This is a genomic window from Stenotrophobium rhamnosiphilum, assembly GCF_003052265.1.
In the GTDB taxonomy this organism is placed as follows: Bacteria; Pseudomonadota; Gammaproteobacteria; order Nevskiales; family Nevskiaceae; genus Stenotrophobium; species Stenotrophobium rhamnosiphilum.
This window is the reverse complement of the sequence record NZ_QANS01000002.1, coordinates 399,812-457,482: the sequence shown is the minus strand read 5'-3', so window position 1 is coordinate 457,482 and position 57,671 is coordinate 399,812. Positions and strand designations below refer to the sequence as shown.

The 57,671-nt window shown below is 54.6% G+C and carries 45 protein-coding genes, 2 tRNA genes and 1 riboswitch (2 of these 48 running past the window's edge); of the genes, 24 read left to right on the top strand and 23 right to left on the bottom strand.

The window, feature by feature from the left end; all coding sequences use genetic code 11:
- The 9 genes from CJD38_RS06045 to CJD38_RS06005 all read left to right on the top strand — a co-directional run.
- Window positions 1–467, top strand: the final stretch of a protein-coding gene (locus CJD38_RS06045) for a MotA/TolQ/ExbB proton channel family protein (protein WP_107939409.1). 880 nt of this gene lie to the left of the window's left edge; the window shows 467 of its 1,347 coding nt (coding positions 881–1,347); its start codon lies beyond the left edge, outside the window; its stop codon occupies window positions 465–467.
- Between the two features lie 150 nt (window positions 468–617).
- A complete protein-coding gene (locus CJD38_RS06040) occupies window positions 618–1,196 on the top strand; it encodes a MotA/TolQ/ExbB proton channel family protein (RefSeq protein WP_107939408.1) in 579 nt (192 codons plus the stop codon).
- The gene (locus CJD38_RS06035) at window positions 1,196–1,603 is read left to right on the top strand and encodes an ExbD/TolR family protein (protein ID WP_107939407.1); all 408 of its coding nucleotides are present in this window, start codon (window positions 1,196–1,198) and stop codon (window positions 1,601–1,603) included. The genes CJD38_RS06040 and CJD38_RS06035 overlap by 1 nt, the downstream gene beginning before the upstream one ends.
- A gap of 9 nt (window positions 1,604–1,612) precedes the next feature.
- Complete coding sequence (locus tag CJD38_RS18765) at window positions 1,613–2,362, top strand: energy transducer TonB (RefSeq protein ID WP_146165934.1); 750 nt, start codon at window positions 1,613–1,615, stop codon at window positions 2,360–2,362.
- 2 nt (window positions 2,363–2,364) lie between these two features.
- The gene (locus CJD38_RS06025) at window positions 2,365–4,944 is read left to right on the top strand and encodes a DUF1329 domain-containing protein (protein ID WP_107939405.1); all 2,580 of its coding nucleotides are present in this window, start codon (window positions 2,365–2,367) and stop codon (window positions 4,942–4,944) included.
- 96 nt (window positions 4,945–5,040) lie between these two features.
- Window positions 5,041–5,478, top strand: coding sequence for a hypothetical protein (locus CJD38_RS06020; RefSeq protein ID WP_107939404.1), 438 nt, complete (start codon window positions 5,041–5,043; stop codon window positions 5,476–5,478).
- 60 nt (window positions 5,479–5,538) lie between these two features.
- On the top strand, window positions 5,539–6,144 hold the full coding sequence (locus CJD38_RS06015) for a hypothetical protein (RefSeq protein ID WP_107939403.1): 606 nt from the start codon (window positions 5,539–5,541) through the stop codon (window positions 6,142–6,144).
- Window positions 6,145–6,222: 78 nt separating this feature from the next.
- A complete protein-coding gene (locus CJD38_RS06010) occupies window positions 6,223–6,630 on the top strand; it encodes a GFA family protein (protein WP_107939402.1) in 408 nt (135 codons plus the stop codon).
- 14 nt (window positions 6,631–6,644) lie between these two features.
- Window positions 6,645–7,061, top strand: coding sequence for a VOC family protein (locus CJD38_RS06005; RefSeq protein WP_107939401.1), 417 nt, complete (start codon window positions 6,645–6,647; stop codon window positions 7,059–7,061).
- 61 nt (window positions 7,062–7,122) lie between these two features.
- On the opposite strand, the gene CJD38_RS06000 is transcribed toward CJD38_RS06005, so the two are convergent.
- Together CJD38_RS06000 and CJD38_RS05995 are read right to left on the bottom strand one after the other, a co-directional pair.
- Complete coding sequence (locus CJD38_RS06000) at window positions 7,123–7,470, bottom strand: antibiotic biosynthesis monooxygenase family protein (RefSeq protein WP_107939400.1); 348 nt, start codon at window positions 7,468–7,470, stop codon at window positions 7,123–7,125.
- A gap of 80 nt (window positions 7,471–7,550) precedes the next feature.
- Entirely contained in the window at window positions 7,551–8,624 is a 1,074-nt protein-coding gene (locus tag CJD38_RS05995) for an aminopeptidase (RefSeq protein WP_107939399.1), read from the bottom strand.
- Window positions 8,625–8,807: 183 nt separating this feature from the next.
- Window positions 8,808–8,914: riboswitch (guanidine-I (ykkC/yxkD leader) on the top strand.
- 87 nt (window positions 8,915–9,001) lie between these two features.
- Between CJD38_RS05995 and CJD38_RS05990 the strand changes: the two genes are divergently transcribed.
- Genes CJD38_RS05990 through atzF form a run of 7 tightly spaced genes read left to right on the top strand, consistent with a single transcriptional unit; the run spans window position 9,002 to window position 18,608 of the window.
- A complete protein-coding gene (locus tag CJD38_RS05990; protein ID WP_107939398.1) occupies window positions 9,002–10,075 on the top strand; it encodes a putative urea ABC transporter substrate-binding protein in 1,074 nt (357 codons plus the stop codon).
- Between the two features lie 28 nt (window positions 10,076–10,103).
- Window positions 10,104–10,925: an ABC transporter permease gene (locus tag CJD38_RS05985; RefSeq protein WP_107939397.1), complete on the top strand. Its 822-nt coding sequence runs from the start codon at window positions 10,104–10,106 to the stop codon at window positions 10,923–10,925.
- Window positions 10,922–11,749 (top strand): ABC transporter ATP-binding protein, encoded by an 828-nt coding sequence (locus CJD38_RS05980; protein ID WP_107939396.1) that lies wholly within the window; start codon window positions 10,922–10,924, stop codon window positions 11,747–11,749. The genes CJD38_RS05985 and CJD38_RS05980 overlap by 4 nt, the downstream gene beginning before the upstream one ends.
- 27 nt (window positions 11,750–11,776) lie before the next feature.
- A complete protein-coding gene (locus tag CJD38_RS05975; RefSeq protein ID WP_206362898.1) occupies window positions 11,777–12,607 on the top strand; it encodes an urea amidolyase associated protein UAAP1 in 831 nt (276 codons plus the stop codon).
- Between the two features lie 9 nt (window positions 12,608–12,616).
- On the top strand, window positions 12,617–13,258 hold the full coding sequence (locus CJD38_RS05970) for an urea amidolyase associated protein UAAP2 (RefSeq protein WP_107939394.1): 642 nt from the start codon (window positions 12,617–12,619) through the stop codon (window positions 13,256–13,258).
- Between the two features lie 3 nt (window positions 13,259–13,261).
- Window positions 13,262–16,795, top strand: coding sequence for an urea carboxylase (uca, locus tag CJD38_RS05965; RefSeq protein ID WP_107939393.1), 3,534 nt, complete (start codon window positions 13,262–13,264; stop codon window positions 16,793–16,795).
- A 1-nt stretch (window position 16,796) separates the two neighbouring features.
- On the top strand, window positions 16,797–18,608 hold the full coding sequence (gene atzF, locus CJD38_RS05960; RefSeq protein ID WP_107939392.1) for an allophanate hydrolase: 1,812 nt from the start codon (window positions 16,797–16,799) through the stop codon (window positions 18,606–18,608).
- A gap of 168 nt (window positions 18,609–18,776) precedes the next feature.
- On the opposite strand, the gene CJD38_RS05955 is transcribed toward atzF, so the two are convergent.
- The 12 genes from CJD38_RS05955 to CJD38_RS05895 form a co-directional block, all read right to left on the bottom strand.
- Entirely contained in the window at window positions 18,777–19,547 is a 771-nt protein-coding gene (locus tag CJD38_RS05955) for a hypothetical protein (RefSeq protein WP_107939391.1), read from the bottom strand.
- 133 nt (window positions 19,548–19,680) lie between these two features.
- Window positions 19,681–20,919, bottom strand: coding sequence for a hypothetical protein (locus CJD38_RS05950; RefSeq protein ID WP_146165933.1), 1,239 nt, complete (start codon window positions 20,917–20,919; stop codon window positions 19,681–19,683).
- A gap of 330 nt (window positions 20,920–21,249) precedes the next feature.
- On the bottom strand, window positions 21,250–22,269 hold the full coding sequence (locus CJD38_RS05940; protein ID WP_107939388.1) for an ABC transporter permease: 1,020 nt from the start codon (window positions 22,267–22,269) through the stop codon (window positions 21,250–21,252).
- Window positions 22,266–23,144, bottom strand: a complete 879-nt coding sequence (locus tag CJD38_RS05935; RefSeq protein WP_107939387.1) for an ABC transporter ATP-binding protein — start codon at window positions 23,142–23,144, stop codon at window positions 22,266–22,268. Before CJD38_RS05935 ends, CJD38_RS05940 begins: the two co-directional genes overlap by 4 nt.
- 110 nt (window positions 23,145–23,254) lie before the next feature.
- Window positions 23,255–24,979: a potassium/proton antiporter gene (locus CJD38_RS05930; RefSeq protein ID WP_240783540.1), complete on the bottom strand. Its 1,725-nt coding sequence runs from the start codon at window positions 24,977–24,979 to the stop codon at window positions 23,255–23,257.
- Between the two features lie 224 nt (window positions 24,980–25,203).
- Window positions 25,204–27,444, bottom strand: a complete 2,241-nt coding sequence (locus CJD38_RS05925; RefSeq protein ID WP_107939386.1) for a DUF6600 domain-containing protein — start codon at window positions 27,442–27,444, stop codon at window positions 25,204–25,206.
- A 123-nt stretch (window positions 27,445–27,567) separates the two neighbouring features.
- Window positions 27,568–28,224 (bottom strand): GntR family transcriptional regulator, encoded by a 657-nt coding sequence (locus tag CJD38_RS05920; RefSeq protein WP_107939385.1) that lies wholly within the window; start codon window positions 28,222–28,224, stop codon window positions 27,568–27,570.
- Window positions 28,221–29,423, bottom strand: coding sequence for an efflux RND transporter periplasmic adaptor subunit (locus CJD38_RS05915; RefSeq protein ID WP_107939384.1), 1,203 nt, complete (start codon window positions 29,421–29,423; stop codon window positions 28,221–28,223). The genes CJD38_RS05920 and CJD38_RS05915 overlap by 4 nt, the downstream gene beginning before the upstream one ends.
- 14 nt (window positions 29,424–29,437) lie before the next feature.
- Window positions 29,438–32,587: an efflux RND transporter permease subunit gene (locus CJD38_RS05910; RefSeq protein ID WP_107939719.1), complete on the bottom strand. Its 3,150-nt coding sequence runs from the start codon at window positions 32,585–32,587 to the stop codon at window positions 29,438–29,440.
- Between the two features lie 200 nt (window positions 32,588–32,787).
- Window positions 32,788–34,443 carry an alpha/beta hydrolase family protein gene (locus CJD38_RS05905; protein ID WP_107939383.1) on the bottom strand — a complete coding sequence of 552 codons (1,656 nt, stop codon included), beginning with the start codon at window positions 34,441–34,443 and terminating at the stop codon, window positions 32,788–32,790.
- 108 nt (window positions 34,444–34,551) lie between these two features.
- Complete coding sequence (locus CJD38_RS05900) at window positions 34,552–35,499, bottom strand: helix-turn-helix transcriptional regulator (RefSeq protein ID WP_107939382.1); 948 nt, start codon at window positions 35,497–35,499, stop codon at window positions 34,552–34,554.
- A gap of 87 nt (window positions 35,500–35,586) precedes the next feature.
- Window positions 35,587–36,027 carry a DUF6918 family protein gene (locus CJD38_RS05895; protein WP_107939381.1) on the bottom strand — a complete coding sequence of 147 codons (441 nt, stop codon included), beginning with the start codon at window positions 36,025–36,027 and terminating at the stop codon, window positions 35,587–35,589.
- 12 nt (window positions 36,028–36,039) lie between these two features.
- Here CJD38_RS05895 and CJD38_RS05890 point away from each other — a divergent pair, with 12 nt between their 5' ends.
- The 3 genes from CJD38_RS05890 to CJD38_RS05880 all read left to right on the top strand — a co-directional run bounded on the left by CJD38_RS05890 (window position 36,040) and on the right by CJD38_RS05880 (window position 39,575).
- Window positions 36,040–37,458: an ABC1 kinase family protein gene (locus CJD38_RS05890; protein WP_107939380.1), complete on the top strand. Its 1,419-nt coding sequence runs from the start codon at window positions 36,040–36,042 to the stop codon at window positions 37,456–37,458.
- A 160-nt stretch (window positions 37,459–37,618) separates the two neighbouring features.
- Window positions 37,619–38,974, top strand: coding sequence for a DUF1329 domain-containing protein (locus tag CJD38_RS05885; RefSeq protein WP_107939379.1), 1,356 nt, complete (start codon window positions 37,619–37,621; stop codon window positions 38,972–38,974).
- Between the two features lie 103 nt (window positions 38,975–39,077).
- Window positions 39,078–39,575 (top strand): DUF2505 domain-containing protein, encoded by a 498-nt coding sequence (locus CJD38_RS05880; RefSeq protein WP_107939378.1) that lies wholly within the window; start codon window positions 39,078–39,080, stop codon window positions 39,573–39,575.
- A gap of 63 nt (window positions 39,576–39,638) precedes the next feature.
- Here CJD38_RS05880 and mutS read toward each other — a convergent pair whose 3' ends face one another.
- The gene (gene mutS, locus CJD38_RS05875) at window positions 39,639–42,221 is read right to left on the bottom strand and encodes a DNA mismatch repair protein MutS (RefSeq protein WP_107939377.1); all 2,583 of its coding nucleotides are present in this window, start codon (window positions 42,219–42,221) and stop codon (window positions 39,639–39,641) included.
- Between the two features lie 70 nt (window positions 42,222–42,291).
- Between mutS and CJD38_RS05870 the strand changes: the two genes are divergently transcribed.
- Window positions 42,292–43,635, top strand: coding sequence for a class II 3-deoxy-7-phosphoheptulonate synthase (locus tag CJD38_RS05870; protein WP_206362897.1), 1,344 nt, complete (start codon window positions 42,292–42,294; stop codon window positions 43,633–43,635).
- Between the two features lie 48 nt (window positions 43,636–43,683).
- On the opposite strand, the gene CJD38_RS05865 is transcribed toward CJD38_RS05870, so the two are convergent.
- Together CJD38_RS05865 and CJD38_RS05860 are read right to left on the bottom strand one after the other, a co-directional pair.
- Entirely contained in the window at window positions 43,684–44,061 is a 378-nt protein-coding gene (locus CJD38_RS05865; RefSeq protein WP_107939375.1) for a hypothetical protein, read from the bottom strand.
- Window positions 44,062–44,084: 23 nt separating this feature from the next.
- The gene (locus tag CJD38_RS05860; protein ID WP_107939374.1) at window positions 44,085–44,711 is read right to left on the bottom strand and encodes a ZIP family metal transporter; all 627 of its coding nucleotides are present in this window, start codon (window positions 44,709–44,711) and stop codon (window positions 44,085–44,087) included.
- Window positions 44,712–44,811: 100 nt separating this feature from the next.
- On the opposite strand from CJD38_RS05860, the gene CJD38_RS05855 reads away from it, so the two are divergent.
- Complete coding sequence (locus CJD38_RS05855; RefSeq protein WP_107939373.1) at window positions 44,812–45,651, top strand: class I SAM-dependent methyltransferase; 840 nt, start codon at window positions 44,812–44,814, stop codon at window positions 45,649–45,651.
- Window positions 45,652–45,725: 74 nt separating this feature from the next.
- On the opposite strand, the gene lon is transcribed toward CJD38_RS05855, so the two are convergent.
- The 4 genes from lon to CJD38_RS05835 form a co-directional block, all read right to left on the bottom strand.
- A complete protein-coding gene (lon, locus tag CJD38_RS05850) occupies window positions 45,726–48,059 on the bottom strand; it encodes an endopeptidase La (protein ID WP_240783539.1) in 2,334 nt (777 codons plus the stop codon).
- A 221-nt stretch (window positions 48,060–48,280) separates the two neighbouring features.
- Window positions 48,281–49,603 carry a dihydroorotase gene (locus CJD38_RS05845; protein ID WP_107939371.1) on the bottom strand — a complete coding sequence of 441 codons (1,323 nt, stop codon included), beginning with the start codon at window positions 49,601–49,603 and terminating at the stop codon, window positions 48,281–48,283.
- Window positions 49,604–49,703: 100 nt separating this feature from the next.
- The gene (locus CJD38_RS05840; protein ID WP_107939370.1) at window positions 49,704–53,330 is read right to left on the bottom strand and encodes a DUF748 domain-containing protein; all 3,627 of its coding nucleotides are present in this window, start codon (window positions 53,328–53,330) and stop codon (window positions 49,704–49,706) included.
- Between the two features lie 118 nt (window positions 53,331–53,448).
- Window positions 53,449–53,524, bottom strand: a tRNA-Thr gene (locus tag CJD38_RS05835).
- Window positions 53,525–53,600: 76 nt separating this feature from the next.
- Here CJD38_RS05835 and CJD38_RS05830 point away from each other — a divergent pair.
- From CJD38_RS05830 to CJD38_RS05820, 3 genes are all read left to right on the top strand, one after another.
- Window positions 53,601–53,688, top strand: a tRNA-Ser gene (locus CJD38_RS05830).
- A 218-nt stretch (window positions 53,689–53,906) separates the two neighbouring features.
- Window positions 53,907–54,920 (top strand): class I fructose-bisphosphate aldolase, encoded by a 1,014-nt coding sequence (locus CJD38_RS05825; RefSeq protein WP_107939369.1) that lies wholly within the window; start codon window positions 53,907–53,909, stop codon window positions 54,918–54,920.
- 99 nt (window positions 54,921–55,019) lie between these two features.
- Window positions 55,020–55,811, top strand: coding sequence for an SDR family oxidoreductase (locus tag CJD38_RS05820; RefSeq protein ID WP_107939368.1), 792 nt, complete (start codon window positions 55,020–55,022; stop codon window positions 55,809–55,811).
- Between the two features lie 70 nt (window positions 55,812–55,881).
- Here the strand turns inward: CJD38_RS05820 and CJD38_RS05815 are convergent, their stop codons facing one another.
- Both CJD38_RS05815 and dapE read right to left on the bottom strand, forming a co-directional pair.
- Complete coding sequence (locus CJD38_RS05815; RefSeq protein ID WP_107939367.1) at window positions 55,882–56,898, bottom strand: YheT family hydrolase; 1,017 nt, start codon at window positions 56,896–56,898, stop codon at window positions 55,882–55,884.
- Window positions 56,895–57,671, bottom strand: the 3' portion of a protein-coding gene (dapE, locus tag CJD38_RS05810) for a succinyl-diaminopimelate desuccinylase (protein WP_107939366.1). Its footprint extends 357 nt past the window's final position; 777 of the gene's 1,134 nt are visible here — the last part of the coding sequence; the start codon falls outside the window, past its right edge — the gene reads right to left on this strand; the stop codon is at window positions 56,895–56,897. The genes CJD38_RS05815 and dapE overlap by 4 nt, the downstream gene beginning before the upstream one ends.

Sequence of the window (57,671 nt, the reverse complement as noted above, 5' to 3'; positions counted from 1 at the left end):
TGATCCATATTCAGCTCGCAAATCTTCGTCAACCAAATCTCGACAATCCGCTGGGCCGCGTACTGGCATGCCTCACAGATGAAATCAGCGCAGATCCAGAAGTGGTTGAGCTGCATGTGTCAGAAGCCGTGCTGCGTGAAACGCCGAAGATCGAACGCTTCCAAGGTTTGATTCGCTTGATCGTTGCGGCAGGTCCTTTGCTAGGCTTGTTGGGCACCGTCATCGGCATGATCGAAACCTTCCAGGTGATTACGGAAGTAGGCGCGGGTGATCCGAAAGTGATGGCGGGCGGTATCTCGCAAGCCATGATTGCCACCGTGCTGGGCCTCGGCATCGCGATTCCTTTGTTGTTCGTGAACACCTTGCTGATGTCGCGTTCACGCGCACTCGTGCAGATTCTCGACGAGCAAAGTGCGGGCATGCTCGCACAGCGCATGGAGACGGCGCGTGCTGCCAACGCTCATTGAGGCGGCGTCAGTCCGTGATACACGCACTGTCCAGAAATCGAGCCTTCTCTCGATCAAGTATGGAGTGGCCGCCTCAATGAAACAGGGCATAGTTTTTATTGTTGATCCAGCCACCGGCTCCGTGCTTAACGGTTCGATGTGAGCTGATCGATGAGCCTTGCTCAAAATTTTGGTGGCTGGATCAACAATGGCTGGGTAGTGAACGGCCTAACTGCGCCGTTCCGCTCGATTCAGGATTTCTTTGATGCCGGTGGTCCGGTGTTGTGGCTGATCTTTGCCGCAGCGCTGGTGATGTGGACGCTGATCATTGAACGCTGGTGGTATTTCCGCGAAGTGTTTCCGCAAGAGCAAGAACGTTTGCGTCACGAGTGGGGCCATCGCACCGATCGCCAATCTTGGTACGCACGCCGTGTGCGCGCCATGTTGATCTCGCAGGCCAACGTCGCGATGGGCGCGACCTTGCCGATCATGAGCGTGGTTATTCCCATGTGTCCCTTGCTAGGTTTGCTCGGCACCGTCGGCGGCATGCTGGAAGTTTTTGATGTGATGACCATCCAAGGCACTGCCGACGCAGGCACCATGGCCAGCGGTGTTTCACACGCGATGGTTGCAACCATGTCTGGTCTGGCGGTGAGCTTGTCCGGAATGTTCTTTGTTCACCATTTTCAAGCGCGTGTAGCGCGCGAGACAGAGCGGCTTAATGACGTTCTCGCTTACGAGGAAGGCTAATGCGTATTCGTAGACACGTTCATCAGCAGGAAGAAACCGGTATCGACTTAGCGCCGATGCTGGACTTCGTTATGAACCTGCTGATCTTCTTCATCATCACTGCCGCGTTCATCAGTGAGTCCGGCATCCGCGTGAATCGTCCAACAGCGCAGACCGCAACCAAAGAAGATCAAGCCAATGTGTTTATCGCCATCAGCGCCAACGGCGAAGTCTGGATTGATCGTCAGCATGTCGATATCCGTTCTGTGCGCGCCAATGTTCAGCGCCTCAAGGCGCAGCATCCCAAGATCACCGTCGTTATTCAGGCAGATAAAGATGCACGAGCAGGGTTGATGGTGGAAGCGATGGACCAGGTGCGTCTTGCGGGCGTTAAAGATGTCGCCATCGCTGCACAGCCATCGAAGTGATCTGATCCAGTGAAGTTTGCTCTTCCAAAAATACCTGCGCTCCGCCGCGCGTTCACCGAACGGCGCTGGCTCAGCTCGTTTATCAGCGCCTTGATGGTGGTGTTGGCATTGTTCTGGATCATGCAGCGCATCATCAGCGCGCCAGAAGGTCAGGGCGAAGGCGAACTCGTTCTTGAAGGCATTAATGTCGTTCAGGCAAAAGCCGAAGCCCCGCCGCCGCCAGACGAAATGTTCAAACCAGATTCTGCGCCGCCTCCGCCACCTTCAGCGCCTCCAGCTTTAGCGCAGCCCAACATGCCGACGGTCGATATGCCGTTGGTTTCCGTGAGCACCACAAACATTGGCTCGGTGAGTGTGCCGGTGACTTTGGGCTCCGGCAGCATGAGCTTGGGTGGCAGTGGCGTGTTCGGTGGATTCGCGGGTGGTCGCGGTACAGGCAATGGCGGCGGTGGTGGCGGGTATGGCACTGGCCAAGGCTTTAAGGGCAAACCACTCGTTCCAATTTCTACCGCACGTCCGCAGATGCCGGAGTGGGCTTGTAAGAAGAATATTAAAGGTTGGGTCGAAGTCGTTTTCACCGTGATGCCCAATGGCCGCGTACAAGACGTAAAAATTGTTGATGCCGATCCACGCGGTGTTTATGAAGCCGCAGCGATTGAGAGCGTTGGAAATTGGATTTACGAAGCATCCAAGATCGCTCGCGAAGTAAAACAGCGCGTGGATATGGACCCTGCTGACTGTGCGTACAACTGGCGATGAACATGCCAATACGCGCCTTCACTCATCGTTATCGTGTTTGCCTTGCGGCATTGCCACTGTTGTTGAGCTCTTCGTTCGCGATGGCCGATCAGTATCGCAGCGAAGTGCGAGAACTCAGCGCACCTCCGCCAAAAGCTGTGCAGCAAAGTGCGCAACAGCAATTGCAGAATGTGACCGATCCTTATGCCAAGTCGATGCTGCTGCGCGATTTGGCTTCTGCTGCCGCCGCTAAAAAAGATTACGCAGGCGCCGCCAAATATATTGAACAAGCGCTGAAGCTGGGTGGGCTGTCTGGCCCTGCCGTTGAGCAAATGAAAAAAGACTTGTCGCAGATTTATTTGGCGACAGGTAATTACAAAGATTTAGTGCCGCAACTTGAGGCACAGGTCAAAGCAGGCAACGCCGCAACCGAAACCTTGATTGCACTCGGCGCCGCTTATGTCGACAAGAAGCGTTTCAAGGAAGCCGTGCCTCTGTTGCAGAAGGGCATTGCTGGCACCAAGACGCCAGACATTTCGTGGAAGCGCGCATTACTCGCCGCCCTGATGGGTTCAGGCCAAGATAAAGATGCACTGCCGATGGCAGATCAAATCGTGCGCGAAGATCCGACGCAGGGTGATGACTGGATGCGTCTGGCGGCACTCACGCTCAAATACGGCAGTCGCGATCGCGCACGTGCTGTGTTGGAACTGGCCAGTCGCATGGGCTTCATCAAGACGGAAGAAGATCGTCTGCGCCTCGTTACGCTCACTGCACAACTTGGCGCGCCGTTCGAAGGCGCATCCACCATGCAGCAGTGGATGGATAAAGGTCAGATACAAAAAACCGCTGCAACTTGGAAAACACTCGCTGCGATGTGGATCAACGCGCGTGAATCCAGCTTGGCGATTCCTGCTTTGGAACAAGCGATCATGAAAGCCCCAAGCGCTGAGCTGTATCAGCAGCTCGGCCAAATGCGTATGTATCGCGAACAGTATTCCGATGCAGCACAGGCGTTTCAGCAAGCCGTGGCGATGGGTGCCAAGAGTGGCCCAGTGTTGATGACGCTAGGTATGGCGCGTTATCAGCAAGCGGATATTGATTCTGCATTGCAGGCATTTAGCGCTGCGCAAGATTTCCCCCAGACGCGCAAGTTGGCTGAGCAGTGGGTTAAATATTTGCAGTCGGGCAAGGCGCGCGATCAGGCGCTGGCCGCAGCAAAAGATCGTAAACAGCATGATGGCGAAGTCACGCTGAGTGATCGTTTGCTCGGCGGCACTGTTAGCGTTACTGCCGGTGAAAGTAGTGGCACACCGACGCAGGGCAGAGCAGTCGCCAGCGGCGATCTCACTCCGGTGGGCGCTGACAAGAGCGGCAATGCAGATGGCACCATTCCAGCGTGGACCGGTGGCATCACGAAAGCACAATGGCCCGCAGCCATTGCAGGTGGACGCATTGCTGATCCATTCCCCGGCGACAAACCGCTTTATACGATCACTGCCGCCAACGTGCAGAAATATCGTGACCGCTTAAGCAAAGGACATCTCGCACTGTTCTCGCGTTATCCCGACTACACACTGCCGGTGTACACAACGCGTCGCAGCGTCAGTTATCCGCAAGCGATTTACGATGCAACGAAGGCGAACGAAGGCAAAGCAAAGCTCGCAGGCTCCGATGCATTAGAAAACGCACGTTTAGGCTTCCCATTCCCGCAGCCACAAAACGGCGTCGAGATCATGTGGAATCACCGCGTACGCTTCCGTGGCAACAGCGCGGTCATGCAAACGACTCAGGCCGTCATCCGGCCAGATGGCAGCCTTGGGGAAAATCTCAAGCAGACTGAGCGTGTACTCAATCGTTACGCCAACACGAAAGACCCCGCCAATCTCAGCAGCGAAAATATTCTGCTGTATTACCTGACGTGGTTTTCAAAATCGAAAACCGGCGTGGATTTCTTGGCGCTCGTGCATGAAAGCGCCAACTCGCTCAAGCAGTCACGCAACATCTGGGTAGCCCCACCGCGGATTCCCAAGATGTTCCGCATTCCGCCCGTAGGTTACGACCAGCCATTCCCCGGCTCGGAAGCCATCATGTTCATCGACATGGTGGATATGTATAACGGCGCGTTTGACCGCTACGTGTGGAAACTCACCGGCAAACAGGAAATGTATCTGCCGTACAACAGCTATCGCATCAGCGATGGCCGTTACAAATACAGCCAACTACTAACGCCAAAACATTTCTACCAGCCTGCAACACGTTATGAGTTGCATCGCGTGTGGGTCATCGAAGCAGTCGAACGCGACGGTAAAAAGCACACCTTCGGCAAACGCATGTTCTATGTCGACGAAGACAGCTGGAACATCGTGCTAGTCGAAAACTACGACCGCAGCGGCAACCTCTGGCGCTTCCAAGAAGGCCACCTGTTACCCGTATACAGCATCCAAGCCGCTAATAGCGCACCAACGATTACTTACGATCTCAAAGATGGCCGCTACTTTATAAATCGCTTGTTATCAGAAGACGTGCCAGCGCAATACGATGTGCCGATGAAGCCAGGTGAGTTCACTTCGGATTCGGTTAAGGCGAGGTATGTGCACTGATGCTTTAGCGATGGAGCTCAGAGCGTATTGCTTTACTTGGCGTATCTTCTGACTTAAATGCTGCTTTTTTATTATTTAAATTGTGTTTAGGTTGCTATGGCCGAATCTCCCAAACCGAAACGAGCCGATGGTCAAATAACTGGCCTTGCGGGCGAGTTATTTGTTGCCGCTGAGCTTCTAAAGCGTGGGTTGCAAACGTCCGTCACCTTCGGCAACGCTAAAGCGATTGATCTTTTAGCATATAACTCGTCTACGGATAGAACGTTCGCAGTGCAGGTAAAAGCACTACGTAGCCGCAACTTCTTTTTAATCAGTCATCTCAAAGTTGTTGCGAGCCACGTCTACGTGTTCGTCCTCCTCAACAAGCCGGGCCAAGCCGTTCAGTATTTTGTGGTGCCCGGCAGTGACCTTGTGAGCAGTCCAGAACGTTTCGCCAAGTGGTTTCTTGATCCTAAGATGCCTGGCATCCAACCAAAAACATTTGAACAACTTGGCTACGAAAATGCTTGGGGCATCTTCGATTCCGCAACATAACAAGGTGTTCAAGCGGGCGGGCTACGCTTCCGTTTAACTTGAGCGTTAGGGGCCGCTGCAATGCACATTCAGCACAATATGGAGTTCGCTGTGATTAAAATTCTGGTTGTCGCGCTTGTATCTTTATTTATGTCTGGCTGCGCCGTTGCCCCAGAGAAGTTGGCTGATTCTCAGCGCGCAGAGCGTATTGTTATCAGCGACAAAATATCTACGGTGGCATATCGAGGGATGCACGTTAGATGCGAAGAAGGCGCATTGCCTGGTGTATATGCAGCTTGGAAAGAGGACGACGATGGCGTTTACTTCTTTGGTCCCGATCGCTCGATTTGGAGTACGAATGCCGCAATCCAACCGGTACCTCGTCTATGGAAAGGAGGAATCTATTTGCCCAATAATCCTTCTGAAGCACCGCGCTTTTTCTTTATCTTTGAAACTGAGATCCACACAGCGGACAATATAGACGCTTATGTTCTACAGCGAATGACGGCGCCCTCTCCCGGCATCAGTGCCGGAGCAAACATTGCAGGGAATGCCATCGGAGGTGCGCTCGTTTCGGCGATGATTCAGTCGGATGTTGGAAAGATCGTGAAAGTGCCTGCCATTGAGGACTCGACGACTGCGCAGCGGATACTCAATGCTCGAAAGCCGATCCAATCCGCACCTTGATGCAGGCCTCAAGTGCATTAGACCGGGCTTGATTACTGAAGAAAATAGATCGAAGTAAATATTTTTTGGGATAGAAGAATGAGCAAAACCCACGCTGGTTCATGTTTATGCGGGGCGGTTCGCTATGAAGTTGATGGCGAGTTTGAGCGTTTCTATCTTTGCCATTGCGAGCATTGCCGCAAAGGTACGGGCTCCGCTCACGGGGCCAATCTGTTTTCATCGCAGGCCACGTTGAAGTGGATTGCGGGCCAGGACAAGGTGACGTTCTTTAACCTGCCATCAACCCGACACAGCAGAAGCTTTTGCTCTATTTGTGGATCAGCGCTGCCGAGTGCGCAGGCGGAAGGAAAGTTGGTCGTGGTGCCTGCGGGGAGTTTGGATGCTGTGGTTGAAAAGAAGCCGGATGCTCACTTATTCATGTCGAGCAAGGCGGGTTGGGACAATGGACTGGAAGAAATTCCTAAGATGGAAAAGTATCCGGTCTAGGCGAGGCAGCGAAAATGAAACCACGCATTACAGTCATCACGCTTGGCGTTAACGATCTTGAAGCATCGTTAAAGTTTTATCGCGATGGCTTGGGCTTTGAGACTGAGGGCATCATCGGCCAAGAGTTTGAATATGGTGCGGTGGTGTTTATTCAATTGCAGCCGGGTTTGCGTTTGGCGCTGTGGACTCGAAAAAGTATCAGTCATGACACGGGCGTTGCGCTGAGTCCTGCAAGTGCCATTGAGATGACGCTTGGTCATAACGTTTCTTCAAAAGAAGAAGTGGACGCTGTGATGGCAAAGGCGACTTCTGCTGGCGCAAAGATTGTGAAGGCTGCGCACGATACGTTCTGGGGTGGTTATTCGGGATACTTCCAGGATCCGGATGGGCATCTTTGGGAAGTGGTGTGGAATCCGGCTTGGGCTGAATGAATGTAGGGCGGGAGCATCCCGCCTTTCGCGGAAGGCGGGATGCTCCCGCCCTACGAAATCCTTAAATGTCGTGAACGCTTAGTGAGTCTATTGGCGCTTGTTCGCGCTCATTGAGGCCGTAATCACGCATGACGCTTGCTACGCGTAGGCGATAATTTTCGAAGAAAGATTTGCGTCCTTTCTCTTGGGCGCGGCGATGTACTTCCAGATTGCGCCATTGCTTCACGGCTTCTTCGTCGCGCCAGAAGGAAAGGGAGAGAATCTTGCCGGGTTGGGTCAGGCTTTCGAAGCGTTCGACGCTGATGAAGCCGTCGATCTTTTCAAGATGAGGACGCAGTGCCGTGGCGGTATCGAGATAGGCCGCTCTGCGGCTTTCGATGGGGATCACTTCGAAGATGACGGCGATCATGTTTCTTCCTTGAGACCAGAGATTTTGTAGGGCGGGAGTATCCCGCCTTTCGCGGAAGGCGGGATGCTCCCGCCCTACGTTTAAGGTTGTTTGTATTCGGTGTTCTGCAGTTCTGTTAGGCGTGCTTTGCGCTCTTTAGTGGGGAGTTTAGAGAGCGCTTTGGCGGCCGCATAGAATGCTGTCCAGTTCTCTTCGCTCTGACGAAACAGAGTTGCGAATGCAGGCACGTATTCGTCATACAAACCAAAGGGTAGCAAGCGAGCGTTGTTGAGTTCTTTGGAGAACCAACGGTCGTATCCGGAATAATCTTTCCACGCACCTTCGCGCAGACCTTGGTATTCGCTGTTCAAACGTACGAACTCGGTTGCTTTGCCGCTGCGCTTGGCGTCGGCGGGTGCGTTGCTCTCGTAGAGCATTTGCAGACGCCTGCGTGAGGCAAGAACGAGTTCTGTGAATTGGCGCTCTCGTTGACGTCTTAATTTATCTGCAGCGCTATCGCCGCCGTGCAGGGCCAGATACTGCCGCAATCCTTCTTCGCCGACGAAGTTGGCAAAAGATTCGTTAAACACGGTGTCGTCTTTTATATAGAGCTGCTGATGCGCGAGTTCGTGGAAGACGGTGCTGATCAGCACAGCGTCTGACCAGTTCATCATCGTGTTGATTACCGGATCATCAAACCAGCCGAGTGTGGAATAGGCGGGCACGCCGGAGACATAGACATCGTTGTCTTGCGCCTTCAGCTCATCGGATTTTTCCTGCGCCTGCTGCTGATCAAAGTAACCGCGATAGGCGAGGCAGCCGACAAATAGAAAGCAGTGCTCGATCGGTTTGAGCGAAAGCTCTGGTGTGGCAAAAACATTCCACACCACATAAGGACGCTTGAGGTCGGCGTATTCGGTATAGCTGTCGTTATCAGGCAGGCCGAGATGTTGCGTGGCAAATGCTCGGGCATCCAAGACTTTGCTGAGACGCTCGCGCAGCGCGGGGTCTTGTTTCTCATCTTTGACGATGTCGCGTATTGGGACGCGTGCGGACATCAACTCATGCTGACCCTGCGCCAGGCGCGTGTAGTAGGCCAGATTGCTGCAAGCGCAGAGTGGCAACACGGTTAGGAGTAGCGCGGCGCGCAGGATGGATGAGAGTGGAAAGCGCATGCGGGCAGTGTATCGAACCCTCATGCGGTGCACGACGCTCGTGCATGGCGGAGATTTTTACGCACCATGATCGGGAGTGGTGCGTTGCCATGCCTTAATTTCGTGCACGGTTTTAAAGCGCGCGCGGATAAATCCCATTAAAAGCCATGCAGGCTTTTGGCACGCCGCTTGCTTCATTAAAGATGAGTTGGTGGCTAGGGTTCCAGCTTCGCGGGTTTGGCGAAGTGTTTGGTCCGAGAGCTGCCGTCCGGTTTAACACCGGAGCACGGCGGGATAAAAGCCCGGGAGACCTCGACCAGCCGGATTGGCAAGGTTCGAGCGTGTTTGTGCCCGTGCCTCGTCGATCCTCCGTCATTTATGGAATGTGAGGGTTGAAAATGAAGTTCTCCAAATCGTCTGTCTCTAAATTGTTGCTCGCTGCGGCGTTTTGCACGGCGACATTCGCGATGCCCGCACAGGCTGCGCCTAAAAAAGAATTCAATGTGGCTTGGTCGATCTATGTCGGCTGGATGCCATGGCCTTATGCCGATCAAGCCGGCATCGTTAAGAAGTGGGCCGACAAGTACGGCATCAAGATCAAAGTTACGCAGATCAACGACTACGTTGAGTCGATCAACCAGTACACCGCTGGCAAGTTCGACGGTGTGGTGATGACCAATATGGACGCACTGACGATTCCTGCTGCTGGCGGTGTTGATACCACGGCAGTGATCATCGGCGACTACTCCAACGGTAATGATGGCGTGGTGCTGAAGAATGCAAAGACCCTAGGAGCCATCAAAGGCCAGAGCGTGAATCTGGTTGAGTTCTCGGTTTCGCACTACTTGCTGGCACGCGGTTTGTCGTCGGTTGGTCTTGCTGAAAAAGACATCAAGACGGTCAACACTTCAGATGCTGACATCGTCTCCGCTTATAAAGCCGCAGGCACCACCGCATTGGTGACCTGGAATCCGCAGCTCTCCGAGATCAACGCTGAACCGACCGCAACCATGGTGTTCGACTCCAGCAAGATTCCTGGCGAAATCATCGACACGATGAGCGTGAACACCAAGACGCTGAAAGACAACCCTGCACTCGGTAAAGCGCTGGTCGGCATTTGGTTTGAAACGCTCAAGCTGATGCAGGACCCGGTCAAGGGCAAGGCTGCGCGTGAAGCGATGGCGAAATTGTCTGGCTCATCAATCGCAAGTTTCGAAGGTCAGCTCAAGACCACCAAGATGTTCTACACGCCTGCTGAAGCGGTGAACTTTACGAGCGACCCTAAGCTGGTGAAGACAATGGATCTGGTCAGCGGCTTCTCGTTCGATCACGGCTTACTTGGTCAAGGCGTTGCCAGCAAGGATGCGATTGGTATTGCTTTCCCAGGCGGCGCAACGCTGGGCGACAAGAAGAACATCAAGCTGCGCTTTGATGCGAGCTTCATGAAGTTGGCCGCAGACGGCAAGCTTTAATCGATAACGACCGAGACCGGGGAGATCTATGCGTCGTGTGATGAACATAAGGCCGGGCCGTGCGCGCTGGGTTTTAGCGCTGCTGCCGTTCGCGCTGATTCTGTTGGCGTACATGATGGGATCAGCGCATCGCCGCGCAGAAAATCCTAGCGACAAAGTGTTGCCACCGATTAGTGAGATGGCCAGCGCGGTGCATCGCGTAGCGTTCGAAGAAGACAAGCGTACGGGCCAATACCTGTTCTGGACGGATACAAAGTCGAGCCTTAAACGTTTGTCGATTGGTCTCTCCGTGTCGGTCGCGTTCGCATTGGTCTTGGGTCTGCTGATCGGATTGCTGCCAGTAGCCAACGCTACGTTCTCGCCACTGACTGCAGTGTTGTCGATGGTTCCACCGATGGCGATTCTGCCGATCTTGTTCATCGTCTTTGGTCTGGATGAGTTGTCCAAGGTGATGCTGATCATCATCGGCGTAACGCCTTGTCTGGTGCGCGATCTGTCATTCACCGTCAGCAGTTTGCCGCGTGAGCAATTGGTGAAAGCGCAATCGCTTGGCGCATCAACATGGCAAACGCTGATCCGCGTGGCGCTGCCGCAGGCGATGCCGCGTTTGATCGAGTCACTGCGTTTATCTCTGGGCCCTGCATTTCTGTTTCTGATTTCTGCAGAAGCAATCTCGGCCGATAGCGGCTTGGGTTATCGCATCTTCTTGCTGCGTCGTTATCTGGCGATGGACACCATCCTGCCTTACGTCATCTGGATCACGCTGTTGGCCTTCCTGTTGGATTTCGCACTTGCACAGATTTCACGTCGCGCTTTCCCTTGGGCGCATAACGCGGAGCGCACATCATGAGCGCGCTCAGTATTAAGAATGTCTGGATCGAGTACGGCGCTCAGGTGGTGTTGGAGCGTGTCAGTCTGGAGATTGAAGCGGGCGCATTCGTTGCCATTGTTGGTCCTTCTGGCTGCGGCAAGACTAGTTTTCTGCGCTTGCTGTTAGGGCAGGAGAGTCCTGCACGCGGCACGATCCTGCTTGATGGCAAACCAATGCCTAGTGAACCGGGCCCTGATCGTGGCGTGGTGTTTCAACGTTACTCCGTGTTTCCGCATCTCACGGTGTTGGGCAATGTTTTACTCGGGCCTGAACTCGAAGCATCACCGATATTGGGCCGCACTTTTGGTAAGTGTCGACGTCAGTTGGTGGAACGTGCACGTGTGCTGCTAACGGAAGTGGGCTTGGGCGATTCGCTGGACAAATATCCCACGCAGCTTTCGGGTGGCATGCAACAGCGCCTGGCCTTGGTGCAGGCGTTGATCCGTCAGCCACGCGTGTTGTTGCTGGATGAACCTTTCGGTGCACTTGATCCGGGCATCCGTGGAGAAATCCATGTGCTGATGAAAAAGCTCTGGAAAGAAACCGGCGTGACCATCGTGATGGTGACGCACGATCTTCGCGAAGCATTTCTGCTTGGCACGCGCGTAGTCGTGTTTGATCGCCTACGTAATCGTCCGGAAGAAAAGCAGCGTTACGGCGCAACCATTAGCCAGAACATCGAAGTCCATCGTCGGCGTGTGCCGGGGCAGGATTTTCATGAGAGAATTGCTGAAGACTCAGATCGGGACGACCCGGTCGCTGTGGAAACTACTCGTCGGGACGACCCGGCAACCACACACTAAGACGCCGCAGCGTCTTTGGAGTCCGTCATGTCCATGACAGTAAATGTGTCAGCTAATACGGCTGCACATATCGAACAGAATCGCAGTCGTTATTTGGAACTCAAAGCCGCAGGGCAGGGTTCTCAGCGTCCATTGCCGCCCCACACGCAGCGCAATGGTGCCGCGCTAGATGCTTCTAAGATTACGCATCGCGAAGTGATTCCCGGTGGCTGGTACTGGCCTGTGCGTATAGAGCGTGGACAGACTTTACGTTTGCTCAACGTGAATGCCACGCCCGGTATCTCCGTGATGATCTGGAATGCCGATGACACGTCCGAGCGTTACAACGCAGGTGACACCGTCAAAGTGCAGTGGACGGCAGAGCTACGCAAAGGTCGCGTGTTGTTCTCGGATATGGGCCGCGTGCTGGCCTCAATCACGGAAGACACTTGTGGTCGCCATGACACGCTGGTGGGTGGCAGCACTTCCAAATCCAATCTGGAAAAATATGGTGACGCCAGCCTGCGTAACAGCCGCGACAATCTGATGCTTGCTGCTGGCAAGTATGGTTTGAGCCGTCGTGACCTCGCGCCAGCGATCACTTTCTTTGCGCCAGTCAGCACGGATGCCGAAGGACGCTTTGTCTGGAATGAAGGCGTTCTTCAAAGTGGTGACTTCGTTGATCTGCGCGCAGACATGAATTTGCTGATTGCTGTCTCAAACTGCCCGCATCCGCTGGCTCCTGCTGCGACATATGCTCCATCAGATATCGAAGCCATCGTCTTTCAAGCTGAACCGGTTCAACCCGACGATCTCTGTCGCAGCCTGAGTGCTGAGGCGAGTCGCGGATTCGAAAACACTGATCCGCTATTTCGCTAAGGAGACGCCATGAACACTTCAAACATTGGCGCATCACGCGAAGCTGCTAGCGCCATCTATGACTTCACCATTCCTGCACTCGCGCCGTGGTCTGGCTTGGTCAAGCGCGGTCAGGTGATTCGCATTGTTGATCTCGAAGGTCAGCAGGCGGTCGATACTTTGTTTTATCGCGTTGATGATTTCAGCGAGCGTTACAGCGCTCAAGACACGCTGCGCGCACAAGGCTCGGCGTATGTAGTGACAGGCACGACGCTGCTTTCCAACGAAGGCCGCGAGATGTTGACCGTGACGGACAACACCGGTGGCGCACACGATACCTCCGCCGGTGCATGCTCCTGCGAGAGCAACACGGTGCGCTTCGGTCATCACACCAAATACATGCACGCTTGCCGCGAGAACTTCCTGCTGGAAGTCTCACGCCACGGCATGGACAAGCGCGACATCGTCGCCAACATCAACTTCTTCATGAATGTGCCGGTTGAACCGGATGGTCGCCTCGCGATTGTCGATGGTGTCTCCAAACCGGGTGACTACGTCGAGATGCGTGCCGAGATGGACGTGCTTTGCGTCATCTCGAATTGCCCACAGGTGAACAACCCCTGCAATGGCTTCAATCCCACGCCTGTGCGCGTGTTGATCTTCGCGAGTTAGGCCATGTTCACGAAAATACTAATCGCTAACCGCGGCGAAATCGCGGGTCGAGTTGTTCGCACTGTTCGCAAGATGGGACTGTCGTCTGTTGCGGTGTATTCCGATGCGGATCGTTTCTCTTCATCAGTGCTGTCCGCAGACGAAGCCATGCATGTCGGTGCTGCCCCAGCGCGTGAGAGTTATCTCAAGGTCGATGCCATCATCGAGGCTTGCCTCAAGACTGGTGCGCAAGCTGTGCATCCGGGCTATGGCTTCCTGAGTGAGAACGCCGCGTTCTGCGAGAAGCTTGCTGAACACGGTATCCGCTTCATCGGCCCACGCCCTGAGCATCTTCGTGAGTTTGGTCTCAAGCACACCGCACGTGAGATCGCACAGAAGAGCGGCGTGCCTTTATTGCCGGGCAGTGGCTTGCTGGATGACGTTGAACAAGCGTTGAGCGAAGCAACACGCATTGGCTATCCGGTGATGCTCAAGAGCACGGCGGGTGGTGGCGGTATCGGCATGCAGCTTTGCCATGATGCTGCAGAGCTGCGCTCAAAGTTTGAAGCCGTACAGCGCATGGCAACGGCCAGCTTTGGCGATGCCCGCGTTTATCTCGAATGCTTCATCTCTACCGCGCGCCACGTTGAAGTGCAGATCTTTGGTGACGGCAAGGGCAGAGTGGTGTCGCTGGGTGAGCGTGATTGCTCACTGCAACGTCGCAATCAAAAAGTCGTAGAAGAAACGCCAGCGCCGGGCCTGACGGACGCAATGCGTCAACGCCTTTACGCTGCAGCGCGTTCGCTTGGCGAAGCAGTGAAGTACGAATCTGCAGGCACCGTTGAATTCATCTACGACGTCGCACGTGAAGACTTCTACTTTCTGGAAGTGAATACGCGCTTGCAGGTTGAACACCCAGTCACTGAATCTGTATTCGGTATCGACCTCGTTGAGTGGATGATCAAACAAGCCGCGGGTGAACTGGTGTTGCCTGCACAGGAAACGCTGGTGCCGAAAGGTGCATCGGTCGAAGTGCGTCTCTATGCCGAAAATCCGCAACAGGATTTCCGCCCGTCGACGGGCCTGCTGACGGAAGTGAGCTTCCCTGAAGGCGTTCGCGTTGATGGCTGGATTGAGACAGGCACAGAAGTTTCGCAGTACTACGATCCGATGCTAGCCAAGATTATCGCTTACGGTGATGACCGTCAGGCAGCGATCAGCAATCTGGCGAAGGCGCTTGAAGAGACCACGGTTCGCGGCATCGAAACCAATCTGGGTTATTTGCGCGCGGTGATCGCGTCGGACGAATTCCTCAGCGGCAACGTTGCGACACGCGTCCTTAAAGATTTCGTATTCCAGCCCAATGTGATTGAAGTGATCGCGCCCGGCGCGCAGACCAGTGTGCAGGATTGGCCGGGTCGTCTTGGATATTGGGGCGTTGGCATTCCGCCTTCAGGCCCGATGGATGATCGCTCATTCCGGTTGGCCAACCGCATCGTCGGCAATCGCGAAGGCGCAGCCGCACTTGAATGCACGATGATGGGTCCGACACTGAAGTTTCGCTGCGACACGGTCATTGCACTAACCGGCGCAGCCATGCGCGCGACCTTGGATGATCAGCCGCTCTCGTTCTACGAGCCCATCGAAGTCCGCGCAGGGCAGGTACTTGCACTCGGCACCATCGAAGGCGCAGGCCAGCGCTGCTATCTCGCACTGCGTGGCGGTCTTGATGTCGCGCAGTATCTCGGCTCTGGCGCAACGTTCAGTTTGGGTGGTTTTGGTGGGCACGCCACTGGCGTTCTTAAAGCGGGCGATACGCTGCATATTGACAGTGTTGGTTCTGCTGAATCCGCACCTGCAGTGCTGGCCTTCAACGAACGTCCAGTACTGAGCCGCAGTTGGACGATCAGTGTTCACTATGGTCCGCACGGCGCACCTGATTTCTTTACGGACTTCGATATCGAAGCGCTCTACAGCGCCGAGTACGAAGTGCACTTCAACTCCGCGCGCACTGGCGTTCGCTTGATGGGCCCACGCCCGCAGTGGGCGCGTGCGGATGGTGGCGAAGCAGGGCTGCATCCTTCAAACATTCACGACAACGCTTACGCCATCGGTGCGATCGACTTCACTGGCGATATGCCGATCATCCTCGGCCCTGATGGTCCGAGCCTCGGCGGTTTTGTTTGCCCAGCTGTCATCGCGCGTGATGATCTTTGGAAGACCGGTCAGCTCAAGCCCGGTGACAAGATTCGTTTTGTTCCTGCTGAGGCAGCAAAGACGGTGCAAGTCAATGCGCCAAAAATTGCTGATCTAGGCTCGCCAATCTTGGCGCGCTCTGATGAAGGCCCAGTGCCTGTGGTTTATCGCCGCTGCGGTGATGACTACTTGCTCGTTGAATACGGCCCGATGGCGCTGGATCTTGCGTTGCGTCTACGTGTGCACCTGCTCTCAGAAGCAGTCAGCGCAGCAAAGCTGCCGGGCATCATTGATCTCACCGCGGGCATTCGCTCGCTGCAAATCCATTTCGATAGTCACGTCCTCAAGCGTCAGCGCTTGCTTGATGTTCTTGCTGAAATCGAACGTGCATTGCCACGCGCAGAAGATGTCACGCTGCCAAGCCGTATCGTGCATCTGCCGCTGTCGTGGAACGATCCACAGATTCAGCTGGCGATGCGTAAGTATCAGGAACTGGTGCGTCCCAACGCGCCATGGTGCCCGGACAATATCGAGTTCATCCGTCGCATTAACGGTCTCGATTCCATCGACGATGTGCATCGCATCGTGTTCGACGCGAGCTATTTGGTGATGGGCTTGGGCGACGTTTATCTTGGCGCACCAGTGGCAACACCAGTAGATCCACGTCATCGCCTCGTCACCACCAAGTACAACCCGGCGCGTACCTGGACGCCAGAGAATGCGGTGGGCATCGGCGGCGCTTATCTTTGCGTGTACGGCATGGAAGGTCCGGGTGGCTATCAGTTGTTTGGCCGCACAATCCAGATGTGGAATCGCTGGCGCAAGACCGAAGCCTTCGAGCAACCTTGGTTGCTGCGCTGCTTTGATCAAATCCGTTTCTTTGAAGTGAGTGACGCAGAGCTTGAAGAAGCGCGTGCAGCATTCCCGCATGGCCGTTATCCCATCAAGATCGAAAACACCACGTTCTCGTATGCGGATTACGCCAAGTTCCTCGACAGCAACGCTGCCGACATCAATGCCTTCAAGAGCCGTCAACAAACAGCGTTTGAAGCTGAGCGTGCAGATTGGAAAGAGCGTGGTCTCGATAGTTTCAGCGTTGACGATGTTGTCGCAGATATGGGCGGTGATGACATTCCCGCAGGCTGCAGCGCGGTGAATGCACAGGTCACTGGCAACGTCTGGAAGATTCAGGTTGAAGAAGGCGCCACTGTTGAGCGTGGGCAAGTTCTGGTCGTCGTTGAATCCATGAAGATGGAAATGGAAATCCTCGCCCCAGCATCCGGCAAGATTCGCGAACTGCGTTGCCAGCCCGGTCGCACAGTGCAATCAGGGCAGGTCATCGCAGTACTGGAGGACGCCTGAGATGTTGCCGCAGATATTCACGATCGCTGATCTGCATGCGCGTTACGCTGAAGGCAGTCTGACGCCGCTGGCTTTGGTTGATGAAGTGTTGCAGCGTATTGCTGCGAGCACGGACAAAGCCGTCTGGATCAGCCGCGTCTCTGATGCTGCGTTGCGTGATGCTGCACGAGCGTTGATGAAGGCGGGCTCGCCTTCTGCGAATCAGCCACTGTGGGGCATTCCATTCGCGGTCAAAGACAACATCGATTGCGCCGGACTTGATACGACCGCAGCTTGTCCCAGCTTTGCTTATCGACCACAGGAAGACGCCGCAGTTGTCGCGCGATTGCGTGCGGCAGGCGCTTTGCTGATTGGCAAAACCAATCTCGATCAATTCGCCACTGGCCTCAATGGCACACGCTCTCCGTACGGTGCGCCTCGCAGCGTGTTCGACTCGCGCTACATCTCTGGCGGTTCGAGTTCCGGATCGGCGGTGTCAGTAGCGGCAGGGCAGGTTTGTTTCTCGTTGGGCACCGACACCGCGGGTTCTGGTCGCGTGCCGGCATCGTTCAACAATCTCATCGGCATCAAGCCGACTAAAGGTTTGTTGCCTGCGCACGGTGTTGTGCCTGCTTGCCGCAGTCTGGATTGCGTCACGGTGTTCGCGGCTACAACGCGTGACGCCGATCAAGTGCGTCGCATTGCGCAAGGTGATGACGTTCGTGATCCCTATGCGCGTACGGCGCCGCAGCGTCCATTGCCTGTTTCCGGATTTCGTTTTGCAGTGTTGCCAGCGGCTCAACGTGAGTTCTACGGTGACAATGAAGCTGCTCTTCTCTACACAGAAAGCATTGAACGCTTGAAAGGACTCGGCGGTGTGGCGGTGGATTTTGATTACACACCGTTCCGTGAAGCAGCCAGCCTGCTTTATTCAGGAGGCTTCGTCGCCGAGCGTCTTGAACCGCTGCGCGAGTTTATTCATGGGCGCGCCGCAGAGATGGATGCGACGGTGTATCGCATCATCAGTGGGGCTTCGCGCTTCACCGCGGCAGATCTGTTTGCCGATATGACCACGCTAACGGCTTTGCGCCGTAAGACGGATGCCGCGTGGACACAATTCGATCTGATGTTGCTGCCGACGTCGCCGACAACTTATCGCGTTGATGAGATGCAGGCAGATCCGGTGCAACTCAATTCACGCTTGGGCCTCTATACCAACTTCGTCAATCTGCTCGATTGCTGTGCTGTAGCCGTACCTGCAGGTTTCCGCAAAAACGGCTTGCCCTTTGGCGTTTCACTGATTGCACCTGCGTTTGCTGATGATGCTTTGGCCGTGTTGGCAGAACGACTGCATCGCAGCGGCGCATTTGGTTTAGGCATTGATCGCGATGCCACAATTTTGGAGTCAACAATGTCTATTCCTGTTCATAGCGATGATCGCATCGTGATTGCTGTTGTCGGCGCACATCTCACTGGCATGCCACTGAATCACGAACTAACAGGACCGGGCGGTACTTTGGTTCGCAAAGCGCGCACGACTAAAAACTACCGCTTCTATGTTCTGCCCAACACCACGCCAAAGAAGCCAGGCCTGATCTATGCGCCGGACGCTGAAGGGCCGGGGATTGAGTTGGAGCTTTGGTCATTGCCTGCGGCAGCGTTTGGACAATTCGTTGCACGCATTCCGTCGCCGTTAGGGATTGGCAAACTGAAGCTGGAAGACGGCACTGAGGCCAGCGGATTTCTTTGTGAAGCCTACGCTGTGGTGGGTGCGCAGGAGATTACGGAGCTTGGTGGTTGGCGTGCTTATCTTGCAAATGCTGCTGCAAAATAACTTTTATTGAAAAGCTCAATTGCTTCGTGGGCTATGCCCACTTTATGCCAAGACTTGCCTCTCGCCCCATCAATTTCATCGCTCCAGAGCGGCTATTGATTTAAAGGCAGCCTTTACATTTCTCTAGTGCCCCATAAATCATGGCGAAATAAAATGCCGCATAGCTAACTAGTTGCTCCCTTTCTCCGTGATGTTTGCCAACGTGCATTCCGTCACAAGGCCACCAGAAGCCTCAGTTGGTCGACTTACTACATCAACAAGAAGCCGTCCACCATTGCCGTCATATAGATCGTAGTAAACAACGAACCATTCGTTTTCATATTTCCACAGATCACCAATCTCTCCTTTCCGATACTTCTGCGAGATCACGCGCTGATTCAAATCAGCCACCATAAATTCAACTTGGTTGTAACCCGGCTTGTTTTCATTCTCGGGATGAATATTTTCAAGTCTGTAAATGGTCTCAGACTCGCCGCGCCCATCGATATTTATTTCTGCGCGATAAAGTCGAAGTACTCCTGATTTCAGAAGTTCCTTAGCGCGCTTCTCATATTGAGGTCTGTTGTCCTCTCTATATTTCTGGGAAAACATTGAAAGCTGAACTTCAATAATCAAATCCAAATTCGCGGCAGGATCCATTTGGTGCCAATCCGGCTCATGAATAACCATATTCTCCGGATCTAACTTGCGGTGGTTGTACTGCGCAGACTCGTCACAGAATTTATTGAGGTTTGCTAGTGCTGCTTTACAAACGGGATTATCCCCACCCTTTACAGTGGGCCAGTTTGGCCTCAGCTGTACATAACAGAGAGATTTTTTTGAATGGAAACTTCCATTAGTGTCATCAATGCCTTTGGCCGACGCAAAAGTCACGCAAAGACTTGCGGTTACTATCATTGCCATCTTTAACGTCCAATCACATACGTTTTTGAACGTCATTGCATTTCCTTAACGAGACTGGCACTTGATGTGCCAAGTCGAGGTTTCTCTATCAAAAATATGACGGCCGCTTCGCAAGATTGAAATAGAACTGTGTGCCAGTAACGGCCGTTCGGATAAAGGCGGCGCTGATTCATTGGGTTTTGTCAGGCGTCTCTTCAGGCCGGAAGGCAAGCTTTCCCGCTTCTGCGAAAAGTAGCGTGACGGGGACGTTTGTTTGCGAAACCTGCGGCCCTTGTGGCGCCAATGCAACCCAACTGCTCAGCATGTCCTTGCCGCCACGCATATTCTGAAATAGAGATTGAAAAAATCTACTAAATGCCGCGCCATTACGATCAATGGTGAAAACGAGATTTGCAGTTCTGGGTCCAGCAAGATTGACGGCTTTCCTAATGAAATCGGCTGGATTTGGAGACGCAAGAATCACCATTGATGCGGTTGTTTCTTTGGCGAGTTGCCTTACGTTTTTGAAGCTATTATTTTTGAATAATCCGTCTGCGTCGAGCTCTGCATAAATGAAGAGAATTTCTGATTTAGGAACTTCATTGCGGGCAAGTGCCGTACGTAGGAAAATTCGAGACATTGCTGTCGCATCCTCGAAAAGCATCCGGTCCAATTGTGTCCCAGCCAAATTGATAAAGCCGACTGTTAGGGGAATTTTCCCTTCAGTTATCTCTCCGTTCTTCTGAATCTCAGATACCTTCTTAACGGTTGTCAAAGTGTCATTAATTGCGCTCGCTCGCTCATGATCTTTGAAGACAAGGTTATCAATGAATGCGCCCAATATGGCCATAGCCATGGCTGCCAATGGCATGGAGAGCGGGATATTTCTCCACCCGCGAATGGCTATTATCACAACGCATATTGAGAGAAGAGCGTAGGAAAAAAGTAGTAACATTTTTCTGATCAATCTGAGTCTGCGTCCCCGCTCCATCTTGCGAAGAGACCGCTCAACCCTTTTTCCGAAGTCTGGGGTATTTTTGGTGGCTATGGCTAAAAGTTCACGATTAACCATTTGGTAATTTTTGCGAACTTCTTTGCTTACTTGACGCAAGGATGAGGATGTCGGGACAAGTCTTGCATTCTTTTCTAGAATTTCGTTTTGGTCGTCGTCCCCGCTGAGTTTTGAAACTAATAGCCAAAAGACAAATCCGATAGCAGCACCACTGAGTGCGCCAAGAAAGACTGGCTCAACACCGGACCCTGTAGTGTTTACCAAGAGAAGTGTGCCTGGAAACGCTCCTACAATAGCGCCCATGATTGAGCAGGCTCGCGCGTTGATGGCATTTCGCCATATAAGCAACAAAAGTGCAGGAGGGCCCAATAAGACTATAAAAACTTGGGTAACGACCACGAAGATGAGCAACGTCATCCAGGAGCCACTCGCCGCCGATATGATTGCAACAGGCAGGGCGCATATTAAGCCCGCGATGACCAATACATGTAAAAGGGAAAAGAATGAGGGTCTGCTCATGAGGTCCAACTACACTTGGACCTAATCGCGGGAATTAATTGCTTTACTTCGGCGGTTTTACTCAGCGGCATCATTTGCAAGGCCCTGATTTTTTATGGTTGTGCTGGAACTATCGCCGGATTAGACCGCAAATTCAATGTCCGCTTCCAGCGGCCGAATCGTCATGGTCGACGGACTGCAAAGGGCTGAAGGCAGACATTGCTGGACAAGCAGGGAGCCGCTACACGCCTAGTCTTGCGTCCACTTGAAAGTGCTGGCCCCAATCGCCAGAAACACAACAGCCATCGCACTAAGGATCGCGAGCTGCGGTGCGATCTGCATGAAGCCTGCACCATCCAGCATCACGGCGCGTGCGGCTTCGAGCATGTGAGTTAGCGGGAAGATTTTGGCCGCGGCTTGCAAGATCTGCGGCGAACCGTCCATTGAGAAGAACACGCCAGATACGACCATCATTGGTGATGAGATCAGGTTGAGCAGGCCGCCTGCGAGTTCTTCACTGGTGACGCGTGCAGAAACGGTGAGGCCCATCGCGATCATGGAGATGGCGCCGATTAGCGCGACCAAGAACAGATTCAAGTAAGAGCCTTCCATGCGAAAGTGCAGGAACAGATTGGTGCCTGTAAATACAACGACTGTGATGAGCATGATCAAGGCGAGGCGTGAGATCAGCTGGGCGGTGATGAATTCAATCGCGCGCAGCGGTGTGGCGTTGAGGCGTTTGAGATAGCCGGACTTGCGGTAACGGACGATGACGTAGCCGATGCCGAACAGGCAGGAGAACATGATGTTCATGCCGAGTACGCCGGGAACAACCCAGTCGACATAGCGAATCTGTGCGCCGCTGGCGATCTCGCGTTCTAACTTGGGGCCGGCTGTACCAGCCAATACGCGCTCTAACGTTGTGCCTTTCGGCGATTGATCGTTGACCCAGTATTTGCCCGGAGTCGTGCGCAGATCGATCAGCATGTCGATGCGATGGCGCTGCACTTTTGGCAAGGCTTCTTCAACGCTGGTTTCAGCGTAGAACTGCACATGTGGTGTGGCGAGAAAGGGATGTAGCTTGGCATCCAGTGCTGCGCCTGCTGGCGCAATCACTGCGGCTTTGAATAGCGGTTGGCCTGGGCCGGAAAAAATCAGCGCCATGCCAGCGACCATCACCAGTGGGAAAATCAGATTCCAACCGAGTGCGGAGGTGTCACGCAGGAATTCCAGCGAGCGTGCGAGTGTCATTGCCCATAAACGTTTCATGAGCGCATCTCTCGGCCGGTGAGTCGGATAAATAAATCTTCCAGTGTGCGCGGTCGAATCTTGAGATGAGTCAGTGACACGCCAGCATCGAGTAACTTGCGCACGGAGTCATTCACATCGGCTGTCATCAGTTCTGCCGCTTCGCGGCGGACTGTGAAGCCCAGTGCGGAAGCCTGTCCATTCAGTTCAGCGGAAGGAATTTCTAGCACGCTGTCATTGAAATGCTCAGCCAGCAAACGATTCGGTGTGCCGCGCGCAATGATGTGGCCGTGGTCCATGATCGCGATTTCATCGCATAGCAGGTAAGCCTCTTCCATGTAGTGCGTCGTCAGCACAATCGTTTTGCCGCGTGCTTTGATCGACTGTACGAGTTCCCAAAAATTGCGACGGGCTTGAGGATCAAGGCCGGTCGTGGGCTCATCGAGAAATAACAGATCAGGATCATTGACCAGTGCGATTGCGAGAAGCAGTCGTTGGCGCTGACCACCTGAGAGCTTGCGACTGTCGCGATCCATGAACTCGCCGAGATGGCAGGTCTCGACTAACTCTTCAATGCTCGGGCCTTGCTCATACAGCGAATGAAAGAAGCGTAGGTTTTCTTTTACAGTGAGGAAATCTTGCAGCGCCGTCGTTTGAAACTGGATGCCGACACGTTCGCGATAACGCGGACCAATAGGCTCGCCACGAAACAGAATTTCACCTGAGCTGGGTTTGAGAATGCCTTCGAGCATTTCAACCGTAGTGCTCTTGCCCGCGCCGTTGGGGCCGAGCAAACCAAAGCAACTACCTTCGGCCACCTCAAAGCTCACGCCATTAACGGCCTGAACTTTGGGGAAGTGTTTTTTGAGATTACGGACGGTGAGGATGTCTGGCATATCGCATTGTAACTGGCTGCCGGGACGAAGCCTCAACCTAGAGTCGTAGGGCGGGAGCATCCCGCCTTCCGCGAAAGGCGGGATGCTCCCGCCCTACATTTACTTGGCTTTTACTCGCGAGGTAAACGCACACCAATCTCGCGCAACTCGCCGCCTTCCATCCTGCGAACCACAAGTTCGATGTGGCCAAGGCGCAGGCGATCGCCCACTACTGGACGTGGCAGGAATTTGAGAACGAGTTGGCCCACATTGAACTCGGCCGTGCTTTCTGGAAGCTTGACGCCATAACTCTCGGCCAGATCTTTTGCTGCGGCTTCGAGTGAGATTTCGAACTCACCAAAGAATTGGCGACTGGCAGCAGCATCAGCGCGTTGGCGCTTGGCTTTGAAGACGGTGTCGAGACGTTCCAGATCAGTTTCAGCAACGAGCAGCGAGACAAAGTCGCCCGCTTGCAGCACGCCCCATTCGCGATACGACAGCAAGTGGCCACTGCGAGTAACGGCGATGATGCGCGAGTGATCGCGGATCGGTAGCTCTTTCGGGCGACGGCCAATATGCGAACTGTCGACGGGCAGTTTGTAGCTGACAATTTCGTAACCGCTCTGACCCGGTAGATCGACTTCCAAACGCTTGACGCGTGCGCCGGTGCGCGGGATGTATAGCTTCAACATTTGCGCAGCGAGCGGCACGCTCCAGCCTTGCAACAGTAGCGATACCAATACGATGAAGAAGGCGATGTTGAAGATCAGCCCGGCGTTTTCGATGCCGGCGATCCACGGGAATGTGGCCAATACAATTGGCACAGAACCACGCAATCCCACCCACGAGATAAAGGCTTGCTCGCGCCAAGGGAAACGAAATGGCAGCAGGCTGATCACAACGGCAAGTGGTCGCGCGGCGAGGATCAGAACCAGACCAATTAAAAGTGCTGGCAGTGCAATGGTTAACAACTTGTGAGGGCTCACAAGCAGACCCAGGATCAAGAACATGCCGATTTGCGCCATCCACGCGATGCCATCGTGGAAGCGACGAATACTGGCGAGTGCACGCACTTTACGGTTGCCAACGAGAAGGCCAGCGAGATATACCGCCAAAAATCCGCTGCCGCCTAAGAGCGCGGTGAGACCAAACAGCAAGAAGCAGCTGAACAGTGCAAACACTGGATACAGCGATTCATTGAGTTGCAGACGATTGAGTGCACGCGCCAGTAACCAGCCGCCCGCCAGACCGAGCACGCCGCCAATGCCCATGTGCTCAACCAACAAAAACAGAAATTGCTGTGCGGTGAAAGTGTCTGGCGATTGCAGATAAGCGATAACGCCGAGCGTGAGGAACACGGCCATCGGATCATTGGTGCCAGATTCAATCTCAAGCACCGACGTGACGCGCGAATTGAGCGAGACCGTGCGATTGCTGAGCAGTGAGAACACTGCAGCTGCGTCTGTCGAGCTGACAATTGCGCCAAGCAACATGCCTTGTGCCAGTGGCAAATCCAGCACGACGCTGCTGAGCCAGCCGACCACCAACATCGTGATGAGTACGCCAACCGTGGCAAGACTCAGCGCGGGGCCGAGCCCCACGCGGAAAGTTTTGAAAGATGTGCGCATGCCGCCGTCGAACAAAATTACTGCAAGGGCGGCAGTACCGGCGAGATTGGTGAGTCTGAAATCAGCAAAGTGAATATTGCCGGGGCCATCTTCGCCCGCGATCATGCCGATGATGATAAACACGAACAGCAGCGGTACGCCCAACCGTGGGGTAATCACGGTCGCGAGGATGCTGACCAGAAATAACAGGCCAGCGGCAAACAGTATTTGGTTTACAAAATCCATCATTTGGTGGCGTCGAACTACATCATCTAAAGCATGAATTGTTCCAACTTTAGGAGTTGGTTCGCAATTTCTCTCAAAGCTCCCCTGAGATTTCAAACACAGTGTAAGTCGCCGTTAGGTTTTACGGCATTTTTTTATGAATAAAGCGGCTTTGGCCCAAAAAAAACGCCACTGAGTGCCGAGGGCAGACTCAGTGGCGCGGGGTACGCCTTAACTGTTGTTGTGGTTTAGCCGGGACGCTCAGCCGGTTCACGCTCTCTGCGCTCAGGTGCCGGACGTTGCGGTTGTGGCGCTGGCCGATTCTGAGTCTGTCCGCGGTTTTCAAAAGCGGGGCGTTGGAACGGACTCGTTCTTTGCTCGGCACCACGCTGCGGCTGCTCGCGCGGCGTTGGCTGAGGAATGTTGAGTAGTTCCCGTCGCTGCGTGTTTTCTGCGCCGCCTCGGTTACCAAAATGTCTCTGTTGCTCCTGCCGCTGCTCGGGTTGTTGCTGAACCGGAGGTGGAGTCGGGGCGTTGTTGTTGGAGTCCGAGTCACGGCGGGTATGGTTGTTCCAGCGCGAACCTTCATCACGACGCTCGTTCACTTGCGGCTGCTCAGGCGCTGGAGCTGGTTTGGCCATGTAGACGGTGTTGTCGCCGCGATCTTGTCGATCATCATTGCGCTGCTCGCTGCGATTCCAGCGCGAGTCATTCTCGCGACGTTGAGGTGTTTCTTGTTGCGCTGGCTGAGTCGTAGCACCTTGTTGTTGCGTGCGTGGTGATTCATCACCGCGCTTATTGCCCCAAGGCGAGAAGCGTGAGGACGGCATTCTCTCGATACGGCCATCGCCATCATTACGCTGCGCATCGCGATTCCAACGTGGATCATCCTCGCGACGATTGTTGTCATTGCGTTCTGCAGGGCGGTTATTCGTCACGTTATTGCGACGATCATTGTCGCGATCTGCTGGCGTTACGCGTCCTAAACCCAATGACGGTTGTGAGTGCTGCGGGTTATTACGCGCGCCTAAAGATGATTGCGGCGGTTTGCGGAATGAAACCGGTGGACGCGTGAATTCTTGCGAAGGCGGACGCGCTGATCCGGAAGATGCACGCAGGCCTAGCGCTGGGCGACCGGAAGGCAGGTCATTGCGCTGTGCTGAAGGTGCACGCTCCCATTGCTTCTGATCAACACGCACTTGTGCGCCACTGACAGGGCGTCCATGCGAGAAGGTATCGCGTGTCACAACCGTAGTACCGCCACGCACAGATTGATTCATGTAGCGCGTGTTGTTAGCACGACCACCGCGATAATCGTTATAAACATTGGTCACTTGCACGTGATTAATGTTGGTGACGTTGCGGATGTTGACGTTGGAGAAGTAGCGCTGGCTGCCGCGATACCAAGGCACGTAAACATCGCGCGGGCCCAGTGGTACCCAAGCAATCGGTCGGCCAGCTGTCACTGAAACACCCCAGCCATTGCCGCCGACAAAAGCGACGGTTGCCGGGCAATACACCGGGCGTACATGTCGTGGGCCTGGTACCCAACCCCAACGGTTGCTGACGTTTACCCAGCGACCGTAATGGAATGGTGCAAAGCCCCACGATGCGTCGTCGATCCAAGTCCAACCCCAAGGCGCAACATAGGCCCAATGACCGTAGCGATACGGCGCCCAATCGACCGCCACCGCGCTCGGGTACCAAACGTTGCCGTACTCGGTCACCGTGGTCCAAGTACCGTTGCTGGCGAGATCGTTGTAGCCGACAACATCAGGCGATACATAAGTCGTGTTAGCGGCGACGTTGCTTGCGCGCGAATCGCGATCATTGCACCAGAGATCAAAGGTATCGGCGGCGGCAAGTGGCATGCCTGCGATGTTGTTTAATTCGGAATCAGTAAAGCGCCAAGCTTGGCGTCCGCTAATCGGATAACTCGTGCCGCGTTCGCCGTACACCGTACCTGCGCCGTTTTGCAGAATCGAAACGGTGGTGGAACTGCCGTCATCGGCCACAACAATTTTGTAAGTGCCCGGCTGCGTAATCACAAAGGCGACAGTCGGTGTGTCGACTTCGTTGTTCTGGCCTTCGCGAATCGTATCGACGCGCCAGTTGAGCGTGCCGCGACTCAATTCAATCTGCGTGCCGCGATCGTCAAGGTTTAGAAAATTGAATCCGGTGTTGCTGGCGATACGCAGATCGCCGCCGTCGATATCCATTGCGGCGCGGCCGCCATCATTGGTGAGCAGACGGTCGCCGGTGGTGAGTGGGCGATTGATGCTGGCTTGATTCCAATCGTCATCACCAGCAGGAGCAAAGGTGACGTCGCCAGAGATCGCAGCCAAGCGCGCGATGCGGCTTGGCGGATCATCTTCATCTTGTGCTGAAGCGCCGCCGGTAATGAGTACCGTGATGGCGACCAGCGCATATCGCAAAAATGCAGTGCCGCGTTTGGCGGAGGAGAAGATGAGAGATTGCTGGCTGTCCATACGGGCTCGACTCTGGGTTCAGATACGGCGGTTTATGGAGGGTATGACAGCACTCTAGTCCTGAATCAAACCTGAATGTATTTACCAGTGTAAAGCTCTGTTAAAAGCCTAGCTTTTAAAGATCTAGGCCACCTTGGCCTGACGGTCTTGTTCGTTGAGGCTCTCGAGCAGGCGATCGGTGATCTGTCCCAAGAAAGCGGCGGCCTGTTCACGCTGCCCACGGCGCAGCGAATCCACCACGCCAGCACGCAATTCATTGAGGCCAGTAACAAAGCCAATTTTCTTGGCCATGATGCGCGAACGCACGCCCCAAGCCATCGATTCCCAAGCTTTCAGAAACAGGCGATTGCCCGACATCTCCACCAGCTTGCGATGAAAGCGCAGCACGTCGTCCATCAGATCATTGATGCAATCGCCACCGGCAAGGGTTAAGGCTTCAATGCGTTGAACCTGCTGATCCAGTTCGGTGAGATCTTTATCGTTGAAAAAGGGCGTTGATCTGATCGATGCTGTTTCCAGCAATCGGCGCAGCTCATAGGCTTCGCGCAATTCGCCGATATCAAGATGACGCACGCGTGTTCCGCGATAGCGTTCGGTTTCGACAAGGCCCAGCGCTTCTAGCTCGCGCAATGCTTCGCGCACCGGCGCTTGGCTCACGTTGAACTCACGCGCCAGAGCTAGCTCTTTGAGATGCGTGCCTTCTGGATATACGCCATCCAGAATTCGCGACACCAGCGTGTCGCGAATCGGATCTCGCATGCAGGTGCGGTTTAGTTTCATTTGCTAGCCCCACTTTTTTCGCCTTCAGCCTTCTCAGGCTTAGGCGCGATAGGGCGCACGGCATCGCCGGTGGCGATGGAATCCGGTGGGTTGATGACAAGGCTGTCTTTGGCGCTGACGCCGGTCAGCACTTCGACTTCTTTGCCGAAGTCACGGCCTAGCGTGACGGTTTTGAGCGCAACATGATTATTGGCATCGACGCTAGCCACCTGAATCGCGCTGCCACGGAATAGCAGTGTGTTGTCGGGAACGCGCAGAATCTTTTCATTGACGGGCAACTGAAAGTGAACTTCAACATAGGAGCCTGGCAGTAATATTTTCTTGCTGTTGTCGGCCAACAACTGAACCAACATCGTGCGCGTGGTGGGATCAATTGCATTCGCCGTGTGCAGCACTTTCGCCGGGAAGGTCTGGCCCGGGTGTTCTGCAAAACGCAGCTCGGCGTCCATGCCCGGCGTTACGCTGGCGGCATAACTCTGTGGTAACTGCACGTAGATGCGTAGCTGATGCGTATCAACCAAGTGAAATAACTCTTGCTGTCCGCTGACGCCCGGATTGATCAAGTCGCCCACATCAACATTGCGCGCGGTGATCACGCCATCAAACGGCGCAACGATATTTTTGAAACCTTGCAGCTGACGCAAGCGATTGAGATTGGCTTGAGAAGACGCTAGTGCCGCAGCCTTGGCTGCTGCATCGCCGCTCTTTTCATCCGCTTCTTGTGGCGAAACGGAATCGATCGCCAACAGCGCCTTCCACCGTTCTGCCGTGCTTTGAGCAAGCTGCTGATTGGCTTGTGCGCTGCCGAGGTCAGCGTGTGCTTGTGCAAGCTGCTGATCAACTTCTGGCGTATCAATCTCGGCGAGCACTTGGCCTGCTTTGACTGATGAACCGATATCAACTTTCCAGCGCTTCAGATAGCCACTGGTGCGTGCGTAGATCGGTGCATCAGACCAAGCTTGCACATCACCGGGCAGGGCGAGATCTTCCGCTGCGTCGTCGGTGCGTGGATGGGTCACGTTGACTGGAATCGTATTCTGTAACTGCGTCTGCTTTTCCAGTTTGTTCTGAGCACGAACGCGACCGATGATGCCCCAGGCTGCGACCAGCGCGACGATGATGCCGATGATGATGCCAATACGCGCAGCGCCCCATGAGCGATGTGGCAACTGCGGCGATGATGATTTGATGTCAGTCATAAAAACTCCGGGCACTACCGTGCGGTGCTGGCGCGACGGCCATGCACCATGCTGAAAATTGCAGGAACAAAAAAGAGTGTTGCGATGGTGGCAAAGAACAAGCCGCCGATAACGGCGCGGCCGAGCGGTGCGTTTTGCTCGCCGCCTTCACCAAAGCCCATCGCCATGGGCACCATGCCGATGATCATTGCCAGTGCGGTCATCAACACTGGGCGGAAGCGTGAGAAGCCTGCGTCGAGTGCGGCATCTAGTGCGCTGAGGCCTGCAGCAAAACGTTCGCGCGCAAAGCTCACCACCAAGATGCTGTTAGCTGTTGCAACACCCATACACATGATTGCGCCGGTGAGCGCGGGCACGCTGATGGTGGTGTGCGTGAGGAACAGCATCCAGACGATGCCCGACAATGCAGCAGGCAATGCCGAGATGATGATCAGCGGATCCACCCACGACTGGAAGTTGACCACGATTAGTAAGTAGATCAACACCACAGCGCCGAGCAAGCCAAGGAACAGGCCATTGAACGACGACGTCATCGTTTCTGCCTGACCGCGCAGAACAATCTTGGAACCCTTCGGCAGATCTTTTTCGGCGTCAGCAATGATCTTGCGAATCGCGCGCGTTACGGTGCCGAGATCAGTGTCTTGCACGGCACCATAGATATCGATGGTCGGGCGAGCGTTGTAGTGCGTGATCACTTGAGGACCGGCGCTGCGGCTAAAGCTGGCGACGTTGGCGAGCGTTTGCTGTTGTGAACCATTCACTGAAGAAGAGATCGGTGTTTGACTCAAAGATTGCAGCGAGTTCAAACGATGCTGTGGTGTTTGCACGGCAACGTTGTACTGCACGCCGCTCTTCGGGTCTGTCCAATAGCTTGGCGCAGTTTGGAAGCTGCCTGAAAGCGAGATCAGCATATTGGTTGCCACATCGTATTGCGTCAGACCCAGCTGCGCGGCGCGTGTGCGATCCACATCCACTTGAATCTGCGGATAGTCGAAGGTTTGCTGAATGCGAATGTCCGCAGCGCCCGGAATGTTGCGCAGCTTAGGCAGCAGCGTTTCTGCGAAAGCGCGATTGGCTTGCAGATTGCCGCCACTGATCTGGATATCCAAAGGTGAGGGCAGACCAAAGTTCAGAATCTGGCTGACGATGTCGGCAGGCAAGAATGAGAACGACACTGACGGGAATAAATCCGGCAGCTTCTCACGCAATTCACGAACGTAATCTTCGCTAGGTGCATGCCCTTTCTTGAGCGTGATCATGATGTCGGCATCGCCCGGCCCAATCGGAGCTGAAGTGCTGTAGGCCAAGTTGATACCGCTATTCGGCACGCCGATGTTATCGACGATGCTGTCGAGATCTTTCGCTGGAATGATCTTGCGGATCTGCGCGGCGATGTCATCGCACAGTGGAGCAGTGTCTTCGATACGTGTGCCGCTACGTGCGCGCACATGGAGTTTGATCTGACCGGCGTCAACCGACGGGAAGAAATCCTGACCGAGGAAAGGCGTAAGTCCATAGCTGGCTGCGCCGGCTGCCATGAATATCGCCGCAAAGATCACCGGCGTCTTCAGCAGATTGCCGAGCAGGTTGTGATAGCGCTCACGCACGACGGTGAAGCGTGATTCGAAGCCTGCCTGAAAGCGTGCGAAGAAGCCGCGCTTTTCATCGTGCCCGCCAGCTTTGTGCGGCTTCAGCCAGTACATGGCCAGCGTAGGAATCAAAGTTCGCGACAACAGATAAGACGCGAGCATTGCAAACACCACGGCTTCTGCCATCGGCACGAACAAATACTTAGCGATGCCGCCGAGGAAGAACATCGGGATGAACACGATACAAATACACAGTGTTGATACCAACGCGGGCATCGCAATTTGTTGAGCGCCGTCGAGAATCGCGCTCTCAACGTCTTTGCCTTGCTCCAAGTGCCAGTTGATGTTTTCAATCGCCACTGTTGCGTCGTCCACCAAAATACCGACGGCGAGTGCAAGGCCGCCCAGCGTCATGATGTTGATGGTTTCACCGAGTGCTGATAGACACAAAATCGAAGCCAATACCGAGAGTGGAATCGACACAGTGATGATCAAGGTGCTGCGCCATGAGCCGAGGAACAGCAGGATCATCAAGGCGGTCAGCGCTGCGGCGATGATGCCTTCGTGAATCACGCCGTTAACCGAGGCGCGAACAAAGATTGATTGATCGCCGATGGCGTCGATCTTGAGGCCGTCTGGTGCTTCAGCGCGCACATCAGGCATGCGTGACTTGATGTCATCTACAACTTTGAGTGTGGAAGCGCCGCCGGTTTTCAGCACGCTCATCAGAACCGAGCGATGGCCATCGACACGCACGATATTGGTTTGCGGTGAAGATCCATCACGCACGTGCGCAACATCGCGCACATAAATCATCGTGCCGTTTTTATCGGCGCGAATTGGGATGTCGTTAAGGCCTTCGATCTTTAGCGGTGCAGCGTTGAGTTTGACGAAGTATTCAAAGTCACCAATTTTCTGCGTGCCTGAAGGCAAAATCAGATTTTGTGCGCCGATGGCGGTGGTGACGTCTGCGCCGGTTAAACCTTTCGCGCGCAAGGCAACGGGATCGAGATCAACCAAGACCTGACGAATCGCGCCACCGTAAGGGAAGGGCATCGACGCGCCCGCGACCGTCGATAACTGCGTGCGCATAAAGCTGTTGGAGAAGTCGAAGATTTCCGCTTCCGACATCTTCGAGCTGGTCAGCGACAGCTGCAAAATCGGGACGCTTGATGCGTCGAACGCCAGAATGAATGGTGGCGAGATGCCCGGCGGCATCTGCTTCAGCAATGTTTGCGAGATCGAGTTGATCTGCGAGATCGCCAAGTCTTGATTGACGTTGGGCTGGAAAAAATACTTCACCACGCCGGTGCCGTTGAGCGACAGCGATTCGGTGTGCTCAATATCGTTAACGGTGGTGGAGGCGATGCGCTCGCTTAAGCCCACGATGCGGTTCGCCATGTCTTCTGGCGGCAGGCCGGTGTAGCGCCAGATCACGGCGACGACTGGAATGCGGATCGCCGGGAAGATATCAATCGGAGTGCGAATGATCGTAAAGACGCCGAGCATGACGATCAGCAGCGACATCACGATAAAGGTGTAAGGCCGTTGCAGCGCTACTCTGACTATCCACATACCCATCTCCCGACCGATCTAAGCAAAAGCCGGGATGCGCTCGGCATTTCGGCCGGCACATTATGGATTATCGATAATATTTATCAAGCTGAATTTTCCGGCTTTACATTGCTTAGCAGGAAAATTCAGGAGAGACGACCTCGCTTGGAGGTCGTTAGGTACTGTTTATAAAGTGATTTACAAGCATCGGCGGGGCGAATCTAGCGTCTGGAAAGCTTTGCGCGGGGACGCAAACGTCCCCACAAAAGGCCGGCCAAACCCATCAGGAAGAGCCCTAAAAGTCCCGAACCCGACATGGCGCCGCCACCACTTCCACTGCGGCCGCCGCCGGAACGGATCTCGGTATCGGTGCATCCGGCCCGGATATCTTCACAAGCATGGTTGTCGCCACCGCGATCAGGGAAGCTGCGCGCCGAGCGATAGTAGAAGCTCATTTTGTTGCGGCCTTGCGCGCCGTCGTCGTCGAGCAGACGCGCATCGGCGGTTTTGTAGCCGACTTCATTCGAATGCTTGAGCCAGCGATCAAACCAAGCCAGCGAGTAATGCTGCGCCATCGGATTGCCCCAACCGCCGACGCAGCGATTGTTCTCAACCATCGGGCACCAGCTGGTGGCGGGGAAGCCGGGAATTTGTGACCACTCAAAGTGAGTGCCGCCTTGAATGGTGAACTGAAACACTGGCACGCCCGCTTTCTTCCACGCAGCGTAGGCAGTTTTCTTGCCTTCAGGATCCGGTGATTCTGTATTGGGAACTGGCGCCAAACCATAGTCAGCGGTTTGTCCCATCGATGGAACGCGGATGCCGAATTTAGGGCTATCGCCATCAGATGGCGCGCTCAGTGCATCCCATGCCACAGCGACTTTGACCGGATTGCTGTTGTCCATTTTGCCTGGCCAAGGATCTGCGCCCGGAGCGCCATAGCCTTGCACGATTGAAGCGCCACGTGCGCCCAGCGAATGTCCGGCGATGCCGAGACGATTCATATCGATGCGATCAATGATTGGATTGAAGGCGGCGACCGGTGTTGGGTAGGTGCCTGCGCAAGTGATGTTGTGTGGATACGGCGCAACAGAACTGGAGCGGAAGAAATCGATCGCGTTGACGAAGCCGGTCCAGAAAACGCTGGAGTCGACATTGCTGCCTTGGCCGCCAGTCGGTGTTTGTTGATCCGAGCGACCTTGGCCGCGTGGATCAAATGTCATTACCGCATAACCATTGCGCACGAGTAATTGCGCCATCCACCAATACAAAGGTTCCGGCGCTTGCACCGAACCATTTTCAATCACGATTGCCGGTAACTTTGAGCCCGCCTTCGAACCTCTGGGTGCCCACACGCGACCTGAAAGACGCGCGCAACCATCGTCATAAAAAACGACCGGAATCACATCGGCTTCGTTGGTATAAAAACTGTCAGTACCGGGGTAACGGAAGGGATCGCCAGAGCAGGGGCCAACCCAACTGGTGCAAAGCGGTGTGAGCGGCGTGTTGAGCGGAAGTGCGAGGGCATTCGCTGGGTTAGCTTGAATTTGAGTGATGGCGTTCTGCACCACCAGTGCCGCTGCTGCTGGTGTTGTGGCCGCAGCGATGAGCGCGTTGGTGATTGGTGTTGAAGCGAGTAACCAACTCGGATCAGCAAGCCCGCGCAGTGTGTAGCTCAGCGCGTTGTTGACGGACTGCTGCGCCCAAGGCACAGCGAAAGCAGGGTTCGTCACTTCTTCCACAGGCGCTTGCAGCACCATCGCGTAGTTTGTCGCTTCGCGTTGCAGCCATTCTGGTGATGGATACACCGGGCCTTCTGGAATGGCACGGGCAAGGCTGGGCACAAGCAATAAAGCCAGTAGTACAACTTTTCTCATTTTTCTCTCCCCGCATTCAGCGCGAATTGGCCATTTATAAGGGCTCTTAAACGCCACCCTTTTGTGGACGTTTTTATTGCGCTGCTTAAATAATTTTTTAATTAAACGTTAAGCATCAACTTGAGCTGGCACAGCCTGGTTGGATTCCATAGGCGTGCGAACCTGTTCGATTAATTCTTCGCGGCGGTAAATGCCCAGCTTCTTATAGATACGCGAAGCGTGATTGGCGACCGTCGACACTGCGATGCCATATTGGCGCGCGACTGTTTTGAAGGTTTTGCCGCTACCCAATGCGCGCGCGATTTCGCGCTCACGAGGTGACAGCCCATCCAAAGGCAAGCTGCGACGCAGATGCAGAATGTACAAAGGGCCATCGCGGGTCACGCGGAAATGCAGCGGCCCACTCATGAAGGAACCATTGTTTTCCAGCGCATCGCGCGGCAGTGCGCAGGGCAGCATCGTGAAATGACTGTTGCCGTAGTTTTCTGCGAGCAAGTTCATGAAGCGTTGCGATGCGGCGTAGATCGCGCCATGTTCATCGACCATTGCAGCTGCACCACGATTGGGTCGGCCTAGGTTATGCAGCCATTCATCGCGCTGGATGAAATGGCGCAGCGCCAATGTACTGGCTTCAACCATGTGGCTTAAAGCGCGGTTGATTGCGGCGCTATCTTTCAACTGATTGCCAGCCGTAAATCTCAACAAAATCGTGCTGACCAATTCAGCGCCACCGCGGTGTGAATAATGAACCGCATAACCGCTTTGCGGCTGAGCAATATTCGTGTCGAGCAATTTTGTCGGTAGTTCATCCATGCTCAAGTGGCGATTGCCTTTGGGCATCGGTAGGCCGAGCAGCTGTTTGTTGCTCATGCCGGTGGGCTTGGGATATTCGGTAAAGCTGCCGCTTAAGGCGGTGCTGGAATAGCTATGCCAAGACACACTGACAGCGCCTGTCCATTCGCACAGGATCTGTAATGCATGCGGTCGGAAGTTCTGCCAGTCATCTTCGATGGCAGCGGTGTAAAGAGACTGGATGACGCGATCGAGGTCAGCCATACGCAATCCTTGCTTGTTTTAATTAGACGGGACGGTTGTAGATATACCATAGCCGGCACGATTTAACCGATACCTAATCGATACTTCCTATAGATAAGAGTTCAAAAGGCGTGACAGGGCGGGCATCGCGGCCAAAACCTCTCGCTGAGCATCACCGCGCATGCGGGTATAGGTCGATTTGACGGTGGCGCTGTCACTTTGGCCCGCACGCTGGTCGGCGACCTTGAGCAAAGCATCGGTCGCCCCTTGAGCGTTTTTTTGCATAAACGCGTCAAAGTCGGATTGGCGCGAGCGCTGAAACTCCTGATAAAGCGGGTCCAAAGCGCTGATGAACTCGGGCAGCAATTTGGCGGTGGCGCGTTCGAGAATCCCGGGCTTGGCGCGTTTGAGCATCGATAAGCCGGTTTTGAGGGCCATGCCTTTAAGGCCGCTACGGCTGGCAATGTGTGACTCAATCAATTCAACGCAATCGGCAACCAGCGCCTTTTTGTGTTGTGATGCCAATAGAATATCCGCCAATCCCTTCATTAAATCTTTCCCATGGCTGTCGACAAAGACGATAAAAACAACGGTTCGAAGGGTAGCATTTCATCGCTTAAAACCAAGCCCTTGGAACGCAATATTGCCTTGGCCCGGCTTGGCATGGGTGCGGGCGCCAAGATTGCGGCGCATTCGATTGCCAATATTTTCCGCGGCGAAAATCGCCGAACACAGGCTGATCGTGATTTCTACGAGCGCCAGGCCCGCATCCTTGCCGACGAACTCGGCAAACTCAAAGGCAGCGTGATGAAAGCGGGGCAGATGCTCTCGCTTTATGGCCAGTATTTTCTGCCGGAAGAAGCCGTCGCTGTGTTGTCGCAGCTACAAGACAACACGCCCGCCGTGCATTGGAAAGTGGTGGCACCAGTCCTGCAGAAATCTTTGGGTCGCGCGCGATTGGCGGAACTCGATATTGATGAAACGCCGATAGCGGCTGCCTCGCTGGGGCAAGCACACAAGGCGCGTCGCAAGAAAGATGGTCTGGAACTGTGCGTCAAGATTCAGTATCCGGGCGTAGCCAGCGCGATTGAAAGTGACATCAAGACTTTGTCGCGTTTGTTGATGATGACGAGGTTAACGCCGAAGGAATTAGATCTGGCCCCCGTGTTTGCCGAAGTGCGCGAGATGTTGCTGCGCGAGGTGGATTACAAAAGCGAACGTCGCTTCACTGAGAGTTTTGCCGAGAAGCTTAAAGGCGATTCGCGTTTTGCCGTTCCGCAAGTGATTCCCGAATACTGCAGCGACATGGTGTTGACCACCACGTTTGAAGAAGGCGTGAGCGTGCGTGATAGCTCTGTGCAAGGGCTGTCGCAAGAGCGTCGCAACAAATTGTCTTGGGCATTTCTTGAATTATTCCTGATCGAATTTTTCCAGTGGGGCATGGTGCAGTCCGATCCACACTTTGGAAATTACCGCATACGCCCAGACGGCAAAGGCGGCGATCAGATTGTGCTGCTCGATTTCGGCGCTACGCGTGTTTATCAGCGCTCATTCATTAACAACTATGCCGGCATTGTTAGCGGCGCTATGGCACATGATCGTGAACGCATCATTAAAGGTGCACATGAAATTGGTTTGATGAAAGCTGGATTTCCACAGTCAGTGCTGGATGCCTTTTCGCAGATGTGCGAACTGATTGTTGAGCCGTTTGATTTGCACGAGCAGGGGCGCACGCCGCGTTGGTTGTTAAATGCTCAAGGCGAATACCGCTGGCATGACAGTGATCTGCCGATGCGTGCGGGCAAAGTCGCCGCGACGAACGCTTTATCGGTGTATTTTCGCGTGCCGCCGCGCGAAATCGTGTTCCTGCATCGCCGTTTAGCGGGTGTTTTCATCATGCTGGCGACATTAGGCGCAGAATTGAATTCGCACGATCTACTATTGCGCTATTTGTCACCTTCCGCACAGACAGACGGGTAGTGTATTGATCAAAATTTTATGGTGCAGTGCGATAGAAATATATTGTGGCTATGCGGTTGGCAGTACTAGCATTATTCGATAGCATCCTGCATTCGCAGTAGTGTGCAGGCAACGACGCAACTTATAGCTGCGCGAGATTTATTCCCGAGGAGAAGTTCGTATGATGAAGAAGATAGCTACGCTCGCTGGCGTGCTGGCTCTGAGCCTTGTCGCTCAGCAGGCAGGCGCTAAAGTTGCTGCTGATGAAGCAGCTAAACTTGGCAAGGATCTGACTCCTGTCGGCGCTGAAAAAGCTGCCAATAAGGAAGGCACTATCCCCGCTTGGACCCCACTGGGCCAGCAGGGTGCACTGAAAGGCGATTGGCCAAAGAACGCTGAGTTCGATGCTGAAAAGCCGCTGTACACGATCACCAAAGCAAACATGGCGCAGTACGCGTCCAAGTTGTCAGACGGCCATCGCAAGCTGCTGTCGACTTTCCCTAGCTACAAGATGAACGTTTATCCGTCGCACCGTCCTGTAACTTTCCCAGAGCCTATCCTCAAGGCAACGGCTGAGAATGCAGTCAACGCCGTGTTGAACGGCACCGACGATCCTGTTGGCGCCAAGCTCGGCTTCCCGTTCCCAATTCCTAAGAATGGTGCGGAACCGATCTGGAACCACAAGCTCAAGTGGCGCGGTGAAGTCGGTACTCGCTACAACAACCAGATGATCGTGCAGCCGGATGGCAGCTTCCAGCCAACCAAGATCATTGAAGACGTGCAGTTTGATTACGCCAGCATCAAGAACCCACAGGTTCTGGACGCAGGCCACAAACAGTTCCTGCGTTATCTGTCGCGCACGGTTGCTCCGCCACGTTTGGCTGGTACGTTCATTCTCGTTATTGAAAAAGCTTCAACCGGTAACGAAGGCCGCGCTGCTTGGCTCTACTCGCCAGGCCTCAAGCGTATCCGTCGCGCTCCATCGGTTTGCTGCGACAACCCGTACGAAGGTACGGACGGCAACCAGTTCTATGATCAGGTCGACATGTTCAACGGCGCTCTGGATCGTTACAACTGGAAGTTGGTTGGCAAGAAGGAAATGATCATTCCTTACAACTCCAACAAAATCGCTGGCAACACCGTCAAGTACAAAGACCTCGCTCGTCCTAAGCACTTGAACCAAGATCTGCCACGTTATGAACTGCACCGCGTTTGGACTGTTGAAGCAACGCTGAAGGCCGGCACCAGCCACACCTTTAAGAAGCGCGTTCTGCAGCTCGACGAAGACAGCTGGAACATCGTTATGGCTGACAACTACGACAACCGCGATCAGCTCTTCCAGTTCCAGGAAGGTCACCTGATCTATGCACGTGGTCTGCAGGCAACTTCGACGGTTCCTGAAATCATTTATCACTTCAACTCGGGCCGTTACTTCGTAACCGCAGCATTTAATGAAGATGCGCCAATCGACAGTACGGTTAAGTACAGCGATGACCACTTCACCGCTGCTGCTGTGCAGAAGATGACCACGAAGTAAGCGTTTAAATTTACCGTTGTCACTAGGGCCGCTGGAAGTTAATCTTCCAGCGGCCTTATGTTTTAGTGCAGCCCGCAACGAACAAAAATACAGGGGAGAATTTATGGCAACGAAATTTGAAGATCGGCATGTGCTGAACAAGCCTGCTGACACAGTGATCAAGATGTATAGCGATCAGGCGTTTTTTGAGCGCAAGTACAAGGCGCTTGAAGGTTGGGATATCGAAGTGCTGAGCTGTCAGAAAACGGCGAAGCAGTTCAGCATCACCTGCAAGTACTCGATGAAATCGAGCAACCCTGATATTCCTGCATTCGCGCAGAAGATCATGGGCACCACCGTTAACATCACGCAGACCGATGTTTGGGACATTGCCAAGAAGACGGGTCGCCTTGAAGTTGAAATCAAAGGCACGCCAGTAAAAATCACAGCGGATATGGCACTGAAAGATGAAGGTAAGGGTGCCGTCAATGTTCTGAAGTGGAATATCAGCTGCAGCATTCCACTGATCGGCGGCAAGATCGAAGCGTTGATTGTGAAAGACATCAACTCCAAATCGGCAAACGACGTGGCTGCTTCAAACAAGATTCTCGCGGATTACTAAATCCGGTGAGACTAAAACCCACGCATCAACAGATGCGTGGGTTTTTTTATGTACAGAAGCTAGCTAGCCTTCGCGCTCGCGTGTGTTCTTGAGCTTGTAAACCAGCTCGAGTGCTTCGCGCGGAGACAGCGCATCGGGATCGAGTCCATCGAGCAGCTTGAGTGCAGCTGAAGGCGGCGCTTCAAACAAAGACATCTGCGGTATTGGTGCGGCAGTAGCAGGCGCAGCGGCTGCAGGTGCGGCGCGATTTTCCAACTGCTGCAAATAAACTCGCGCGTTGCGAATGACGGCTTGCGGCACTCCGGCAAGGCTGGCGACTTGCAAGCCGTAGCTGCGATTCGCCGGGCCCGGTTTGACGTGGTGCAGAAACACCAATCGATCACCTTTATCAGATGAATATTCCGCAGCGTCGAGATGTACGTTGGCAACATTCGCCAAAGAATCTGCGAGCGCGGTCAGTTCAAAATAATGCGTGGCGAAAAGCGTGAATGCGCGCGTCGTCGCAGACAGATGCTCTGCGCAAGCACGTGCTAGCGAGAGGCCATCGTAAGTCGATGTGCCGCGACCAATTTCATCCATCAACACCAAGCTTTGCTCGGTAGCGTTGTGAAGGATATTGGCGGTCTCGCTCATTTCCACCATGAAGGTGGATTGGCCGGTGGCTAAATCATCGGATGCGCCGATGCGGGTGAAGATGCGATCAATCGGCCCAATGCGTGCGGACTCCGCCGGTACGAAACAGCCGGCGTGTGCGAGCAAGACGATCAAGGCGGTCTGACGCATGAAGGTTGATTTACCGCCCATGTTTGGGCCAGTGATGATCAATAAACGCGTGCCATCGTCTAGCGATAAATCGTTGGGAACGAATGGCCCCGTCAAAGTTTGTTCGACGACCGGGTGACGGCCTGCGCGAATCTCAACGCAAGCGGTATCGACAAGTTCAGGCCGCGTCAGATTCAGCGACTGCGCACGCTCTGCGTAATTAGCCAGTACATCAAGTTCTGCAATCGCTGCGGCGCTGGCCTGTAGTGGCTGTAGATGTCGAGCGAGGCGATCCAACAAGGCTTCGTAAAGTTCTTTCTCGCGCGCCAAGGCGCGATCACGTGCGGACAGCACTTGGTCTTCGAACTTCTTCAGTTCTTCAGTGATGTAACGTTCGGCATTGGTCAGCGTTTGGCGGCGCGTGAAATCAGCAGGCACCTTGGCGACGTGTAGCTTGCTCACTTCAAGGTAATAACCGTGCACGCGGTTGTAGCCGACCTTCATTGAGTCGATGCCACTGCGTGCGCGTTCGCGCGTTTCCAAATCCAACAGATAACCGTCAGCGTTCTCGGACAGGCGACGCAACTCATCGAGCGTGTTGTCATAGCCGGTGCGGAACACGCCACCGTCTTTAACCAGCATCGGTGGACTGTCGGCGAGGCAAGTTTGAAGCGAGGCGGCAAGTTCGCGATGTTCGCCGAGTCGTTGAGCCAGTGTCAGTACGAGTGATGCTTCAATGCCAGCGACTGAGGCCTGAATACCGGGCAGCGCATTAAGGCTCTGGCTCAGGCCAACAAGATCACGCGGACGTGCGCTGCGCAGCGCCACGCGCGCGAGGATGCGTTCCATGTCGGCGATATCTTTGAGTGCATCGCGCAGTGTTTTATAGCCGCCGTTGTCGAGCAGGCTGGTAATGGCTTGGTAACGTGCATCCAATGCCAGCTTCTGACGCAGTGGACGCGTCATCCAGCGGTGTAGGGCGCGTGAGCCCATGTGGGTGATGCAGCGATCAATCACGCTCAGCAATGTGAAGTCATGCGAGCCGGAGATAGAGCGATCAATTTCCAGATTGCGGCGCGTCGATGCATCAAGAATCAAGGTCTCGTCAGGATTCTCGCTACGCAGGCCAGTGAGATGCGGCAGTGCAGATTTCTGCGTCTCCTGAACGTATTGCAGCAGCGCGCCTGCAGCGCCAATTGCAGCGCCCATGTCTTCGCAACCGAAGCCGCGTAGGTCTTTGGTTTGGAATTGTTCGGTGAGCAAGCGATAAGCCGAGGCTTGATCAAAATGCCAAACCGGACGCGAGCGTGGCGTTGAGCCCGGCAGTTCCGGCATCGCGCCATCGGGTGCTAGTAGCTCGCTAGGACGCAGGCGTTGCAACTCTGCGATCAGGTCAGCAAGGCGTGTGGTTTCCAGAACGGAAAAACGTCCTGAGGAAAGTTCTAGCCATGCCAAACCAAAACGATCGCGCGTGGTGCTGACTGCGGCGAGCAAGTTCTGTGAGCGTGGATCGAGCAAAGCTTCTTCAGTTGCAGTGCCCGGCGTGATGATGCGCACGACTTCGCGACGCACGGGGCCTTTGTCGACGCCGACTTCGCCCACTTGTTCGGCAATCGCGACTGATTCACCGGCCTTAATCAGGCGCGCGAGATATTGCTCAATCGCGTGATACGGCACGCCCGCCATGATGATCGGCGAGCCAGCGGATTCGCCACGCTGCGTCAGCGTGATGTTGAGCAGGCGCACGGCTTTGCGAGCGTCGTCGTAGAACAACTCGTAAAAGTCGCCCATGCGGAACAGCACCAGCGCGTCTGGATGCTGCGCCTTGATGCCTAAGTACTGCTGCATCAGCGGTGTGTGGTCGGCAAAAGGCGCGGCAGTCATGGGCAAGCGAGAGGAATGAGGGTGGACTTAGGCTGGTCTCTATTATCGCTGTAACCGCTACAATATGAGTATGGAATCTTCAAATCTCTGGCTGCCCGATAGCTGGCAGAAAAAGCCTGCGGTGCAACAGCCGCAATATCCCGACGCTGCGGCGCTAGCCAGCACCGTAGAGCAGCTGCGCCTGCTTCCGCCTTTGGTGACGTCATGGGAGGTTAATGCGCTCAAGGCTCAGTTGGCCGAGGCGCAAGAAGGTCGCCGCTTTGTATTGCAGGGCGGAGACTGTGCTGAGAGTTTTGCCGACTGCCAGTCGCCACTGATCGCCAATCGCTTGAAGGTGTTGCTGCAGATGTCGCTGGTGCTCGTTCACGGCATGCAGAAGCGCGTGGTACGTGTCGGCCGATTCGCTGGCCAATATGCCAAACCACGTTCGGCAGACACCGAAACCAAGAACGGTGTGACGCTGCCGTGTTATCGCGGTGATCTGGTTAATTCGCCAGAGTTCACCGAAGCCGCTCGCACGCCCAACCCCTATAACCTGCTCCGCGCCCATGCTTACTCGGCGCTAACGATGAATTTTGTCCGCGGTCTGATTGATGGTGGCTTTGCTGATCTTCATCATCCGGAATATTGGGATCTTGCTTGGGTGAAGCATTCGCCGTTGGCCGTTGATTACCAACGTATGGTCGATACGCTTGGCGATTCGCTGCGGTTCATGGAAACGCTCGCGGGTCAGTCCGTCAGTGATTTCTCGCGCGTCGATTTCTACACCTCGCACGAAGCACTGTTGCTCTCGTACGAACAAGCACTGACACGCCAAGTGCCGCGCAGTCCCGGCTGGTACAACCTGTCGACGCACTATCCATGGATTGGCATGCGCACTGCCGATGTAAATGGCGCGCATGTCGAATATTGCCGTGGCATTCGAAACCCGATCGGTGTGAAGGTTGGGCCAACGATGTCAAAAGAATGGGTGCTGGAGCTTTGCGCCATTCTGAATCCGACCAATGAACCGGGCCGCCTCACACTGATTCACCGCATGGGCGCAGGCAAGATCGCGCAGCATCTGCCGCAGCTCATTGAAGCCGTTCGTGCTGCGGGTCACAAGGTGTTGTGGATCTGCGATCCGATGCATGGCAATACACAGTCCACTGCCAGCGGCGTGAAGACACGACGATTCGACGACATTCTTTCGGAAGTTACGCAGGCCTTCGAAATCCACGCGCGCTGCGGCTCAATACTCGGCGGCGTGCATTTGGAACTGACGGGTGAAGACGTCACCGAATGCACCGGCGGCGCACGCAATCTTGCGGATGAGGATTTGCAGCGTGCTTATAAGACGACGGTTGATCCGCGTTTGAATTACGAACAGGCTTTGGAACTGGCGATGAAGATTGCTGGGATCAATAGGACTTAAAGCCGGAGCTCTGTTTGCCCCGAATCATGGCGATTTTATGAGTGCGATTCATTGGGAACGCAGCCGTTTCTGAGGTTTTGCAATGACCTGCCATTTATCTTCATAGACAACCACTCCCGGATCTATCGTATGAAGAACCTCGACATGAATTCCATGCTCGATAAGAACTTTTTTTAACTCCCACATCTTGGCAATTGGCTCTTTGGCTTCGGATTTAAACCAGGAAATGGCTCGCCGATGCTCCGGTTCTTTCAATATGGTTGGAATCTCCAGTTCATCATTGAACCACTTGAGGCAGAGGCGGAGCTGTCTATGTTCCTCAACAGTTAGGTTGCCCTCATCGCGTAGCTTGTGTGCCGCTACCAAGATACCAGCGTTGTAGCCGGAGTCTGAATCCAACGACAGTACTGTGAAGCGAACTAACACGATAGTCGAAACTCTTAACGTTCTTAGTGATTGTGGCCGTGATGGCCCTGCGCGTGTGGCCGTCCGAACACGACGTGCAGGATTGACCCGGCAACCAAGGCCTGGAACAAAGCCCAAACGCGTGGATCAATACCACTGCTGATTTCAACGCCGAAGATGTAACCAGCAATCGTGCTGGCGCACATTGCAGCCAGCGTGAACGCAGGCAGTCCGCGACCAAACACTGGGAACATTAGCCACCAGGTTGCAAGACCCACGGGCACGCTGTGGATGGCAACGGCTAGTGCCAATGCGATCTGGTGATTGGTGCCGCCACCAGTCGAGAGTGCGGTTCCATCACCAAAGCTATGCAACATCAATCCAATGATGGCGACGGCCAGTGCAGCAAAGTGTGCTTCGCGACGGGCGCGTGTCAGCAGGTGTTCCAGCACGCTGGGGCCGAGCAGGCCCAGGCCAATAAACACAAAGCTCCAGAGTCCGGCTTGTTCGTAGGTTTCTGGAACGACCTCAATCAGCACCAATGCAGCGACGCTGATCATCACGAAGATATCCATGACCTTGACCAGCTTCGGTCGACCCTTGGCCACTGCATAGAGCAGCGGGCCGCTGAGTAGAGCGGCGAGGGTGGTTAGGAGAAGGATGATGTTCATGGGCCGTCATTCTAAACGAGTGGCCGTTGCTGTAGGCATGCGGCGCGCAAACTCGCTTACCATACGGGCCGCCTGATCCTCGGCACAGAACCCACGAGAAATGAGCAAGTACAAGGGCCCACTATTGACCTTAGCCGTGCACGAATCGCTGCTGGCAGTGAGAGCGGCCGGCGCTGTTGTTGAATGCTCGCTAGACCTTGGCCGTTCCACGACGACTGTTGAAGTGACTTCATCGGCATGGACGTGGAATGGCACGCAGTTTCCGTTTTTGGATACCTGCAAAGACCGCACGATCTATTGCTGGGATGGTGAGAGTTTTGAGTCGATCTCGCGTTTCAGCAATTCGCTGATCAAGTTGGTGCCTACCGAATGGGGCGCGCCGACTTTCGAAATTGATGGCATCAAGATGTTACCGACGGCGCAGGTTTCGCCCTACGCGGATGCCGAACGCAAGGTTGGCTTGATTCAGCCACGCGGCAAAGTGGTGCTGGATACTTGTGGTGGTCTTGGCTATTTCGCAGCGTGTTGCTTGAGTGGCGATGCTGCACAAATCATTTCGTTTGAGAAAAATCTGGATGTGATCTGGCTGCGCAGCCTCAATTCATGGTCGCCGGATCATGAAGCGGACAACGCATTGACGCTGACCAATGGTGATGTGACTGAGCACATCGCCAAGCTGCCCGATGCATCGGTCGATGCCATCCTTCACGATCCACCGCGCTTTGGTATTGCAGGCGAGCTGTACTCGCAAGCTTTTTACGATCAGCTTGCGCGAGTGATCAAACCGAAAGGGCGCATGTTTCATTACACCGGCGCGCCAAACAAACTCACCAGCAGGCGCGATCTGCCGACGGAAGTGGCTACGCGTTTGCAGAAGGCGGGGTTTGCCACCGAGATGAATGGAGATGGTGTTGTGGCGGTGAGGCAGACAAAAAAATAGGGCGGCTGATTCAATCAGCCGCCCCCTAGTGTGTCTTGTCATCCCTCACTACGTTTCGGGATGACAGATAGCTCTTAGTGAGCGCGAGGCACTTCAGGCACTGCGGGTGCAGCAGCTGGAGTAGCTTCAGCAACGGGCTTCGCTTCCGGCGCACGTTCCAGAGCAATCTTCAGCGCATCATCAATCCAGCGTACCGGTTCGATGTTGAGCTTGCTCTTCACGTTGTCCGGAATGTCTGCAAGATCCTTCACGTTCTCGTGCGGGATCATCACGGTCTGGATGCCGCCGCGTTGAGCAGCGAGCAACTTTTCCTTGAGTCCGCCGATAGGCAACACTTCGCCACGCAGCGTGATTTCGCCGGTCATCGCGACGTCTGCACGCACCGGAATGTTGGTGAGTGCTGATACCAGCGCGACGCACATAGCGACACCAGCCGACGGACCATCTTTCGGCGTCGCGCCTTCCGGTACGTGCACATGGATGTCGTTGGTCTCGTAGAACTTCGGATCAATGCCCAGCGACGTTGCGCGTGAACGCACGACGGTGAGCGCGGCCTGAATCGATTCCTGCATGACGTTGCCGAGCGAACCCGTCTGCGTCATCTTGCCTTTGCCCGGAGCCAGCGCAGCTTCGATGGTCAGCAGTTCGCCGCCCACTTCTGTCCACGCCAAGCCGGTGACCTGACCCACTTGGTTCTTGTCTTCAGCGCGACCAAAGCGGAACTGCTGAACGCCGAGATATTTCTCGAGATTCTTTTCAGTGACTTTGACCTTCTTATCGTCTGGCTTGAGCAGCAATTGCTTCACAACCTTACGTGCAATCTTGCTCATCAAACGCTCAAGGCTACGCACGCCAGCTTCACGTGTGTAGTGGCGGATGGCGGCGAGAATCGCTTTGTCGTTGATCTCCAACTCATCCACATTCAAGCCGTTGGCCTTCACCTGTTTAGGGATCAGGTACTGCTTGGCGATGTTGAGCTTCTCATCCTCGGTGTAGCCGGGGATGCGGATCACTTCCATACGATCGAGCAGCGGGCCCGGAATGTTGAGCGTGTTGGCCGTTGCAATGAACATCACATCAGACAAGTCGAAATCGACTTCCAGATAGTGATCGTTAAATGTGCTGTTCTGTTCTGGATCCAAAACCTCCAGCAACGCCGACGAAGGATCGCCACGGAAATCCGTGCTCATCTTGTCGATTTCATCAAGCAGGAACAGCGGGTTTTTGACGCCAACTTTGCTCAAGCTCTGAACGATCTTGCCGGGCATGGAGCCGATGTAAGTACGACGGTGACCGCGAATCTCAGCTTCATCACGCACGCCGCCGAGCGACATGCGAACGAATTTGCGATTCACTGATTCCGCAATCGAACGACCCAGCGAAGTCTTACCCACGCCAGGAGGGCCGACGAGGCAGAGAATCGGGCCGCGCAATTTCTTCACGCGTGATTGCACCGCGAGATGTTCAACAATGCGCTCTTTGATTTTCTCAAGGCCGTAGTGATCAGCATCCAGTTTATCTTGGCAAGCCTTCAGATCAATGTGCGTCTTGGTGTGTTTCTTCCAAGGCACCTGCGTTAGCACGTCGAGATAGTTGCGCACGACGGTGGCTTCGGCCGACATCGCAGGCATCATCTTCAGCTTGTTGAACTCGGCGCGTGCTTTGTTCTTAGCTTCTTTCGGCATGCCAGATTTTTCAATCTTCGCAGCCAATTCTTCCTGCTCGCTAGGACCATCTTCGTTCTCGCCGAGCTCTTTCTGGATCGCCTTGATCTGCTCGTTGAGGTAGTACTCGCGCTGATTCTTTTCCATCTGCTGTTTGACGCGACCGCGGATCTTTTTCTCGATCTGCATCACATCAATTTCGCCTTCGAGCATTTTCATTACATGCTCAAGACGAGTCTGGGCGTTATCCAGTTCCAGCACGTTCTGCTTGTCTTCCAATTTCAGCGACAAGTGCGCAGAGATGGTGTCGGCCAAGCGGCCCGGTGAGTCCATGCTCGTCAGTGACGGCAGCAACTCGGCAGGAATTTTCTTGTTGAGCTTGGCGTACTGCTCAAACTGACTCAGCACCGAACGCGCCAGCGCGTCGGTTTCTTTGTTGTCAGTGATGCCGCCAGCGTCTTCCGGAAGTGGGTGGCATTCGGCAGTGAGGTAGTCGCCGCTTTCATCAAGACTAATGACGCGAGCGCGACGCACGCCTTCCACCAGCACTTTGACGGTGCCGTCTGGGAGTTTGAGCATCTGCAAGATGCTGGCGAGGGTGCCGACTTCGTAAAGATCTTTGCCGACAGGATCATCCGCATCCGCAGTGCGCTGGGCGAGCAGAAGAATGCGCTTGTCGTCCTGCATGGCAGCAGACAGTGCTTTGATCGACTTTTCGCGGCCCACAAAGAGAGGGATCGCCATGTGTGGAAAAACCACAACATCGCGTAAAGGTAGTACGGGGGCTTGCCGATCGTTCAGAGTTTCCACGGGCGCTCCGGAGTTATAAGTGTTGCCAGCATAATGCAGGATTCCCCTTACTTGGGGACTATCCGCATTTAATTCAAGATATCGGCAGATTTAGCCAAAAAATGAGCGTTTTTGGCCGAAAAATCCTCTTTGGGAGCTAAAGAGGGCCTTATTTCTTAGCTGAAATTGATGCGTTGACCCAACGGGCGCGGATTGACCTTGCCTTGGTGGTAGGCCAGCTCGCCGTTGACCCAAGTAGCGTCAATGCGGGCTGGGAAGGTCTTGCCCTCCAATGGCGACCAGCCGACGTGGTACAGAACGTCCTGTTTACGCACGGTGGTGGTGGCGTTGTGGTCGACCAGTACGAGGTCGGCCCAGTAGCCTTCACGGATATAACCGCGGTCAGTGATGCCGAAATGATCGGCCACCGCATGGCTGGTTTTGTTGACGACGGTGCGCAGGTTCAACTCGCCGCGATGAACCATATCCAGCAGCATCAGCAGGAAGTGCTGAACCAGCGGAAGGCCTGATGGCGCCTTGAAGTATTTCTGCGCCTTTTCATCCCAAGTGTGTGGGGCGTGGTCAGTGGCGATGACGTCGATGCGATCTTCGCGCACCGCATTGACCAGCGCGAGACGATCTTCTTCCGTCTTAATTGCTGGGTTGCACTTCACCAGCGCGCCGTGGGTGTTGTACCAGCTGTCATTCATATAAAGGTGATGGACGCAGGCTTCAACCGTGATCTTCTTGCCTTTGACCGGACCGGGCGTAAAGAAATCTAGTTCGCGCGCGGTCGTCAGATGCAACACGTGAAGGCGAGCGTTGTGCTTCTTCGCCAAGCCAACAGCGAGTTCGGTGGACTTGTAGCAAGCCTCAGCCGAGCGAATCAGCGGATGCTGTTTCCAAGGCACATCGTCGCCATATTTTTCGCGCGCTGCGTCTTCGTTCGCCTTGATCATTGGCGTGTCTTCGCAGTGCGTGACCACCATCAGCTTGGACTTGGAGAAGATGCCGTTGAGCGTTGCTGGATTGTCGACCAGCATATTGCCGGTCGATGCGCCCATGAACACTTTGACTGCGCAGGCTTCGTTCTTCTCAAGGCGTGCGACTTCTTCGAGGTTGTCGTTAGCGCCGCCAAAGTAGAAGGCGTAGTTGGCAAAGCTGCGGCCCGTCGTGTTCGCATACTTTTCCGCCAGACGTTCACGCGTGGTGATGGTCGGATTGTTATTGGGCATGTCGAAGTAACTCGTCACGCCGCCTGCAACGGCTGCTGCAGATTCGGTCGCGAGATTGCCCTTATGCGTCAGGCCCGGTTCGCGGAAGTGAACCTGGTCATCAATGATGCCGGGGAGCAACCAGCGGCCTTTGGCATCAAATGTCGTGACGCCCGCTGGCGCACTTAGATTTTTGCCAATTTTGGCGATGCGGCCATTCAAGATGAGGACATCGCCCTCAATCTCGTGACCTTCGTTGATGATTTTGGCATTGACGATCAGCATGGCAGCGCTCGGTTGGCGGAACTAAGCGATATATTAGCAGCCAACGCAGCGCTCAACGGGGTTCTGGTATCCGTTGAGCGCGTGGTCTATTGCAGCCCGTTTATTTCAAAGAAAAATCAACGCGCGTCGTCTTGCCTTTGTCGTCGATGCCGGTGGCATCCAGCTTAGGGGCGACAACGAATAGACGGCTGCCATCGACTTTGCTCGATAGCTGCTGACGAACCGCTTCAGCGCGTTTTTCGGCCAGACCACGCAAGTCTTGGTCGGTGACCGGCATATTGGTAAGAATCAGCTTTTTCATTTCAGCCGGCGGCAGCGATTTTGCAATGCCGATGAAATTCTTTGGCTTGGTGAAGCTCTCAGCTTTGTAAGCCAACTCCAAATACTTGTTATATGACTCTGGCGGCACTTGCAGTTTGCTGGTGTCGACGCTGTCGCCTTTGCCGACGACATCGCGAATCATCTGACGCTTCACGCGCTGAGCCACCATTGCTTCACGCAAGCCGGGCTTGTCGAGTTCTGGATCGGTTCGACCGATGATGTCCAGACGCAGGGCGGGGCGATCAGTCAGCGCTTTGGCCAGCGACGTCAGATGTGTTTCTGCCTCTGGCGTCAGAGTTGCTGAGCCCGGATTGAACACGATGTAGCTCAGCGCATCGCCGCCACCGAAGGCAGACGACAGCAAACTAAACGGTGATAGCGCAGCTTTGGTAATCAGATTGATGAAGGCGCGGAAGATAACGCCGCCGAGACTGAAGTCAGGATCGGTCACCGAACCACTCACAGGCACGCGTAGGTCAATCACGCCGTTGGAATCCTTGAGTAAGGAAACCGCGAGTTGTATTGGAAGCTTTGTCGCATCTGGGCCATCGATGCGGTCACCAAAGGTCAGTTGATCAATATAAATGTGGTTGTCTGCCACCAGCTTGCCTTGGTCCAACTGATAGTGGACATCAAATGAGAGCTTGCCCTTTGTGAGCGGATAGCCTGCATATTTGGTTGAGTAAGAGGTGAGATCCGTTAGCTCAACGCTGGTGGCTTTTGTGGTGATATCGACAACAGCCATCGGTGCCAGCGGATTGATATTGCCGCTGATGGTCAGTGGCGCGTTGTGATCAAACTGTCCTTGCAAGAGAACATCGGCAGGTTTTGTGCTCTGCGTGCCAAAGGCGCCGACCTTGCCCGCGATGCTGCTGATGGTTGCGGTGTAATTGGGTTTGATGAAGTTGTCCGTGTACAGAACCTTGCCGCCTTGAAGCGTGATCTGGCCGAGCGAGATATTTGCTGCAGGAGTTTGTTCTGTCGTGTTGGGCGTGGTTGCCGCAACGGGTGCTGGCGCAGGCGCTGCGACGTTCTCTCGCGTGAGCGATGTCGGTGCAGCCTGTGCATCTGTGGCCATGATGTCCTGCAAATTCAATTTGCCGGTGGACGACATGATAATGCGAGCAAAGAAGTCGCTCAGCGCTAACGCATCGACGTGGAAAGAAGCCGGCTTATCGCCATCCAGAGCAACCTTGATGCCTGTTGCGCTAAAGCTATTCCAGTTGACGAAATCATCATCCGTAAGCTTGTCCAGAACACGAACCTTGCCGAGCGTTGCATTGCCTTGGAACCGTACTTGCAGCTGATCGCTAGTGTTCTTGGAAAGCTTGAGTCGTCCGCGTGTGCTGAGTGCGGCACTGGCGATGGTGGCGTTGAGTTTTTCGACGTACGCACCAAATGCGGCAACGTCGAGCTGTTGCGTTTCGATTTTTAAATCAGCTTTAAGCGGAGATGGGGCAACATCACCTGTGACTTGAAAACGTCCTTTACGCGGCAGTTGGCCATCCAAAGAAAGCTTTGCGGTTTGAGCCAGATCGCTAGAGACATTTTGCAGTGTGAGATTGAGCGGCGTGATGTCGACTTTGACGGGGCTTGCCGTGGTGTTGTCTTGAAAACGCAGGCCAGCTTTATTGAGTGCGATCTTGCTGATCGTGACTTGCCATTGTTTCTCTGATTTTTGGGCGGGCTTGGCGGCGGCTGATTTTGTCGCGGCCTGCGTGCGCAGCAGTTTGTTCAGATTGATGCTGCCGTTGGCTTCGCGGCGTGCCAATAGATTGAGGCCATCTGCACTGATTTCTGAGAGCGTTGCTTTCTGATTGGTGACGTCGAGTTGATCCAGGCCGATCTGCAAATGCTGCCAACGCAATGGCGTTTCGTTGCCCTTGCTTGTGCGAAGTTCAAAGTTGTCGATGCTGGCGCTGGCAGGCTGCACCAATATTTTTTGTGGGCTGGCAGCCATATCCACTTGCAGCTGCGCTTTGGCGTTCAAGCTGCCGGATTTCAGTACGGCATCCAATTGCTGCTGAATAAACGGTTGCAGCGCGGCGAGGTTAATCTGATTGAGCGTGACGCTGGCCGTTGCTTGCTGTGCCGATGGCACTACTTTGCTTTGAACTGCCAAGTTGCCATCGGCCAAGCGCAGGTCTAGCGAGGCAGTGGCTGCGGTTTTGCCTAAGGTGTGCAGGTTCTGCAGTTTGAAACGAATAGCGTCGATCGTTAATGGAATTGGTTTTGCATTGCGACGATCAGTGAATTGCACCACGCCGTTGTCGAGGCTGGCGGATTCAAGTACCAAGTCGAACGGCGCTGTTTTCTTCTCGGCCTTAGCGGTTGCTTTGGGTTTCGCCGACGGCGAACTCAGCGCATCGAAATTGGTGCTGCCGTCGCGGTTCAGCGCGGCATAGGTCGTCAGGCCATCGAAGCTCAGATTCTTGAGGTGGACGATATTGCGCAGTGGCTGTACGTCAGCCAGCTTCGCGGCCGCGTGTTTCAGATCAAGCAGTGGAGCATCTTTGCGATCCAACACCTTTAACTTATCGATCGATACATCGCCGCTCAGGCTGATCATTACCTGCGGCTGGGCGCTGACGAAATGCACTTGCAGGTTGCTGGACAAAAATCCCTGCGGAATTTTTACCGGCAATTGCACCGGCACATAGGCCAGATAACGCGTCAGGTCGAGTTGATCGAGTTTGATATCAACGATGGACTCGTGCGTTTCGGCGAAGGGTTTGGTCTTGCCGCTGAGATTAAACGGACTGCCATCCACCACCATCTGCAAAAGCGGCTGCACATCAATCTTGGTCGCGGAGGGCAGGTTGGCAATAAAAGGAATGCCGAGCTGCAATTTCTCGATGCTGTGCTTTGAATGCAGCACTTGATCGTCGAAAGCGATATTGCCGTCAACAATCGTAATGTTGTGCAAGGCAAAGCGCGTTGGGCTTTCTGACTCGGGTTCTTTGTTGGCTTTTTCGATCAGATCGGTGAAGTTGAAGCGCTGCTCCGCCGTGCGCGCAATATGAATGTCTGGGCGCACAACCGTCAGCGAATCAACGATAGCTGCGCCGCGGAAAAGCGAGCTCCACGACAGGTTGACGGTGATCTGGCCGACATCCACAAAGGGCTGAACGCCGCCGCGTTCTCCTATATGGAGTTGCTCGATGTTCAGTTTCAGGCGGTAGGGGTTGAAGCTGATCTTGCCAAGAGTGACCGGACGTTCCAGCCATTCGCTGGCCTGATGGGTGGCTACGCTGCGAATTAATGGGGGCACCCCAAGCCATGCGCCAATGCCAAAAACCACGATGACCACGACGCTGATCCAGCCGGTACGCCGTCCTTTTGGGGACGTTGCCCAGTCTTTGCCGGTTCCAAACCAGTTCTTGAGGCGGGAGATCAGAGAATCCATGTGGCTAGCACTCGAGTTTGAGCTCCCATGATAGGAGGCAGTCCATTGTGGCAAAAGCGCTGTGCGCTTCAAAAACACGAAAGGCCTGCGTGATTAGACGCAAGCCTTTATTTGTAACTGGTGCCGAAAAGAGGAATCGAACCTCCGACCTACTGATTACGAATCAGTCGCTCTACCGACTGAGCTATCCCGGCAAGGGCGCAAATTATAGAGGTTTGATGCGATTAAGGACAATATTTTTTAACGCACATAGGTATAATTCGCCCCCTTGGAGAGGTGGCAGAGTGGTCTATTGCGGCGGTCTTGAAAACCGCTGTGTCGTAAGGCACCGGGGGTTCGAATCCCTCCTTCTCCGCCAAATAAAGCCAAAGCTGACTCAATGTCAGCTTTGGCGTTTTAGAAATTAGCTGGGAATGAGCGTAGCCACAGCAGTGGCCGGCCCTTAGGGAGCTCCTCTTTCTTCGCCATATTTCTACTGCAAGCGGGCGGGGCATCGCCTGATTCGCGGGACTTATAATTGTTTTAAATACGTTTCCACTCACCGGCTTAAGCCGACGACTGCGGAGTTTTTTTGTCATGAATGAGAAGTTACTGAATGCCACGGCTGTCGCCATGGTCGCCCCGGGTAAGGGTCTCCTAGCTGCTGACGAAAGCACCGGCACCATTGGTAAGCGTTTTGACAGCATTAAAGTCGAGAACGTTGAAGCCAACCGTCAGACTTATCGCGACATGCTGTTCAACACCCCTGGCTTCGAGCAGCACACCAGCGGCGTGATCTTGTTTGAAGAAACCCTGTTCCAGAAAGGCCTCGACGGCACGCCGTTCAGCAAGCTGCTGGAATCCAAGGGCGTGATCCCGGGCATCAAAGTCGACAAGGGCGTGAAGCCTCTGTTCGGCGGCGCTCCGGAAGAAACCATTACTGAAGGCCTCGATGGTCTTGCTGAACGTCTGGCCAAGTACCGCGAAGCCGGTGCTCGTTTTGCCAAGTGGCGCGCAGTCATCACCATCGGTAATGGCGCACCTTCGCACTCTGCTATCCACACCAACGCTCATGCACTGGCTCGTTACGCAGCGCTGTGCCAAGACGCCGGCATCGTTCCTATCGTTGAACCAGAAGTGCTGATGGACGGCGACAACACCGCCCAGAAGAACGAAGACGTCACCACCTGGATCCTGAAAGAAGTTTTCCAGGAACTGTATTTCCAGAACGTTCTGCTCGAAGGCATCGTGCTCAAGCCGAACATGATTGTTTCTGGCAAGAAGTGCCCAACGCAGGCTGGTCACGCTGAAGTTGCAGAGCGCACCCTGCGCGTGTTGAAGCGCTGCGTGCCGTCGGCCGTTCCTGGCATCGCCTTCCTCTCGGGCGGCCAGTCGGACATCGACGCTACCGCTCACCTCGACGCTATGAACAAGGCCGGCAACCTGCCTTGGAACCTGACGTTCTCCTACGGCCGCGCACTGCAGGCTGCTGCACTCAAAGCTTGGGGCGGCACCAATGTTGAAGCCGGCAAGAAGGCTCACCTGCACCGCGCCAAGATGAATGGCCTGGCTGCTCTGGGTAAGTGGGACGCTTCGCTCGAAAAAGCTTAAGTTTCAAGTTTCAAAAAAACCGCTCCCAGCTCTGCTGCGAGCGGTTTTTTCATATCTGCACGTGGCAAGATCGCACCCAATAATTCTTCGGGGATAAGCATGACGCAGCTCACTGGCAAAGTGGTTTGGATTACTGGCGCTTCCAGCGGTATTGGCGAGGCGTTGGCAATCATCGCTTCCAAGCGTGGCGCCAAGCTGGTGTTGAGTGCGCGACGCGCGGATGAACTGGCGCGTGTACAGGCCTTGTGTGCTGATCCCGCGAAGGTCGCGTTGCTGCCTTTGGATTTGACGAATTTCAGTCCTAGCGAAGCCGCCGCCAAGGCGCGCATTTTCTTCGGCGATATCGATGTGCTGGTGAACAACGCGGGTTGGTCACAGCGCAGCATGACGATGGATACGGATTTAGAAGTCTATCGCCGCATCATGGAACTCGACTTCTTTGCGCCGGTTGCGTTGAGCAAGGCGACGTTGCCATCGATGATCGCTAAAGGCGGCGGACATGTTGTGATGGTCGGTAGCGTCGTCAGCAAATTTGGCGCGCCGCTACGTTCTGGCTACGCCGCGGCCAAACATGCGTTGGCGGGTTTTACCGAAGCGGCTCGTGCAGAGCTGTGGCGTCAGGGCATCAAGTTCACGTTGGTGTGCCCCGGTTTTGTGCAGACGCAGGTTTCAGTCAATGCGCTAAATGGAACCGGTGGTTCCCACGGCATCATGGATGCCACGATTCAAAAAGGCATGCTGGCTTCAGACTGCGCTGAGAGAATCTGGCGTGCGGTAGAGAGTAATGTGGAAGAAACCATCATTGGGGCAGAAGCCAAGCTGGTTCACCTTAAGCGCTTTTTCCCTGGCTTGTTCTCGTACGCCATCAAGCGCGCCAACATTACTAAGTAACGTAGGGTGCGCTGTGCGCACCGAAAGTTTCAGCAAATTTTCGACATTGGTGCGCACGGCGCACCCTACATCAGTGCTGAGCGAGAAGTTCCAACACGCGCTTCTCAGCCCAGCTGCCCATCTTCAAGTTTTCGATAAAGCCGCAGTGGCCGCCACGTTCCGTGGCGATGAAGGCTTTAACTGAGCCGCGTGGCGCAAGGCCCGCGAAATCTTCAAACGGAATCACCGCATCGTCTTGCGCGGTAATGACGGCGACCGGAGCCGGTGAGTCGATCAGCATCTGCGGCGTGATGGTGTAAGCGTCGAAGTAACGCTGCATATCGCCGTATTCAGTGTAGTGCTCAGCAAAATGGCGTGTGGATTCCCACATGCTTTTGATTTTTTCGAAGGCGCTGAAATCGTAGTCCGGCCACGCATTTTTCTTGGCGCGCAGCGTCTTCAGCCATTTATCAAGAAAATAAAGTCGGAACAGGGCAGGGCCCGTATCAATGGCGCGCACAGTCGCAGCGGGATTGATGGATGGTGAAATGCCAATCGTCAGCTTCGGTGTAATGCCCTGAGCGGGGCCTTGTAACGCAACGCGCAGTGCAAAGTTTCCGCCGAGGGAAAATCCAATTACATACATCGGCTGCGTGGCGTCGAGCGCCTTCACAGCAGTGATGGCTTCCAGCACTTCGCCAAAACGTGCGGAGTGAAACATCTCGCGGTTGAGTGCGTGTGTTCCTGCGTGATCACGCAGGTTGAGACGGAAGATGTTGTAGCCCGCTTGATACAACGCGCAAGACATCGAGTAGAGATAAACCGACTCGTGCGAGCCTTCCCAACCATGAATCAATACGACAAGCCCACGCGGCGTAGTGCCTTCAGGTTGACGTGAATGCACGCCGGTGAGTTTGACGCCATCGCGGCATTCCAAAATCTGCCGCGTCTGTACCGCTTCCATCTGATTGCCGCGCTTTAGCCAGAGGCGACGACGCGGACCTTTGGTCGCGAGGATCGACTGAATCTGACTGTGACTCACAAGCCAAGAAGGTGCGAAACCGTCGCCGGGTTCTGGGTTTTTGTCTTGTGGGTCGGTCGGTTTCACAGGAGCTGTTCGAGTGTGCGTTCGTAGATCGTCGAGAGACGATCAAGGTCTGCCACTTTTACGTGCTCATTGAGCTTATGGATGCTGTCGTTGATCGGGCCGATCTCAACAACTTCTGCGCCCCAAGGTGAAATGAAGCGCGCATCAGAAGTTCCGCCGCCGGTGAACAGCTCGGGCTTAACACCGGAGATTTCCTGCGACGCCTTTGCTGCAGCTTCAATCAATTGGCCCTGTCGCGTCAGGAACGGCTCGCCCGAAAGCTGCCAATCCAATTCATAGCGCAGCGTGTGCTTCTTCAAAATTGCCTCAACACGTTCCCGCAATGATGCGGCGGTCGACTCTGTGCAGAAGCGGAAGTTGAACACGACTTGGCATTCGCCGGGCACGACATTATTCGCTCCAGTGCCTGAGTGAATGTTGGAGACCTGAAATGAAGTCGGCGGAAAGTGCGCGTTGCCTGTATCCCACTGCGTCGCGACTAACTCTGCGAGGGCAGGCGCGAAGCGATGAATCGGATTCTCAACCTTGTGCGGATACGCAACGTGACCTTGCTTTCCCAACACCTTGAGGATGCCATTGAGCGAACCGCGACGACCGATAACGATGCGATCGCCGAGTTGTTCATTGCTGGACGCCTCGCCGACGATAGCGTAGTCCGGCTTCACGCCGCGTGCTTTGAGTTGCTCGACAACGTAACGCGTGCCGAAGAGGGCAACGCCTTCTTCATCGCTGGTGATCAGGAACGCAATCGTGCCCTTGAATTTGCCGCGCGC

What these genes read in the sequence shown, in the direction of transcription:
- CJD38_RS06040 (WP_107939408.1), top strand. Translation starts at nt 618, where the DNA reads ATGAGCCTTGCTCAAAATTTTGGTGGCTGGATCAACAATGGCTGGGTA.
- CJD38_RS06035 (WP_107939407.1), top strand. Translation starts at nt 1,196, where the DNA reads ATGCGTATTCGTAGACACGTTCATCAGCAGGAAGAAACCGGTATCGAC.
- CJD38_RS06025 (WP_107939405.1), top strand. Translation starts at nt 2,365, where the DNA reads ATGCCAATACGCGCCTTCACTCATCGTTATCGTGTTTGCCTTGCGGCA.
- CJD38_RS06020 (WP_107939404.1), top strand. Translation starts at nt 5,041, where the DNA reads ATGGCCGAATCTCCCAAACCGAAACGAGCCGATGGTCAAATAACTGGC.
- CJD38_RS06015 (WP_107939403.1), top strand. Translation starts at nt 5,539, where the DNA reads ATGCACATTCAGCACAATATGGAGTTCGCTGTGATTAAAATTCTGGTT.
- CJD38_RS06010 (WP_107939402.1), top strand. Translation starts at nt 6,223, where the DNA reads ATGAGCAAAACCCACGCTGGTTCATGTTTATGCGGGGCGGTTCGCTAT.
- CJD38_RS06005 (WP_107939401.1), top strand. Translation starts at nt 6,645, where the DNA reads ATGAAACCACGCATTACAGTCATCACGCTTGGCGTTAACGATCTTGAA.
- CJD38_RS06000 (WP_107939400.1), bottom strand. Translation starts at nt 7,470, where the DNA reads ATGATCGCCGTCATCTTCGAAGTGATCCCCATCGAAAGCCGCAGAGCG.
- CJD38_RS05995 (WP_107939399.1), bottom strand. Translation starts at nt 8,624, where the DNA reads ATGCGCTTTCCACTCTCATCCATCCTGCGCGCCGCGCTACTCCTAACC.
- CJD38_RS05990 (WP_107939398.1), top strand. Translation starts at nt 9,002, where the DNA reads ATGAAGTTCTCCAAATCGTCTGTCTCTAAATTGTTGCTCGCTGCGGCG.
- CJD38_RS05985 (WP_107939397.1), top strand. Translation starts at nt 10,104, where the DNA reads ATGCGTCGTGTGATGAACATAAGGCCGGGCCGTGCGCGCTGGGTTTTA.
- CJD38_RS05980 (WP_107939396.1), top strand. Translation starts at nt 10,922, where the DNA reads ATGAGCGCGCTCAGTATTAAGAATGTCTGGATCGAGTACGGCGCTCAG.
- CJD38_RS05975 (WP_206362898.1), top strand. Translation starts at nt 11,777, where the DNA reads ATGTCCATGACAGTAAATGTGTCAGCTAATACGGCTGCACATATCGAA.
- CJD38_RS05970 (WP_107939394.1), top strand. Translation starts at nt 12,617, where the DNA reads ATGAACACTTCAAACATTGGCGCATCACGCGAAGCTGCTAGCGCCATC.
- uca (WP_107939393.1), top strand. Translation starts at nt 13,262, where the DNA reads ATGTTCACGAAAATACTAATCGCTAACCGCGGCGAAATCGCGGGTCGA.
- atzF (WP_107939392.1), top strand. Translation starts at nt 16,797, where the DNA reads ATGTTGCCGCAGATATTCACGATCGCTGATCTGCATGCGCGTTACGCT.
- CJD38_RS05955 (WP_107939391.1), bottom strand. Translation starts at nt 19,547, where the DNA reads ATGACGTTCAAAAACGTATGTGATTGGACGTTAAAGATGGCAATGATA.
- CJD38_RS05950 (WP_146165933.1), bottom strand. Translation starts at nt 20,919, where the DNA reads ATGACGTTGCTCATCTTCGTGGTCGTTACCCAAGTTTTTATAGTCTTA.
- CJD38_RS05940 (WP_107939388.1), bottom strand. Translation starts at nt 22,269, where the DNA reads ATGAAACGTTTATGGGCAATGACACTCGCACGCTCGCTGGAATTCCTG.
- CJD38_RS05935 (WP_107939387.1), bottom strand. Translation starts at nt 23,144, where the DNA reads ATGCCAGACATCCTCACCGTCCGTAATCTCAAAAAACACTTCCCCAAA.
- CJD38_RS05930 (WP_240783540.1), bottom strand. Translation starts at nt 24,979, where the DNA reads ATGATGGATTTTGTAAACCAAATACTGTTTGCCGCTGGCCTGTTATTT.
- CJD38_RS05925 (WP_107939386.1), bottom strand. Translation starts at nt 27,444, where the DNA reads ATGGACAGCCAGCAATCTCTCATCTTCTCCTCCGCCAAACGCGGCACT.
- CJD38_RS05920 (WP_107939385.1), bottom strand. Translation starts at nt 28,224, where the DNA reads ATGAAACTAAACCGCACCTGCATGCGAGATCCGATTCGCGACACGCTG.
- CJD38_RS05915 (WP_107939384.1), bottom strand. Translation starts at nt 29,423, where the DNA reads ATGACTGACATCAAATCATCATCGCCGCAGTTGCCACATCGCTCATGG.
- CJD38_RS05910 (WP_107939719.1), bottom strand. Translation starts at nt 32,587, where the DNA reads ATGTGGATAGTCAGAGTAGCGCTGCAACGGCCTTACACCTTTATCGTG.
- CJD38_RS05905 (WP_107939383.1), bottom strand. Translation starts at nt 34,443, where the DNA reads ATGAGAAAAGTTGTACTACTGGCTTTATTGCTTGTGCCCAGCCTTGCC.
- CJD38_RS05900 (WP_107939382.1), bottom strand. Translation starts at nt 35,499, where the DNA reads ATGGCTGACCTCGATCGCGTCATCCAGTCTCTTTACACCGCTGCCATC.
- CJD38_RS05895 (WP_107939381.1), bottom strand. Translation starts at nt 36,027, where the DNA reads ATGAAGGGATTGGCGGATATTCTATTGGCATCACAACACAAAAAGGCG.
- CJD38_RS05890 (WP_107939380.1), top strand. Translation starts at nt 36,040, where the DNA reads ATGGCTGTCGACAAAGACGATAAAAACAACGGTTCGAAGGGTAGCATT.
- CJD38_RS05885 (WP_107939379.1), top strand. Translation starts at nt 37,619, where the DNA reads ATGATGAAGAAGATAGCTACGCTCGCTGGCGTGCTGGCTCTGAGCCTT.
- CJD38_RS05880 (WP_107939378.1), top strand. Translation starts at nt 39,078, where the DNA reads ATGGCAACGAAATTTGAAGATCGGCATGTGCTGAACAAGCCTGCTGAC.
- mutS (WP_107939377.1), bottom strand. Translation starts at nt 42,221, where the DNA reads ATGACTGCCGCGCCTTTTGCCGACCACACACCGCTGATGCAGCAGTAC.
- CJD38_RS05870 (WP_206362897.1), top strand. Translation starts at nt 42,292, where the DNA reads ATGGAATCTTCAAATCTCTGGCTGCCCGATAGCTGGCAGAAAAAGCCT.
- CJD38_RS05860 (WP_107939374.1), bottom strand. Translation starts at nt 44,711, where the DNA reads ATGAACATCATCCTTCTCCTAACCACCCTCGCCGCTCTACTCAGCGGC.
- CJD38_RS05855 (WP_107939373.1), top strand. Translation starts at nt 44,812, where the DNA reads ATGAGCAAGTACAAGGGCCCACTATTGACCTTAGCCGTGCACGAATCG.
- lon (WP_240783539.1), bottom strand. Translation starts at nt 48,059, where the DNA reads ATGGCGATCCCTCTCTTTGTGGGCCGCGAAAAGTCGATCAAAGCACTG.
- CJD38_RS05845 (WP_107939371.1), bottom strand. Translation starts at nt 49,603, where the DNA reads ATGCTGATCGTCAATGCCAAAATCATCAACGAAGGTCACGAGATTGAG.
- CJD38_RS05840 (WP_107939370.1), bottom strand. Translation starts at nt 53,330, where the DNA reads ATGGATTCTCTGATCTCCCGCCTCAAGAACTGGTTTGGAACCGGCAAA.
- CJD38_RS05825 (WP_107939369.1), top strand. Translation starts at nt 53,907, where the DNA reads ATGAATGAGAAGTTACTGAATGCCACGGCTGTCGCCATGGTCGCCCCG.
- CJD38_RS05820 (WP_107939368.1), top strand. Translation starts at nt 55,020, where the DNA reads ATGACGCAGCTCACTGGCAAAGTGGTTTGGATTACTGGCGCTTCCAGC.